Annotated in this window: 54 protein-coding genes and 2 tRNA genes (2 of these 56 cut by a window edge); 25 read left to right on the top strand and 31 right to left on the bottom strand. The window is 67.5% G+C overall.

The annotated features are described in order from the left end of the window. A protein-coding gene (locus C996_RS0110620) for a mannose-1-phosphate guanylyltransferase/mannose-6-phosphate isomerase (protein WP_018867424.1) crosses the window boundary here: on the bottom strand, positions 1 to 1,349 show its 5' portion. The gene continues 82 nt to the left of window position 1, outside the view; 1,349 of the gene's 1,431 nt are visible here — the first part of the coding sequence; its start codon is at positions 1,347 to 1,349; its stop codon lies beyond the left edge, outside the window. 5 nt (positions 1,350 to 1,354) lie between these two features. Then, on the bottom strand, positions 1,355 to 2,698 hold the full coding sequence (locus C996_RS0110615; RefSeq protein ID WP_018867423.1) for a phosphomannomutase/phosphoglucomutase: 1,344 nt from the start codon (positions 2,696 to 2,698) through the stop codon (positions 1,355 to 1,357). A 182-nt stretch (positions 2,699 to 2,880) separates the two neighbouring features. Here C996_RS0110615 and C996_RS0110610 point away from each other — a divergent pair, with 182 nt between their 5' ends. Next, entirely contained in the window at positions 2,881 to 3,642 is a 762-nt protein-coding gene (locus C996_RS0110610; protein WP_018867422.1) for a class I SAM-dependent methyltransferase, read from the top strand. Between the two features lie 133 nt (positions 3,643 to 3,775). On the opposite strand, the gene C996_RS0110605 is transcribed toward C996_RS0110610, so the two are convergent. From C996_RS0110605 to C996_RS0110590, 4 genes are all read right to left on the bottom strand, one after another. Next, complete coding sequence (locus C996_RS0110605; protein ID WP_018867421.1) at positions 3,776 to 5,050, bottom strand: diguanylate cyclase; 1,275 nt, start codon at positions 5,048 to 5,050, stop codon at positions 3,776 to 3,778. A gap of 88 nt (positions 5,051 to 5,138) precedes the next feature. Beyond that, positions 5,139 to 5,531: a CBS domain-containing protein gene (locus C996_RS0110600; protein ID WP_018145798.1), complete on the bottom strand. Its 393-nt coding sequence runs from the start codon at positions 5,529 to 5,531 to the stop codon at positions 5,139 to 5,141. A gap of 11 nt (positions 5,532 to 5,542) precedes the next feature. Beyond that, a complete protein-coding gene (locus C996_RS0110595) occupies positions 5,543 to 5,890 on the bottom strand; it encodes a hypothetical protein (RefSeq protein WP_018867420.1) in 348 nt (115 codons plus the stop codon). 4 nt (positions 5,891 to 5,894) lie between these two features. Then, positions 5,895 to 7,397, bottom strand: coding sequence for a DUF1538 domain-containing protein (locus C996_RS0110590; protein ID WP_018867419.1), 1,503 nt, complete (start codon positions 7,395 to 7,397; stop codon positions 5,895 to 5,897). Positions 7,398 to 7,457: 60 nt separating this feature from the next. Between C996_RS0110590 and C996_RS0110585 the strand changes: the two genes are divergently transcribed. Both C996_RS0110585 and C996_RS0110580 read left to right on the top strand, forming a co-directional pair. Then, positions 7,458 to 8,162: an SDR family NAD(P)-dependent oxidoreductase gene (locus C996_RS0110585; protein WP_018867418.1), complete on the top strand. Its 705-nt coding sequence runs from the start codon at positions 7,458 to 7,460 to the stop codon at positions 8,160 to 8,162. A gap of 95 nt (positions 8,163 to 8,257) precedes the next feature. Next, positions 8,258 to 8,893, top strand: coding sequence for an OmpW family protein (locus C996_RS0110580; RefSeq protein WP_018867417.1), 636 nt, complete (start codon positions 8,258 to 8,260; stop codon positions 8,891 to 8,893). A gap of 26 nt (positions 8,894 to 8,919) precedes the next feature. Here the strand turns inward: C996_RS0110580 and C996_RS0110575 are convergent, their stop codons facing one another. From C996_RS0110575 to C996_RS0110565, 3 genes are read right to left on the bottom strand one after another with little or no spacing between them, the layout of a single operon-like run. Continuing rightward, on the bottom strand, positions 8,920 to 9,342 hold the full coding sequence (locus C996_RS0110575) for an HIT domain-containing protein (protein ID WP_018867416.1): 423 nt from the start codon (positions 9,340 to 9,342) through the stop codon (positions 8,920 to 8,922). Continuing rightward, complete coding sequence (locus tag C996_RS0110570) at positions 9,332 to 11,299, bottom strand: M1 family metallopeptidase (protein ID WP_018867415.1); 1,968 nt, start codon at positions 11,297 to 11,299, stop codon at positions 9,332 to 9,334. Before C996_RS0110570 ends, C996_RS0110575 begins: the two co-directional genes overlap by 11 nt. Before the next feature lie 3 nt (positions 11,300 to 11,302). Further along, positions 11,303 to 12,460 carry a ChaN family lipoprotein gene (locus C996_RS0110565; RefSeq protein WP_019592981.1) on the bottom strand — a complete coding sequence of 386 codons (1,158 nt, stop codon included), beginning with the start codon at positions 12,458 to 12,460 and terminating at the stop codon, positions 11,303 to 11,305. A 126-nt stretch (positions 12,461 to 12,586) separates the two neighbouring features. Between C996_RS0110565 and C996_RS0110560 the strand changes: the two genes are divergently transcribed. Then, positions 12,587 to 13,366, top strand: coding sequence for an FkbM family methyltransferase (locus C996_RS0110560; protein WP_038032756.1), 780 nt, complete (start codon positions 12,587 to 12,589; stop codon positions 13,364 to 13,366). Positions 13,367 to 13,397: 31 nt separating this feature from the next. Further along, complete coding sequence (locus C996_RS0110555) at positions 13,398 to 14,201, top strand: creatininase family protein (protein ID WP_018867412.1); 804 nt, start codon at positions 13,398 to 13,400, stop codon at positions 14,199 to 14,201. 8 nt (positions 14,202 to 14,209) lie between these two features. Here C996_RS0110555 and ribA read toward each other — a convergent pair whose 3' ends face one another. Then, positions 14,210 to 15,355 (bottom strand): GTP cyclohydrolase II RibA, encoded by a 1,146-nt coding sequence (gene ribA / locus C996_RS0110550; protein ID WP_026279290.1) that lies wholly within the window; start codon positions 15,353 to 15,355, stop codon positions 14,210 to 14,212. Positions 15,356 to 15,549: 194 nt separating this feature from the next. Here ribA and C996_RS0110545 point away from each other — a divergent pair, with 194 nt between their 5' ends. Continuing rightward, complete coding sequence (locus tag C996_RS0110545; protein WP_018867410.1) at positions 15,550 to 16,335, top strand: RibD family protein; 786 nt, start codon at positions 15,550 to 15,552, stop codon at positions 16,333 to 16,335. 22 nt (positions 16,336 to 16,357) lie between these two features. Here the strand turns inward: C996_RS0110545 and thrC are convergent, their stop codons facing one another. The 3 genes from thrC to alaC form a co-directional block, all read right to left on the bottom strand. After that, positions 16,358 to 17,500: a threonine synthase gene (gene thrC, locus C996_RS0110540; protein WP_018867409.1), complete on the bottom strand. Its 1,143-nt coding sequence runs from the start codon at positions 17,498 to 17,500 to the stop codon at positions 16,358 to 16,360. Between the two features lie 40 nt (positions 17,501 to 17,540). Further along, positions 17,541 to 18,854 carry a homoserine dehydrogenase gene (locus C996_RS0110535; protein WP_018867408.1) on the bottom strand — a complete coding sequence of 438 codons (1,314 nt, stop codon included), beginning with the start codon at positions 18,852 to 18,854 and terminating at the stop codon, positions 17,541 to 17,543. Between the two features lie 74 nt (positions 18,855 to 18,928). Beyond that, a complete protein-coding gene (gene alaC, locus C996_RS0110530; protein ID WP_018867407.1) occupies positions 18,929 to 20,152 on the bottom strand; it encodes an alanine transaminase in 1,224 nt (407 codons plus the stop codon). A gap of 189 nt (positions 20,153 to 20,341) precedes the next feature. Here alaC and C996_RS0110525 point away from each other — a divergent pair, with 189 nt between their 5' ends. Next, positions 20,342 to 20,716 carry an Mth938-like domain-containing protein gene (locus tag C996_RS0110525; protein WP_018867406.1) on the top strand — a complete coding sequence of 125 codons (375 nt, stop codon included), beginning with the start codon at positions 20,342 to 20,344 and terminating at the stop codon, positions 20,714 to 20,716. A gap of 27 nt (positions 20,717 to 20,743) precedes the next feature. Here C996_RS0110525 and rpoS read toward each other — a convergent pair whose 3' ends face one another. The 5 genes from rpoS to surE are packed head-to-tail and all read right to left on the bottom strand — an operon-like array spanning position 20,744 to position 24,711. After that, positions 20,744 to 21,832: an RNA polymerase sigma factor RpoS gene (rpoS, locus tag C996_RS0110520; RefSeq protein ID WP_018867405.1), complete on the bottom strand. Its 1,089-nt coding sequence runs from the start codon at positions 21,830 to 21,832 to the stop codon at positions 20,744 to 20,746. Between the two features lie 23 nt (positions 21,833 to 21,855). Beyond that, on the bottom strand, positions 21,856 to 22,641 hold the full coding sequence (locus C996_RS0110515) for a peptidoglycan DD-metalloendopeptidase family protein (protein ID WP_026279289.1): 786 nt from the start codon (positions 22,639 to 22,641) through the stop codon (positions 21,856 to 21,858). A gap of 3 nt (positions 22,642 to 22,644) precedes the next feature. Continuing rightward, positions 22,645 to 23,229, bottom strand: a complete 585-nt coding sequence (locus C996_RS0110510; protein ID WP_018867402.1) for a YqaA family protein — start codon at positions 23,227 to 23,229, stop codon at positions 22,645 to 22,647. A 56-nt stretch (positions 23,230 to 23,285) separates the two neighbouring features. Next, positions 23,286 to 23,951 (bottom strand): protein-L-isoaspartate(D-aspartate) O-methyltransferase, encoded by a 666-nt coding sequence (locus C996_RS0110505; protein WP_018867401.1) that lies wholly within the window; start codon positions 23,949 to 23,951, stop codon positions 23,286 to 23,288. Then, positions 23,941 to 24,711, bottom strand: a complete 771-nt coding sequence (gene surE / locus C996_RS0110500) for a 5'/3'-nucleotidase SurE (protein WP_018867400.1) — start codon at positions 24,709 to 24,711, stop codon at positions 23,941 to 23,943. The genes C996_RS0110505 and surE overlap by 11 nt, the downstream gene beginning before the upstream one ends. Positions 24,712 to 24,820: 109 nt before the next feature. Here surE and C996_RS0110495 point away from each other — a divergent pair, with 109 nt between their 5' ends. The 3 genes from C996_RS0110495 to C996_RS0110485 all read left to right on the top strand — a co-directional run bounded on the left by C996_RS0110495 (position 24,821) and on the right by C996_RS0110485 (position 27,194). After that, entirely contained in the window at positions 24,821 to 25,378 is a 558-nt protein-coding gene (locus C996_RS0110495; protein WP_018867399.1) for a Smr/MutS family protein, read from the top strand. A 554-nt stretch (positions 25,379 to 25,932) separates the two neighbouring features. Beyond that, positions 25,933 to 26,541: a DUF3365 domain-containing protein gene (locus tag C996_RS0110490; RefSeq protein WP_018867398.1), complete on the top strand. Its 609-nt coding sequence runs from the start codon at positions 25,933 to 25,935 to the stop codon at positions 26,539 to 26,541. Positions 26,542 to 26,762: 221 nt separating this feature from the next. Next, on the top strand, positions 26,763 to 27,194 hold the full coding sequence (locus tag C996_RS0110485) for a PAS sensor domain-containing protein (RefSeq protein ID WP_026279288.1): 432 nt from the start codon (positions 26,763 to 26,765) through the stop codon (positions 27,192 to 27,194). Positions 27,195 to 27,205: 11 nt separating this feature from the next. Here the strand turns inward: C996_RS0110485 and truD are convergent, their stop codons facing one another. From truD to mrcB, 5 genes are read right to left on the bottom strand one after another with little or no spacing between them, the layout of a single operon-like run. Next, positions 27,206 to 28,282: a tRNA pseudouridine(13) synthase TruD gene (truD, locus tag C996_RS0110480; protein WP_018867396.1), complete on the bottom strand. Its 1,077-nt coding sequence runs from the start codon at positions 28,280 to 28,282 to the stop codon at positions 27,206 to 27,208. Further along, a complete protein-coding gene (gene tsaB / locus C996_RS0110475) occupies positions 28,279 to 28,962 on the bottom strand; it encodes a tRNA (adenosine(37)-N6)-threonylcarbamoyltransferase complex dimerization subunit type 1 TsaB (protein ID WP_018867395.1) in 684 nt (227 codons plus the stop codon). The genes truD and tsaB overlap by 4 nt, the downstream gene beginning before the upstream one ends. Beyond that, positions 28,953 to 30,929, bottom strand: a complete 1,977-nt coding sequence (locus C996_RS0110470; protein WP_018867394.1) for an ATP-dependent DNA helicase — start codon at positions 30,927 to 30,929, stop codon at positions 28,953 to 28,955. The genes tsaB and C996_RS0110470 overlap by 10 nt, the downstream gene beginning before the upstream one ends. Then, entirely contained in the window at positions 30,922 to 31,446 is a 525-nt protein-coding gene (locus C996_RS0110465; protein WP_018867393.1) for a tetratricopeptide repeat protein, read from the bottom strand. Before C996_RS0110465 ends, C996_RS0110470 begins: the two co-directional genes overlap by 8 nt. A 41-nt stretch (positions 31,447 to 31,487) precedes the next feature. After that, positions 31,488 to 33,842, bottom strand: a complete 2,355-nt coding sequence (mrcB, locus tag C996_RS0110460) for a penicillin-binding protein 1B (RefSeq protein WP_019592982.1) — start codon at positions 33,840 to 33,842, stop codon at positions 31,488 to 31,490. 140 nt (positions 33,843 to 33,982) lie between these two features. On the opposite strand from mrcB, the gene C996_RS0110455 reads away from it, so the two are divergent. From C996_RS0110455 to C996_RS0110440, 4 genes are all read left to right on the top strand, one after another. Continuing rightward, the gene (locus C996_RS0110455; RefSeq protein ID WP_018867391.1) at positions 33,983 to 35,545 is read left to right on the top strand and encodes a bifunctional aminoglycoside phosphotransferase/ATP-binding protein; all 1,563 of its coding nucleotides are present in this window, start codon (positions 33,983 to 33,985) and stop codon (positions 35,543 to 35,545) included. Between the two features lie 61 nt (positions 35,546 to 35,606). Continuing rightward, positions 35,607 to 36,407: a hypothetical protein gene (locus C996_RS0110450; RefSeq protein WP_018867390.1), complete on the top strand. Its 801-nt coding sequence runs from the start codon at positions 35,607 to 35,609 to the stop codon at positions 36,405 to 36,407. Next, complete coding sequence (locus tag C996_RS0110445; RefSeq protein WP_018867389.1) at positions 36,385 to 36,939, top strand: C40 family peptidase; 555 nt, start codon at positions 36,385 to 36,387, stop codon at positions 36,937 to 36,939. The genes C996_RS0110450 and C996_RS0110445 overlap by 23 nt, the downstream gene beginning before the upstream one ends. A 105-nt stretch (positions 36,940 to 37,044) precedes the next feature. Further along, positions 37,045 to 37,572: a DUF302 domain-containing protein gene (locus tag C996_RS0110440; RefSeq protein WP_038035762.1), complete on the top strand. Its 528-nt coding sequence runs from the start codon at positions 37,045 to 37,047 to the stop codon at positions 37,570 to 37,572. A 96-nt stretch (positions 37,573 to 37,668) separates the two neighbouring features. Here C996_RS0110440 and secF read toward each other — a convergent pair whose 3' ends face one another. From secF to queA, 5 genes are all read right to left on the bottom strand, one after another. Continuing rightward, positions 37,669 to 38,616 (bottom strand): protein translocase subunit SecF, encoded by a 948-nt coding sequence (secF, locus tag C996_RS0110435; RefSeq protein ID WP_018867387.1) that lies wholly within the window; start codon positions 38,614 to 38,616, stop codon positions 37,669 to 37,671. 16 nt (positions 38,617 to 38,632) lie between these two features. Continuing rightward, positions 38,633 to 40,501, bottom strand: a complete 1,869-nt coding sequence (gene secD, locus C996_RS0110430; protein ID WP_018867386.1) for a protein translocase subunit SecD — start codon at positions 40,499 to 40,501, stop codon at positions 38,633 to 38,635. A 25-nt stretch (positions 40,502 to 40,526) separates the two neighbouring features. Continuing rightward, positions 40,527 to 40,856, bottom strand: a complete 330-nt coding sequence (yajC, locus tag C996_RS0110425; protein ID WP_018867385.1) for a preprotein translocase subunit YajC — start codon at positions 40,854 to 40,856, stop codon at positions 40,527 to 40,529. Positions 40,857 to 40,940: 84 nt separating this feature from the next. After that, positions 40,941 to 42,056 (bottom strand): tRNA guanosine(34) transglycosylase Tgt, encoded by a 1,116-nt coding sequence (tgt, locus tag C996_RS0110420; RefSeq protein WP_018867384.1) that lies wholly within the window; start codon positions 42,054 to 42,056, stop codon positions 40,941 to 40,943. After that, positions 42,046 to 43,122: a tRNA preQ1(34) S-adenosylmethionine ribosyltransferase-isomerase QueA gene (queA, locus tag C996_RS0110415; protein ID WP_018867383.1), complete on the bottom strand. Its 1,077-nt coding sequence runs from the start codon at positions 43,120 to 43,122 to the stop codon at positions 42,046 to 42,048. Before queA ends, tgt begins: the two co-directional genes overlap by 11 nt. A 259-nt stretch (positions 43,123 to 43,381) precedes the next feature. On the opposite strand from queA, the gene C996_RS0110410 reads away from it, so the two are divergent. The 6 genes from C996_RS0110410 (at position 43,382) to C996_RS0110385 (ending at position 45,750) form a co-directional block, all read left to right on the top strand. Continuing rightward, positions 43,382 to 43,468 (top strand) — tRNA-Leu (locus C996_RS0110410). A gap of 58 nt (positions 43,469 to 43,526) precedes the next feature. Beyond that, positions 43,527 to 43,602 (top strand) — tRNA-Thr (locus C996_RS0110405). A 199-nt stretch (positions 43,603 to 43,801) separates the two neighbouring features. Continuing rightward, entirely contained in the window at positions 43,802 to 44,005 is a 204-nt protein-coding gene (locus C996_RS0110400) for a DUF2892 domain-containing protein (RefSeq protein WP_018867382.1), read from the top strand. A gap of 123 nt (positions 44,006 to 44,128) precedes the next feature. Next, positions 44,129 to 44,332: a DUF2892 domain-containing protein gene (locus tag C996_RS0110395; protein WP_018867381.1), complete on the top strand. Its 204-nt coding sequence runs from the start codon at positions 44,129 to 44,131 to the stop codon at positions 44,330 to 44,332. 130 nt (positions 44,333 to 44,462) lie between these two features. Continuing rightward, entirely contained in the window at positions 44,463 to 45,116 is a 654-nt protein-coding gene (locus tag C996_RS0110390) for a phosphoribosyltransferase (protein WP_026279286.1), read from the top strand. Next, on the top strand, positions 45,103 to 45,750 hold the full coding sequence (locus C996_RS0110385) for a dienelactone hydrolase family protein (RefSeq protein WP_026279285.1): 648 nt from the start codon (positions 45,103 to 45,105) through the stop codon (positions 45,748 to 45,750). The genes C996_RS0110390 and C996_RS0110385 overlap by 14 nt, the downstream gene beginning before the upstream one ends. Here the strand turns inward: C996_RS0110385 and C996_RS0110380 are convergent. Next, a complete protein-coding gene (locus C996_RS0110380; protein ID WP_018867378.1) occupies positions 45,740 to 46,795 on the bottom strand; it encodes an NAD(P)-dependent alcohol dehydrogenase in 1,056 nt (351 codons plus the stop codon). The genes C996_RS0110385 and C996_RS0110380 overlap by 11 nt on opposite strands. 165 nt (positions 46,796 to 46,960) lie before the next feature. Between C996_RS0110380 and C996_RS0110375 the strand changes: the two genes are divergently transcribed. Together C996_RS0110375 and C996_RS0110370 are read left to right on the top strand one after the other, a co-directional pair. Continuing rightward, positions 46,961 to 47,731, top strand: a complete 771-nt coding sequence (locus C996_RS0110375) for a hypothetical protein (protein WP_018867377.1) — start codon at positions 46,961 to 46,963, stop codon at positions 47,729 to 47,731. Positions 47,732 to 47,925: 194 nt separating this feature from the next. Then, positions 47,926 to 48,426, top strand: a complete 501-nt coding sequence (locus C996_RS0110370) for a heme-binding protein (protein WP_018867376.1) — start codon at positions 47,926 to 47,928, stop codon at positions 48,424 to 48,426. Positions 48,427 to 48,492: 66 nt separating this feature from the next. Here C996_RS0110370 and C996_RS0110365 read toward each other — a convergent pair whose 3' ends face one another. Further along, the gene (locus C996_RS0110365; protein ID WP_018867375.1) at positions 48,493 to 49,125 is read right to left on the bottom strand and encodes a MarC family protein; all 633 of its coding nucleotides are present in this window, start codon (positions 49,123 to 49,125) and stop codon (positions 48,493 to 48,495) included. A gap of 144 nt (positions 49,126 to 49,269) precedes the next feature. Here C996_RS0110365 and C996_RS0110360 point away from each other — a divergent pair, with 144 nt between their 5' ends. Beyond that, positions 49,270 to 51,399 (top strand): TonB-dependent siderophore receptor, encoded by a 2,130-nt coding sequence (locus tag C996_RS0110360; protein WP_018867374.1) that lies wholly within the window; start codon positions 49,270 to 49,272, stop codon positions 51,397 to 51,399. 34 nt (positions 51,400 to 51,433) lie between these two features. Then, the gene (locus C996_RS0110355) at positions 51,434 to 52,513 is read left to right on the top strand and encodes a lipoate--protein ligase (RefSeq protein ID WP_018867373.1); all 1,080 of its coding nucleotides are present in this window, start codon (positions 51,434 to 51,436) and stop codon (positions 52,511 to 52,513) included. Positions 52,514 to 52,610: 97 nt separating this feature from the next. On the opposite strand, the gene C996_RS0110350 is transcribed toward C996_RS0110355, so the two are convergent. Further along, the gene (locus C996_RS0110350) at positions 52,611 to 52,964 is read right to left on the bottom strand and encodes a metalloregulator ArsR/SmtB family transcription factor (protein WP_019592984.1); all 354 of its coding nucleotides are present in this window, start codon (positions 52,962 to 52,964) and stop codon (positions 52,611 to 52,613) included. Between the two features lie 353 nt (positions 52,965 to 53,317). Here C996_RS0110350 and C996_RS0110345 point away from each other — a divergent pair, with 353 nt between their 5' ends. Further along, positions 53,318 to 55,140: the 5' portion of a DEAD/DEAH box helicase gene (locus tag C996_RS0110345; protein WP_018867371.1), read on the top strand. 133 nt of this gene lie beyond the right edge of the window; 1,823 of the gene's 1,956 nt are visible here — the first part of the coding sequence; its start codon is at positions 53,318 to 53,320; its stop codon lies off the right edge, out of view.

Here is a 55,140-nt window from a genome sequence, read left to right as displayed (position 1 = left end):
AGCGGCAGCGCGCCGGGGTTCTCCAGGCAGTGCACCTGCCCGATCGGGATGAAGGTCGACTCGTTCTCGGTGACCAGGTAGTTCTGTTCGCCGTTGGTGACGCGCGCGGTCCCGCTGACGACCACCCAGTGTTCCGCCCGGTGGTGATGCATCTGCAGCGACAGGCGCGCGCCGGGATTCACGGTGATGCGCTTGACCTGATAGCGCGACCCGGTATCGATGGATTCATAGCAGCCCCAGGGCCGGTACACCACGGTGTGGTCCACGTGCTCGCTACGGTCGGCCGCCTGCAGGCGTTCGACGATGCGCTTGACGTCCTGCACCCGGTCGCGGTCGGCCACCAGCACGGCGTCGCGGGTGGCCACTACCGCCAGATTGCGCAGCCCGATGCCCGCGACCAGCAGACCATCGGCATCCACCACGCAGCCCTCGCTGTCTTCCAGCAGGCAGTCCCCGCGCAGGGTGTTGCCCTGCTCGTCCACGCCCCGCACGCACGCCAGAGCCGACCACGAGCCGATATCGCTCCAGCCGGCCGCCAGCGGCGTGACGGCGGCGTGCTCGGTGCGCTCCATCACGGCGTAGTCGACCGAGATATGGGGGGCCGCCGCAAACGCGTCGGGGTCCACCCGGAGGAAGTCGAGGTCTTCCCGCGCGTTTTCCAGGGCGCTCCGGCAAGCAGACACGATGACGGGTTCGAAACGTTCCAGTTCTTCCAGATACTGCGACGCCCGAAACACGAACATCCCGCTGTTCCAGAGGTAATCGCCGCGCTCGATGTACTCGCGGGCGGTGGCCGCGTCCGGCTTTTCCACGAAGCGGGCGACGCGCGCGCCATCCGCGCCCAGTGCATCGCCCTGCTGGATATAGCCATAGCCGGTCTCCGGCGCCCTGGGCACGATCCCGAAGGTCACGAGATGCCCCGCCTCGGCCAGCGCCATCGCCCGCACCACCGCGTCCCGGAAGGCCTCGGGATCGCCGATGTGGTGATCCGCTGCCAACACCAGGAGCAGCGGATCGCGCCCCTCGGACCGCGCCTGCAATGCCGCCAGCGCGATCGCCGGGGCGGTATTGCGGCCCTCGGGCTCCAGCAGGATGCGTGCCTGCTGTACGCCCGCCGCACGCAGTTGCTCCGCCGCCAGAAAACGGTGCTCGACATTGGCCAGCACCAGCGGCGGGGCCGCGCCCAGACCGTCCAGTCGCTGGGCGGTCTGCTGCAGCAGGGTCTGTTCCCCGGTCAGGGGCAGGAACTGCTTGGGATAATGGCTGCGGGATACCGGCCACAGGCGGGTGCCCGAGCCGCCGGCCAGGATCACCGGTTGCAGTTCGATCCGGCTTTGCGTCTGTTCCATCGTCCTTAACCCCGTATCAGGCGGGAAATCTCGTCCACGCGACGCTCCAGCAGGACGGGGTCCGCGCGGGTCTCCACATTCAGCCGCAGCAGCGGCTCGGTATTCGAGCTGCGCAGGTTGAACCGCCAGTCTGCGAATTCCAGGCTGACGCCATCCGTGTGATCCTCCTCCCCGCCCTGCCCGGCGTAGGCCTGTAGCACGCGCTCGCTGGCCGCGGCGGCGTCCGCCACCTCGAAGTTCAGCTCGCCGCTGCAGGGGTAGCGGGCCATGCGCTCGGCGACCATCTCGCCCAGGGACTGTTCGCGCCGCCCCATCAGCTCGGCCACTCGCAGCCACGGCAGCATGCCGGTATCGCAGTAGTAGAAATCGCGGAAATAGTGGTGCGCGCTCATCTCGCCACCGTAGATGGCGTCCTCGAGGCGCAGCCGCTCTTTCATGAAGGCATGCCCGGTCTTCGACTGGATCGGCTCGCCGCCCGCGGCGCGCACCATCTCGATGGTGTTCCAGGTCAGGCGCGGATCATGGACGATACGCTCGCCGGCATGGCCGTCCAGGCAGGCCTCCGCGAGCAGGCCGACGATGTAGTACCCCTCGATGAAGTTCCCCTGGGCGTCGAACAGGAAACAGCGGTCGAAGTCCCCGTCCCAGGCCACGCCCAGATCCGCGCCATGAGTCCGCACCGCATTGGCGGTGGCGGCGCGGTTCTCCGGCAGTAGCGGGTTCGGGATGCCATTGGGAAATCGACCGTCCGGCTCGAAATTGACCCGGATCAGCTCGAACGGCAGATGCGGCTCCAGCGCCTCCAGCACCGGGCCCGCGCCGCCGTTACCCGGATTGACCACGATCTTCAGGGGCGGCAGGGCCTCGCGCTGGATCGAGGCCAGCAGCCGCGCCACGTAGTCGCCCCGGTGGTCCAGATGCCGGATCTGCCCATTGGGCATGGGCCGGAAATCCCCCCGCTCGGCCCGGTCACGAATCGCCTGCAGGCCCGAGTCGCCACTGATCGGGCGCGCCTCGCTGCGCACCAGTTTCAGGCCGTTGTAGTCCAGCGGGTTGTGGCTGGCCGTAACCATGATCCCGCCACCGGCGCCGTAGTGCGCCGTTGCGAAGTAGACCTCCTCCGTGCCGCACATACCGATGTCCGCCACGTCGCTACCGCCCGCGGTCAGGCCCTCGATCAGCGCCCGCGCCAGTTCCGGGCTGGACAGGCGAATATCGTGGCCGACCACGGTTCGCCCCGGCCGGATCTCCTCGGCAAACGCACGCCCGATGGCCCTTACCACCTCCGGGTTGAGCTGATCCGGCACCCGCCCGCGTACGTCATAGGCCTTGAAACAGTCGATCTTCATTCACGTCCCTTTTCCGCATTCTTCGCGACAACGGTGCGCAAACCCTTCCCGCGTATTCCTTCATGATACATAGCCGGAACGCCGCGCGAGGCCCTGCCAGCATCACCGGCGTCATTAGCGTTACTTGACGTTCCGCGCGCATGCCCCCGAACATGGTGGGTTTATCAAACGAGGAAAAGCCGATGAGTGAGCCGCAAGTGAAGACCGAGGAGAAGAAACAGCATTTCGACGACATCTACGTCGCCGAGACGCCGGTACCGTTCAAGGAGCGCATCATCGACGCGCTCGATTACATCTCCGACGACTTCAACCGGCAAACCTTCGACCGGCTGATCCTCCCCTGGGCCGAGAAGCAGGCGGCCGCCGGGAAAACCCTGAACTACGTGGACCTGTGCTGCTGCTTCGGCAACACCACCATGGCCGCCATCCACAACATGGATGTCGAGGCGATCCGCGCCAACTGGGCCGACGAACAGGCCTGCAAGACCGTCGCCGCGCCGCGTCGCCTGCCGATGAAGACCACCGGGATCGATATCTCCGGCAATGCCCTGGCCTACGGCAAGAGCGCCGGGCTGTTCGACGAGACCTTCGAGGCCGATCTGAACCAGCCGGCGCCGGAGACCCAGGCCGCGATCGAAAAGGCCATGGCCGACGCCGATATCGTGATCTCCACCGCGTCGCTGGTCTACCTCGACCCGCCGGCGATCGAGAAGCTGGTGCGCTCCTTCGCGGAGACCCCGCGCGAGGGGTATATGCTCGTCAACTTCCTGAACCCCTTCGCGCTGGAAAAGGCCGACGCCACCAAGCGCCTGCTGCTGGAACACCTGGAGTTCGTGGGCAGCACCGCCAGCCGGCACCGCCGGCTGTCGCCGCTGGAACAGGAGAACTACCCGGGCGAAGACTGGGCGCTGCTGGAGATCTGGGTCCTGCGCCGCCGCGCGTAGCCCGCGGGCGCGGCCGGGGCGCGACGCCGCGCCCCGCAAATCGTCTCTGAAATTGCCCCTGAAACCGAAAGGGCCGGCCCATTCGGGTCGGCCCTTTTTGCTGGCTGGCTTGCGGCGTACCGCGGTGATCGGTTCAGAGCAGCACGACCCGGTTCCGGCCCGCCTCCTTGGCCTGGTACATCGCCTCGTCCACCCGACGGGCCAGCGTCTTCGGCGTATCGCCCGGGCGCATCTCGCTGACACCGAAACTGGCCGTCACCGAGATCGGGCAGGGTGTTTCCATTGCGGCCACCGCCTTGCGCAATTTTTCCGCCATCGCCGCGGCCCCGGCGCCGGGCGTCTCGGGCACCACCACCATGAACTCCTCCCCGCCCCAGCGGCCTAGGGAATCCGCCTCGCGCAGGGCGCCGCGGACGGTTTCCGCGAGGCGCTTGAGCACCTCGTCCCCGGTCTCGTGGCCGTAGTCGTCGTTGAAGTCCTTGAAGCGGTCGATATCGAACATGATCAGGGACAACGGACGCCCGTAGCGTCGGCTGCGCTCCATCTCCGCCTCGAGGGCATCGCCGAGACTCAGACGATTGGCCAGACCCGTCAGCCAGTCGGTGTGCGCCAGCCGCCGGATCTCGTCTTCCATGCGCACGCGATCGGTCACGTCCTTGCCGATCGACACGTAGTGGGTTACTTCGCCCCCGGCATTGGTGACCGGGCTGATGCTCTGCTCCATGTGCATCAGGGACCCATCCCGGCGCCGATTCACGAACTCGCCGCGAAAGGCATCCCCCCGCTTCAGCGTGTCCCACATCTCGCGATAGAAATCGGCATCCTGCTGGCCGGATTTCAGGATGCGCGGAGTCTGCCCCAGGGCCTCGTTGCGGCTATAACCGGTCTGTTCCTCGAAGGCCGCATTCACGTAGGTGATGGTGCCCTCGGGGTCGGTAATCAGGACCGGGTCCGCGGATACCTCCAGCGCGGTGGACAGCAGCCGGATCTCGTCATCGCGGCGCCGTTCGTCCGTGATGTCCTGCTGCACCGACACGAAGTGGGTCACCCGGCGGTCGTCATCCTCCGCATACACCGGCGAGATGTGCCAGCGAACCCGGTACCAGGAACCGTCCTTGCGGTAGTTGATGGCCTCGCCATCGAAACACTCCCCGCTGGCCAGGGCACCCCGCATCCGGTCCAGCACCGCGCGCGAGGTGGCCGGGCCCTGCAGCATGCGCGGGGTCTGGCCCAGGGCCTCGTCGCGATCGTAGCCGGTCATGTGCTCGAAGCCGGCATTCACGTAGACGATCCGCGGGCCTGCATCCAGATCGGCATCGGTGATGACCACCGAGTTGTGCGACTGTTCGATGGCCGCATCCAGAAGGCGGAGTTTCTCGAACCCCTCGATGAACGACATGGGCGGCATGGCACGGCCTTCCGGAAACGAATGGGCGCGGGGACGGGCCCCGCGAAGTGTACAGCCGAGGAATCGGACTCGTCCGCGAAGGCGGGGTTCAGTCCATATCGGCCATCTCGAGGATCGAGCCGACGATGTCGCTGGTGGTCACGATGCCCTCGAGCTCGTTGCCCTTGAGCACGACCAGCCGCCGGATCCCCTGGCTCACCATCAACCGCGCCACATATTTCACGTCCATCTCGGCGGGCACCGTGATCACCGGCTTGGTGCAGACATCATAGACGTTCGAGAGGTCAATATCGCCCTCCTCCGCCACGATCGTCTTCAGGATCGTGGTGTAGGTGATGATGCCGTAGGCATCGTGGGCGTGCTGCTTCTCCACCACCAGGGACTTCACGCCATGCTTGCGCATCAACTGCATGGCCTCGCGCAACGGTGCCAGGGGGGACACGGTCACCACGTTGGGTCTGAGAATCTCGCTTACCAGCATAATCGTCTCCGTCAGAGTTCTTCCTTGACCTGTTCCTGGAACTGCTCGATCTGGTTGCGCCCGATACCGGCCAGGTGGGCGAGATCCACCGTAAAGGCAATCCCGCGCGGATCATTGGCCAGATCGAGCTCCCTGGAAATGGACTTGAGCACGCCCAGGGCCACCTTCTTCTCCAGTACCCACAACAGGACCGACTGACTCCCCTCGTAGGTCATGCCGAGGAAGGTCTTGCGCGCCTCGGCCCCGATGCCGCGCGCGTCCATGATGGTTACCCCACCCGCGCCGGCCTTCTTGGCCGTGGCGATTGCCTGTTCCTCCAGGTCATCCGAGAGGACGGCCACCAGTGCGGAAAATCTCATTGCGCTACTCCTCCTGGTTACGCGTGAACCAGCGTTCGTACAGATCCACGGCGATCGCGTAGAGCATCACCGTGACGATGGGAAAGATGGACGCAAACGCGATCAGGCCGAAGCCGTCGATCAGGACGTTGCGGTCCTCCAGGTGCGTCGCGAGACCAATCCCCAGTGCCGTCACCAGCGGCACCGTCACCTCCGAGGTGGTTACGCCGCCCAGGTCGAAGGCCAGCGCCACGATCTGCTTCGGCGCGAGGATGGTCAGCACGATAACGAGCAGGTAGCCGCCCATGATGTAGTGATGGATGGAATCGCCCGCCAGGATCCGGTGCACCCCGATAGTGATACCGATGGCCACGCCGAGCGCCACCAGGATGCGGATCACATCGCCGCGCAGGGAGCCGCGCGCCGCCTCCTCCGCCTTCTGGCCGATCGCGATCAGGGCCGGTTCCGCCATCGTGGTGGCAAAGCCGATGGAGAACGCGAACAGATAGACCCACAGGAACAGTTCGTTGGTGATCAGCTGCTCAGCCATGCTCTCGCCGATCGGGAACAGTCCCAGCTTGAGCCCGACCACGAAGGCGTACAGGCCCAGCACCACCAGCACGAAACCGAAGATCACCCGCGGCAGATACGGGATGCGCTTGCGCAGCACGAAGTACTGGAAGACCACGATCACCGCGATGATCGGCGCCACGTCGCGCAGCATCAGCAGCAGGTCCATGCCCATCGTGGCCAGCCAGTGACCCTCGGCCCCCGGCAGATCCGTGTCCGGATCCATCGCGGCAGTCTCGGCGTTGGTCGGCGCCCCGATATCGGCGCCGGTAAACACGATGATGCCGTAGAGCTGCACGGTGATCATCGGCACCATCACGGCCAGCGCCACCAGCCCGAACCCGTCACGCAGCGGATTCCGCCCGCTGATCGACGCGGCCAGCCCCAAACCCAGGGCCGCCACCAGGGGCACGGTCACGATATTGGTGGTCACCCCGCCGGAGTCGTAGGCCAGGCCCACGATCTCCTCCGGGGCGAAAAAGGTCACCAGCACCACGAGCACGTAACCGGTCAGGATGTACCAGTGCAGCGGGTGGCCCAGCACCGTGCGCAGGATCCCCAGCGCCACCACGGCCCCGACCGACAACGCGACGATCAGGCGCAGGACGAACCCCTCGATCCGCCCCTCGCTGATCAACTCCGCCTGCTCCGCGACCGCGATCAGGGCCGGTTCCGCGATCACCGTGGCAAAGCCGAGGGTAAAGCCGAACGCCATCAGCAGCAGCAACGAACCCCGCCGGGCCAGCGCGTTCGAAAGGTTCTTGCCGATGGGGAAGATGCCCATCTCCAGACCCTGCAGGAACAGCGCGACGCCAAAGACCACGATGGCCAGCCCGACCACCATGGACAGCAGGCCATCCGGCACCGTACGCAGCACCAGCGCCTGGAACACCGCCACCACGATCACGATGGGCGCGAGATTGCGCGCCGCATGACCCAGGGTGTGGAGAAAGTTCATGCGCTCCCTTCCCGGGATATGACCCCGGAATCAATTCCCCGCCTGGCGGTCGCAGGGTGTATGGAATCCCTGCAGATACCCTATCGCGCCGTGGTGGTCGGCGCCACGGGCGGCCTCGGTGCCGCGTTCGTGCAACACCTGGAACAGGACCCGAACTGCGCGCAGGTCATCGCACTCGGTCGCCACAGCGACCCGCCCGTGGATCTCCTCGACGAGGCCAGTATCGAACATGCCGCCGCCTGGCTGCGCGAGCAGGCACCGGAATGGGACCTGATCCTCGATGCCACCGGCATCCTGGCCATCGACGGCCAGGGCCCGGAGAAGCGCCTGCGCGACCTCGATCCGGCCGTCATGGCCCGAGCCTTCGCCATCAACGCCATCGGCCCGGCGCTGTTGTTCAAGCATCTGGCACCGCTGCTCCCGCGCAATCGCAAGGGGGTTCTGGCCACCCTGTCGGCCCGGGTCGGCTCCATCGAGGACAACCACCTCGGCGGCTGGGTCAGCTATCGCGCCTCCAAGGCGGCACTCAACCAGATCGTGCGGACCACCGCCCTGGAACTGCGGTTCAGCCACCGTCAGGCCGTCGTGGTCGCCCTGCAGCCCGGCACCTGCGCCACCCGCCTGTCGGAGCCATATCGGGCGCGCGCGCCAGAGGTGCTGAGCCCCGAGTACGCAACCGGCCGCCTGCTGGACGTCCTGGACCGGCTGGATGCCGAGCAATCCGGGAGTTTCCACGACTTCGAGGGCCAGCGATTGCCGTTCTGAAAACCATCAGCGGAGATGATCTGCATCAACGAATACTGATACGCGCGGCGCGATAGTACCTCCGAACGACCATCACGCCTTCGGAGGAACCGAACATGCGACACACCCTGACCTTCCGCTCCCTGGCGCTGGCCGGCCTCCTGGCCCCTGCCGCCCTGATCCCGGCCCACGCCACCGCCGCCAACGCCGACGTCTCCGCCGGCGACTGGCTGATCCGCGGCGGCCTGACGCACGTGGCCCCCAAGTCCGACAATGGAACCTTGGGCAACCTGCCCGGTAATCCAAGCGCCGATGTGGGCTCGAACACCCGTCCGTCCGGCAACATCACCTACATGATGACGGACAACCTGGGTCTGGAACTCCTGGTCGCCATCCCGTTCAAGCATGACCTGAACGTGGGCGGTGCCGACATCGGCAGCACCCGCCACCTGCCGCCGACCCTGAGCCTGCAGTACCACTTCAACACCGGGTCCGCGGTGCGCCCGTATGTCGGTGCCGGCATCAACTACACCTACTTCTTTGACGAACCCGATGGCCTCGACCTGGATGATTCCTGGGGTGCCGCGGTGCAGGCCGGGATCGACTTCGCGGTGGACGACAACTGGTTCGTGAACGCCGAGGTGCGCTGGATCGATATCGATACCGACGTATCCGCTGACGGGGTGGGACATATCGGGACTGTCAACATCGACCCCTGGACCTTCGGGATGAACGTCGGCTACCGCTTCTGACGCATACCCTGAAGCAAGACGCCGGCCTAACCGCCGACGTCTTCCACGAGGCCGAGGACCCGCGCGATGCGGTCCTCGGCCTCTTGTGTTTCCAGACCCCGCGATTTCGGCGCACCCCAGACGGGGCCGGGCCAGGCCGGGTCCCCCTCGAAGCGCGCCACGTGGTGCAGATGCAACTGCTCCACGATGTTGCCCAGCTTGGCCACGTTCAGCGCTCGCGGGACGAAGGCCTGCTCCATCGCCCGGGCCAGGGCGCGCGATTCGCGGGCCAGCTGGGTGGCATCCTCCACCGCGAGTGCATGCAGTTCCCGCAGGTCGGGGCGCCGCGGGACCAGGATGAACCAGGGGTAGTCCCAGTGATCCATCAATCGGACGCTGGACAGCGGCCACTCCGCCACGGGCCAGGTGTCCGCGACAAGCCGCGGATCGAGTCGAAACTCAGTCGTCATTGGCCAGCTCCTGCCAGATGCCGGGTTGCGGCCAGAGGCCCGTCTCCCAGTCCCCACCCGCGGTCGCAAGCAGATAGCTGTAGTGCGACCGATGCCGCAAGGCGGCCGCGGCACTACGCCGGGCCTCCGCATCCGGGCCGCTGATCACCACCAGTTGCGTGCCGGGGACCGTCCAGGCCCGGGCGCTGGTTCCCGTTTCCAGGCCCGGCTCCACGGCCGCGGGCTCCGGTGCGAGCCCGCGCGCGTCCAGCCATTCCGCGACGGCGGCATGCGTGCCCAGCAGGATCCGCGTGCCCCCCATGCCCTCCGCGACCTCGGGCACACGCCCCAGCCAGGGCGCGACCTCGGCGGCCCCGGCATCCCCGAGCGCAAACACCCTCGCCTCCGGGTCCAGGGCGCCCTGACGCAGAATCTCCGGCGACTCGCCATCAGCCAGATGCCGGAACAGCCGCCAGTCCGGATCGACGGCGATCGCCCGCGGCCGCCTGTCGGTCTCGATCGAAACTGGCCAGGACACGCCCTCCAGCTCGATCCAGTGCGTTTCGCGCCCCTCCTCGGTCTTCAGCACCAGCGGCACACGCAGGTGCCACGGGTCGTCTTCATCGGCCTGGCGCAGTTGCCCCGTCACCTGCCACCCGTCCCCCCGCGGCTCCAGCCGCAGCGCGGCCAGTTCCAGCGTCGGCGCCCCCGTACGTTCGATCCATTGCTCGAAGAAGGGGCGCAGGTCCTCCTCCGTCTCCCGGTCGAAAGCCTCGATCACGGCGGCCCAGTCGGCCTCGCGAAAAAGCCACTCGGCATACAGCTCGCGCACGCCGGCGCGCAGGGCCTGCTCCCCGATCCGGTCCTCCAGCATCCGCCACAGCATCGCTCCGCGGTGATACCCGGCAATCCGCGCGGCGCCGGAATTCCCGCCCCGGAAGCTACCATGTGGCCGGTCCTGCCCACTGGGCAGGGCCGCGTAGTCACGCAGCCACTGCCCGCGCTCCTCACGCCCCTTACCACGATCCCGCTTGAACTGGTAATCGGCCATGAAGGTGGTCAGCCCTTCCGACCAGTTGCCGCCCGAGGCGTCCACGTACACCCCCGTCCCCCACCAGGCGTGTAGCACTTCGTGTCCGAGGGAGGTATGGGGGATGAACGGCAACGGAATAACGCGCTCGCCCATCAGCGTAAAACCCGGGAAGGCCAGCCCCACCGGTCGCGGACTCGCGGCGATGGTGAAGGTGTCGTAGGGATACGGCCCGATCGCCTCGCTGAAGCGCTCGATATAGCCTGCCGCCTGCTCGCGATAGGTCGCGCCGAACTCGGCTTCCAGGTGAGCCGGAAACAGCGTGCGCACCGTGACCGTTCCAACCTCCTGCTCGACCGCGTCCCAGGGTCCGGTGGCCACGGCCAGCGCGCGTGCCGCCGGGTGTTCGAAGGTTGTGCGGTACCGGTCTCCTTCGCGCTCCTCCGCCACCTGCGAGCCGGATGCGACCGCCCGATGGCCGCCGAGGCTGGTCACTTCGATGCGCACGGCATGCGGCTCCTGCTCCGGTCTTCGCGGATACCAGTCCGCCCCCGCCGGCAGATATCCGCCCTCCGGGGCCAGGAATCCGCTTCCGGGTCGCGCATCGTCCAGTGCGGGCAGACGTGCGCCGTAGCGAATCACCAGGGCGCCGGCATCGGCCTCCGGCGCGCGCGCCAGCTCCAGCCAGCCATCTCCGCTACGCTCGAACTCGACGGGGTGCCCGCCCAGCGACACGGCGTCCACGGCAATCCCCGGATCGAGCCGGAAGCGCCGCAGAGTGGCCGGATCCACCTGCGCCGGATCCGCCTCGAAGCGGCCCTCCAGTCGCGACTGGCCGGGATCCAGTTCCACCTGCACCACCACCCCGGCAACAGAGGCCGCGCCGGGGAGCGGCGCCAGAAGCAGTCCTACGGCGATGATGACGCCCGCAAGCAAGCCGGTTCGCATGGTTCAGTCCCCGCGCGGGAAACGCGCTACCCGCTCGAGCTTCTCGCCCTCGCGCTCGATCTCCAGGGGCAGCCAGGTACCGGGCGCGACGGCCCGCACCACGCGCTGCAGGTCGCTCGCCGCGCGGATGGATCGGTCCCCGGCCCGCAGGACGCGGTCCCCCGCTTGCAAGCCGGCGGCCTCGCCCACCGAGTCCGGCTGGACCCGCAGGATGCGAATACCCGGCTGGTCATCGGCCTCCAGGTGTACCCCAAGCAGGGCCCCCGAAAGTTCGAATCGATCGTCGCGCGGGACCCCGAATACGGCATCCGCCAGGTCCGGGTCGGTTTCCGCGCATTCCCCGGGCTCGCGCGGCAAAAGCACCGCCGTGTCGGTCACGCCCAGATCGGCGAGCTGGTGGGGTACCCCATAGCCGTATTCCAGATGCCCCGAACCGATGATCGCCGCCACCAGCGGAGGACGCTCGCCGCCCGCCTCGAGATGCGCGGAGATGGCACCCGCCATCATGCGGTCCCAGGCCACCTGGGTCGCGACAAAGCGCTCCGCATCCGGCCCCATCCCGGCCGGGTGGCGTTCCAGTACGGATTCCAGATACGCGCGGTACCCGTCGCTGGGCGCGGCCGGGGCGGACACGCCGTCGCGTGCCTCCTCGTCCAACGCGTCCCAGCCTTCATGGCCCAGCCGCCGGATCGACTCCCGCTCCAGGTTCAGCGCCAGCAGGGGCACGTCATGCAAACGGGCGAAGTGCAGGATGGGCCAGTACAGGTCGGGATCGAAGCCCCAGTGGGTATACCAGCCACTCGCTTCCAGGAAGGCCTCCGGGTCCAGTTCGCCCGCGACCCAGGCATCCAGGACCGGCTGTTTGGAACGCGGCAGCATCTCGAGGCCGATCACCAGGTCCGGGCGATACCCATGCAGTGCCGCCAGGGTCGCCAATTGCCAGCGATGATGATCCATTCGGTCATGGCGCTCGCCCAGCAGGACCGCATCACGCCTTGCCAGGTCGGCATACAACTCGGCCGTATCCAGCCGCTCGCCGCCCGGCGCCGACCAGACGCCAGCGGCGGCACAGTCATCACCGGCCTGGGCAACGCTCACCAGCGAAACGGCCAGCAGACCCGAAGAAACCAGCCGTTTCAGCATCCGAAAACCTGCATTCATGCATCGCTCCTCGTCCCGCCCGTTCTACCCGGCCGCTCGTGCCAGGCACGTAACGGCCAACCCTCCTGAAGACTCTGCTAGACCGCCGGCGTTCCCCCGTGGCCCCGGCTCGGTTAGCCTGCCGGGATGAATACATCCCCGCAAAGCCCTTCCCGCATGGCCTGGCTGGACCAGGCGATAGGTGTCCTGCGCTCGCTGATCATCTACCGCCGCCCTGGCCGGCAGCGAGGCCTGCAGCGCATGTATGCCCCGTTGGTCCAGCCCGGCGACCTGGTGTTCGACATCGGGGCCCACGTCGGCGACCGCACCCTGGCCTTTGCCGCCCTGGGCGCCCGGGTCGTGGCACTGGAACCCCAGCCCCAGCTCCTGCCCTGGTTGCGGCGCGCCGTGCGCGGCCGGCCGGGTATCGCGATCCGCCGCGAGGTCGCCGGGCCGCGCCCCGGCTCCGCGCAGTTGCAGATCAGCCGGCGCCACCCCACGGTCTCCTCGGCTTCGCGCCCCTGGGTCCGATCGCTGCGCAACCACAACCGGAGCTTCCAGCACGTGCACTGGGACGACGAGATCACGGTCCCCATGGTCACCCTCGACCAGTTGATCGAGGAATACGGCACCCCCGCCTTCTGCAAGATCGATGTCGAAGGCCTGGAGGCCGAGGTCCTGCGCGGACTCACCCACGCGGTCCCGGCCCTCTCGTTCGAATTCGTCGCCGGTGCGCTGGACGTCACCCGCGACTGCCTCCGGCAACTGGACGCGCTCGATACCTACGAGTACAACCTGATCCCCGGCGAACAACGCCGGTACCGCTTTGCCCAATGGCAGTCCGGCGCGGAAATCCTGACCTGGCTGGAGGCACACGGCGACCGCCTGGGTTCGGGCGATCTCTATGCCCGCCGCCCTGTCGCTTGACGCCACGCCCCCAGGCGGCAAGGCTGGACGCATGAGTGCCCGAGACCTCCTCTGGTGGCAGGACCGTACAAGCGCCGGGATCGCCGAACTCGCCGCGCGCGACGCCGTTGCGCTCCTGCCCCTGTCGGCGATCGAGCAACACGGCCCGCACCTCCCGCTGGACACCGACTACCGCATCGGCCTCGGTCTCCTGCAGGCGGCCTGCAAGACCCTTCCGGCAGATCTGCCGCGGGTCGTCCTTCCGCCCGTGGCCGTCGCTACCAGTCATGAACACACTGACTTCTCTGGCACGCTGACCCTGCGCCCCGAGACCGCGCTGGCCCTGCTGCGTGATCTTGGCGAGAGCGTGGCACGCAGCGGTCTTCGCCGACTGCTGATCGTGAACAGCCACGGCGGCAACACCGCGATCTGCGACCTGGCCGCGCTGGAGCTGCGCCGGGACCACAGTATGCTGGTGGTCAAGCATCACTACTTCACCCAGCCCCCGCCGTCCGAATTCGGCATCCCGGCCGAGGAACTCCGCCACGGCCTGCACGGAGGGCTGATCGAGACTGCGATGATGCGCTTCCTCGCGCCGGAGACCGTCCACATGGACGCGGCCGCGGACGCGCCGTCGCTGGGGGCCACGCTGGCCGAGACAATGGAGGTGCTGGAACCCGAGGGCCGCGCGTCCTTCGCCTGGATGGCGCAGGACCTCAACCCTTCGGGGGTGGTGGGCGATGCCCGCGCGGCGACCGCGGACCTCGGCGAACGCCTGGTGGCGCACTATGCCGGAATCCTGGCCGCCGCCATCCGCGACACGGCCCGCTTCGATCTGGCGCAACTGCGCGCCTGACCGGTCCCTCAGCCGCGCTCGGCCTCCGAGGCCAGCAGTTCCTGCAGCCAGTGACCGCCGCGGTCGGCCTTGGTGCTGAGGTAGCGCAGGTTGTGGGGATTCAGCTTGCCGTGCACCGGCTCGCGCGCCACCACGTCGATGCCGCCGGCCCGCAGCGCCTCGATCTTGCCGGGGTTGTTGGTCAGCAGACGGACGGTATCGATACCCAGGAATTCCAGCATCTCCACGGCCGCATCGTAGCGCCGCCCGTCCGCCTCGAAGCCCAGCTGGCAGTCGGAGTCGATGGTGTCCAGACCGGCCGTCTGCATGGTGTAGGCGCGCAGCTTGTTGGCCAGCCCGATGCCGCGGCCTTCCTGCGCCAGGTACAGCAGTACGCCCCCACCCGACTCGTTGATGGTCTTCACGCCCAGCCGCAACTGGTCGCCGCAGTCGCAGCGCAGGCTACCGAACAGATCGCCGGTCAGGCAGGCCGAATGCAGTCGCACCGGGACCGCCTCGGGCCAGTCCCGGGGCTCGCCGATCAAAACGGCCACATGCTCCAGAATCCCGTTCCCCTCGCGGAACAGCATGAAGCGCGTGACCGGAGCATCCGCGAGCGGCACGGGGGCCTCGCTGACATAGGCCAGCTCCAGCCGCGGATGCTGGGCCACGGCCCGGGCCTCCTGCTCGTCTACATCGAGGAACATGCCATCGGCAAGCGCCGACTGAATCGCCTCGGGCACCGGTTCGGGCACCGGGGCGGCCACCACTGCCGGCAACAGGCGACCCGCCCGCACCAGTTCCAGGGCGGCGACTTCCGCCGGCAATGCCCGCGTCACCGTCGGCTGGCCGAGGGCGGCATCGGGGTGTCCGGCCTCGTTCGAGGCCTCGGGGGCACTGGCCAGAGTAAACAGCGCCTCGGGATCGGTGTCCGGGGCGAACTCGAGGGCCACGCCCTCCCAGCCTTCCTGCAGCGGCTGGGCCCAGCCCATTGCAGAGGCCCGGTGCGCAGTTAGAATCAGTCGAGGCGACGCCCCGGTCATGTGGGTCAAACGATCCAGCAGAACGGGGGTCAGACCCTCGACGGCCGCAACGAGTACACTCGACTGCGAACCACTTACCAGGACCGGATGGCCCCGGCGCAGATCAAAGATCCCGCGATCGGCGTTGTGCATCGGGTACGTCCATAGGGAGTTTTGTTTATGACCCGCCCGCAACCCGCGAATTCCCCGAAGGCGAGCCCCGGATACTCCAGACGTGTCATCAGGAACCTGCCGGATTCGGGACTGATCGGATACGCGTGCGGGAGATCGGCCCCTAGCCTACCCCAACTGGCCGGTCGCGGTCCCGTAACCCCGGAATTTGCGGCATGACGGCATATCCGGTCACCGAGGAGCAAGCCTGGCGCTGGCTGCTGGCCCAGCGGGCCGAGCCCGGCTGCTGCCCCCTGCCCGGGCCCCTGGCGCCGGGCGCCCACGAATTGCTGGATCTCTACGGCCCGATCGTCGAGGCGCCCAGCATCACCGTGGCCCAGCTCGGGCAAAGCCTGGACGGACGCATCGCCACTGCCAGCGGCCATTCGCACTACGTCACCGGCCCCGAGGATATCGAGCGCCTGCACCGCCTGCGGGCCCTGGTGGATGCCGTCATCGTCGGCGCCGGAACCGTGGTCGCGGACGACCCCCGTCTGACCGTGCGCAAGACCGAGGGCCCGAATCCGGTGCGCGTGATCCTGGACCCCGACGGCCGCATCCCCGCCGATGCCCATGTCTTCCGCCATGCCGAGGTCCGCACGCTCGTCCTCCACGCGGCCGGCTACGGCCCCTGCGGGCTTCCCGAACACGTGGAATGCCTGGAGATGCCCACCGGGGACGACGGGCGCTTCGACCCGGCACAGATCCGCGGGCGGCTGGCGGAGATGGGCCTGCACCGCCTGCTGGTCGAGGGTGGCGGGCAAACGGTTTCGCGCTTCCTGCAGGCCGACACCCTGGACCGTCTGCACCTCACCATCGCACCGATGCTGATCGGGTCCGGGCGCCCCGGCGTCACGCTGCCGGAGATCGACTCGCTGGATCAGGCCCTGCGCCCGCCCTGCCGGATCTTCCGACTGGGGGGTGACACCCTGTTCGACCTGGACCTGCGCAGCAAGCCCTGAGGCCGGCCGGCACGGCGTGGCCTCAGCTCAGGTTGTCGCGAATCGCGCGGGAGACCGCGTCCAGCTCGGCCGGCACCTTGGTCGGCTGCACCACGCTCTGCGCGATCGCGGTGTCCGGGTCCTTCAGGCCGTTGCCCGTGAGCGTGCACACGACCGTCGAGCCTTCCGGGATCTTGCCGTCGCGGATGTCGCGCAGGGCGCCGGCCAGGGATGCGGCCGAGGCCGGCTCGCAGAACACGCCCTCCTTCTCGGCCAGCAGCTTCTGCGCGGCAAGGATCTCGTCGTCCTGGCATTCATCGAACCAGCCACCCGACTCTTCGCGCACCGTCCACGCCATGTCCCAGGACTGCGGATGGCCAATGCGAATCGCGGTCGCCACGGTATCCGGGTTGTCGACCATCGCGCCGCGCATGAACGGCGCGGAGCCCGAGGCCTGGTAGCCCACCATATGCGGGCGGTTACCCACCATGCCGCCTCCGGCATATTTGCAGTGGCCCTTGCAATAGGCGCAGGCATCGGTCACGTCGTCACTGCTCTTGGCCGCCATCTCGCTGTAGCCGATCCAGTGCGCGGTGATGTTACCCGCGTTGCCCACCGGCAGGCAGTGATAGTCCGGGGCCCGACCCAGCTCCTCGACGATTTCGAAAGCGGCGGTCTTCTGGCCCTGCAGGCGATACGGATTGACCGAGTTGACCAGGGTCACCGGGGTGTTGGAGGCCACTTCCTTGACCAGGCGCATGCCGTCGTCGAAGTTGCCCTCGATCTGAATCACCGTCGCGCCATGCATCATCGCCTGGGCCAGCTTGCCCATCGCGATCTTGCCATCCGGGATCACCACGAACGCGGTGATCCCGGCGCGGGCGGCATAGGCAGCCGCCGCCGCGGAGGTGTTGCCGGTGGAGGCGCAGACGATCGCCCGCGAGCCCTCTTCCACCGCCTTGGTCACGGCCATGGTCATGCCGCGGTCCTTGAACGAACCGGTGGGGTTGAGCCCCTCGAACTTCACGTAGATCTCGACCTCCCGCGCCAGATCACGCGGGATGTTGTTCAGCCGGATCAGCGGCGTGTTGCCCTCGCCCAGCGAGATGATGCGGGTGTCGTCATGCACCGGCAGGCGGTCGCGGTAGCGTTCGATCAGTCCGGTATAGCGGTGTCCAAAGGCCATGATGTTCTCTGTCGTTGCGGTTGCAGTCCGGGCGCCGGGATCAGCGCGCCAGCCCTTCCATGCGAATACGGGTAATCGGGGTCAGCAGGTGATCCAGCGCTTCCAGCGCCGCGATCGCCTCGTTCATCGCACCCTCGCGGACCTTGTGCGTGAGCATGATGATCGTGGCCTCGCCGCGCTCCGGATCCGGTTCACGCTGCAGGATCGCCTCGATGCTGATGCCGTGCTCGCCGAGGATGCGGGTGATGTCGGCCAGCACGCCCGGACGGTCCTGCGTGCGCAGACGCAGGTAGAACGACGTCTCGACGTCCGCGAGATCCAGCACCGGCTTGTCCGACAAGGCATCCGGCTGGAAGGCCAGATGCGGCACGCGATTCTCGGGATCGGTGGTCAGGGCACGCACCACGTCGACCAGATCGGCCACCACGGCCGAGGCGGTGGCCTCCGCGCCCGCACCCGCACCGTAGTACAACGTCGGGCCCACGGCGTCGGCGTTGACCAGCACCGCGTTCATCACGCCGTCCACGTTGGCGATCAACCGGCGTTCCGGGATCAGCGTGGGGTGCACCCGCAGCTCGTAGCCCTTGGGCGTGCGCCGGGCGATACCCAGGTGCTTGATGCGGTAGCCCAGCTCGGCGGCGAAACCGACATCCTCGCGGGTGATGTTGCTGATGCCTTCCACCGCCACGCGGTCGAACTGCAGCGGAATGCCAAAGGCAATGGAGGCCAGGATCGCGAGCTTGTGGGCCGCGTCGATGCCTTCCACGTCGAAGGTGGGATCGGCCTCGGCATAGCCCAGCGCCTGGGCCTCGGCCAGCACGTCCTCGAAATCGCGACCCTTGTCGCGCATCTCGGTTAGGATGAAGTTGCCGGTGCCGTTGATGATGCCGGCCAGCCATTCGATCTGGTTGCCGGCCAGGCCCTCGCGGATCGCCTTGATGATCGGGATGCCACCGGCCACCGCGGCCTCGAAGGCGACCATCACGCCCTTTTGCTGGGCGCGCTCGAAGATCGTGTTGCCGTGCAGCGCGATCAGCGCCTTGTTCGCGGTGACCACGTGCTTGCCGGCGTCGATCGCGGCCAGCACCAGGTTCAGGGCCGGGTCCGTGCCGCCCATCAGTTCGACGACGACCTCGACCTCGGGGTCATTCACGACCGCCGCCGGATCGGTGGTCAGCCGGATCTGCGAACAGTCACATTCCCGCTCGCGGTTGACATCGCGCGCGGCGGCCGCCACGACCTGGATATCGCGACCCGCGCGGCGGGCGATCTCGGTGCCGTTGCGCGCAAGCACGTTCACCGTGCCGCAGCCCACCGTACCCAGTCCAAGAATTCCGATCTTTACCGGCGTCATAGCCTTGCTGTCCTTGACGTCAGGCGCCTTCCGGCGCCCGGTGTTGATTGCATTCGGAGCGCGGCCCGCGCGCCTCAGGCGTTCGAACCCGAGCTTTCCTCGGCCGCGTCGGCGAGGATCGAGTCGGCCCGGAACATTGCCTTGATCCCGCGCAGCGCCTGGCGAGTGCGCTGTTCGTTCTCGATCAGGCTGAAGCGCACGTGGTCATCGCCATAGTTGCCGAACCCGATGCCTGGCGAGACGGCCACCTTGGCATCGCGCAGCATCTTCTTCGCGAACTCCAGCGATCCCATCTCGCGGTACGGTTCCGGGATCGGGGCCCAGACGAACATGGTCGCCCTGGGCTTTTCCACCTGCCAGCCGAGCTTGTTGAGGCCGTCGCAGAGTACATCCCGGCGCACGCGGTACAGCTCGCGGATCTCCTCGACACAGTCCTGCGGGCCTTCCAGCGCCGCGATCGCGGCCACCTGGATCGGGGTAAAGGTGCCGTAATCGAGATACGACTTGATGCGCGCAAGGGCGGCCACCAGCGTGGGATTGCCGCACATGAAGCCCACGCGCCAGCCGGGCATGTTGTAGGTCTTGGACAGGGTGTAGAACTCCACCGCGATGTCCTTGGCACCCGGCACCTCGAAGATCGACGGCGCCTTGTAGCCGTCGAAGCTGATCTCGGCGTAGGCCAGGTCGTGCACGATCCAGATGCCGTGTTCCTTGCAGATCGCCACCACCCGCTCGAAGAATTCGAGGTCCACGCATTGCGTGGTCGGGTTCGCCGGGAAGTTCAGGATCAGCATCTTCGGCTTCGGCCAGGAGTCCTGGATCGCGCGCTCCAGCTCGGCGAAGAAGTCGACATCCGGAGTCAGCGGTACATGGCGCACGTCGGCGCCGGCGATCACGCAGCCATACGGATGAATGGGATACGCCGGGTTCGGCACCAGGACGGCATCCCCCGGCCCCAGGGTCGCCAGTGCCAGGTGCGCCAGGCCCTCCTTGGAACCGATGGTCACGATGGCCTCGGTCTCCGGGTCCAGATCCACGTCGAACTGGGTCTTGTACCAGCGGGTGATCGCACGACGCAGGCGCGGGATGCCCTTGGACACGGAGTAGCGATGGGTATCGCCGCGCTGGGCCGCCTCGCACAGCTTGTCCACGATGTGCTGCGGCGTCGGCTGGTCGGGGTTGCCCATCCCGAAGTCGATAATGTCCTCGCCACGGGCGCGGGCCTCGGCCTTCAACTGGTTCACGATGTTGAAGACGTAGGGCGGGAGGCGCTCAATACGGGGGAAGACGTCGGTCACGGGTCTGGGTCCTGGTTGGGGCCTTGGCGGTTGTTTTCCGGGACCCTGAAGGCCCCTCCGGATGCCGCACCGGAAAGCGCGCCAAAGTATAACCCGGGCCCGGACCTGTCAACGAATCGGGGCGCCGCTGCCCTCGCGCGAGGGCACCCGTTCTTGAGTCATTCACGGCGCCGGAGTAGCGTACGCAGCATGTTGTTCTCCGAAGTCACCAGCGAAGAGTCCTACATCGTGACCGGCTACGAGGCCGGTCGCGTCGGGATCAATCAGGTGGCCCACAGCCGCAGCCTGATTGTCCGCCCGCACCAGCTGCAAACCGACTGGCCGGTGCAGGCGGCGGACGAGCTGCGGGTGGATCACCTGCAAGCCGTACTGGACACCCCGCCCGAGGTGCTGCTGATCGGCACCGGCGAGCTGCAGCGGTTTCCGGACCGTGCGGTCTGGCGACACCTGCGGGCGCAGGGGCTGGGCGTGGAGATCATGGATACCGCGGCGGCCTGCCGCACCTACAACCTGATCATGGCGGAGGGCCGCGACGTCGCCGCGGCCCTGATCATCGAGGGGTAAGTCGTACCGCCGCCCGGGGAACCCGGGTCAGGAGTTCGGCAGGACCTCGTCGCCCTTCATCCCGCGCGATTCGAGCAGCTTGCGCAGCCGCTTGAGGGCATCCATCTGAATTTGCCGCACGCGTTCGCGGGTCACGCCGATCTCCGACCCCACCTGCTCCAGCGTCGAGCGTTCGAAACCGTGCAGCCCGAACCGACGCACCAGCACCTCGCGCTGCTTGTGATCGAGTTCCGCCAGCCAGGCCTCCACCAGATGGTGGAGGTCCTGATCCTCCAGCAGTGTAGAGGGCTCCGGGGCATTCGCATCGGCCAGGATATCGGTCAGCGAGCGGTCCCCGTCCGGGCCCGACGGCAGGTCCATCGAGGTCGAGGGCTCGGACATCGCGCGCAGCTTCTGGATCTCGGCCACCGGCTTGCCGAGGCGCTGCGCCAGCTCCTCCTCGCTCGGGTCGCGGCCGAGTTCCTGGGTCAGGTTGCGCGCGATCCGCGCATGCATGCGCAGTTCCTTGCTGACATGCACGGGAATGCGGATCGTCCGCCCCTGATTCATCAGGGCCCGCTCGATGGTCTGGCGGATCCACCAGGTCGCATAGGTGGAAAACCGGAACCCCCGCTCCGGGTCGAACTTCTCGACCGCGTGCATCAGACCGAGGTTGCCTTCCTCGATCAGATCCAGCAGTGGCAGCCCCCGGTTGAGGTAACGCCTGGCAATCTTTACCACCAGCCGCAGGTTGCACTCGATCATGCGGCGCCGACCGGCGTCATCGCCCTGACGTGCCAGCCGGGCGTACTTGCGTTCTTCATCGGGGGTCAGCAGCGGGCGGTACTCGATATCGCGCAGGTAGATCTGGATGGCATCCAGCTCGGCCGGCCGGGCATCACGCAGGGTCTTCGGCCGCACGGGGGCCTCGGTTTCCGGCTCAAGGCCAACCGTGACCTCGGGGGCCACCTGCGCCGCGTCGTCCTCGGCATCTTCAGGATCTTCGGGGGCTTGCATGGACTCGACCGGCCGAGCCAGATCTTCGGGCAGCGCCTCCCCGTCTTCGTCCTCGGCCGGGCCTTCGGTCAGGCGTTCGTCATCCAGTTCCGGGTCCACCGGCTGCCGGGTCTTGGCCATGTAGTGTCCTGCTCTTGATCGTTTCAGCGATCCGGGAGATAGCGCGTCGGGTCTACCGGCGTCCCATCCACCCGGATCTCGAAATGCAGCATCGGGCGCTCGGCCCCCGACGAGCCCAGACGCGCGATCGTGTCACCCGCCTGCACCCGGTCACCCTCCGAAACCAGCAGTTCATCGTTGTGCCCGTAGGCGCTGAGGAACCGCGCATCGTGTTTGAGGATGACCAATCGACCATACCCCACGAGACCGCCGCCTGCATAGACCACTTCGCCGGCCCGCGTCGCGCGGACGTTATCTCCACGTTCGCCGCCGATCGCCAGGCCTCGCCGCGTGCCGCTACTGGAGAAGCCGCGCAATACCTGGCCGTCCGCGGGCCATTGCCAGCCCCCCGGATCGGCAGGCGCCGAACTCGGACTGGAACTCGAACTGCTGGAGGTCGAGCTGGACGCCCCACTGCTGGAGCTGCTGCCACTCCCGGAACTGCCGGACGAGGACGATCGCGAACTCGGCGCGGACGATGCCTGAGGCGCGCTGGGCGGGGACGAGCGGGCGGCGCCCCGCAGCCGCAGGCGCTGCCCCGGGTGGATCAAATAGGGGGCATCGATCGCGTTGCGCCGCGCGAGGTCACGCCATTCGAGCCCATAGCGCTGGGCAATTCGATAAAGCGTCTCGTTGCGCTGCACGACGTGCGTATCCGGCATCGAGGCCCCGCTCCCGCTGGGGGCCCGCGCCGCGCAACCGGCCAGCGTGCCCACGATCAGGGCCAGCAGTACGATCGTCAGCACCCCCTGAACCGCGTGCAGGCGCATCGGTCAGTCCATGACCAGGTAAACCGCCATGACCGCGACCAGCAGGATCACTGCGGCCCAGCCCAGGCGTTCCATGTACGGGCGCAGGTGCTGCTCCGCGCGCGGACCGGCCCAGGCCATGAACAGCGCCACCAGAAAGAAGCGCAGCCCGCGCCCGACCAGCGAGGCGATGAAGAACGGCAGCAAGGCCATCGACAAGGCCCCGGCGGTGACGGTGAACAGCTTGTAGGGGATCGGCGAGAAACCGGCAATCAGCACCACCCATACCCCCCAGGTCGCGAACCAGGCCTCGGCCTGGCGCAACTCCTCGCCATACCCCACCTGCTGCAACCAGGGGCCGATCCACTCGAACGCCAGCCAGCCAATCAGGTAACCCAGCAGACCGCCGAGGGCAGAAAACAGTGTCGTCAGCGCGGCCAGACGCCAGGCCGAGCGCGGGCGAGCGGCCGCCATGGGCGCGAGCATCACGTCCGGCGGGACCGGAAAGAACGAGGATTCGGCGAACGAAAGCCCGGCCAGATAGCGCGGCGCATGGGGGTGACGGGACCATCCCATCACCCGGTCGTATAGGGGCTCGAAGAGCTTCATCGGCGCCACACCACCATCGGCTCAGTCACACCCACCCGGAAGGGGCGCCACCCGCGTCACTGCTCGGCCCCCGGCAGCATGGGCACGAACATCACGGCATCCAGGATGTCGCGCACGTAGGCCTCCTCCGTCCGGGTGTAGCGCACCAGTTGCTGGCGCCCGTCCGGACCCTCCACCGGCGCGACCAGTCGGCCGCCCAGCGCCAGCTGGGTAAGCAGCGCCTCCGGCACCTCCCGGGGCGCCGCGGTCAGGATGATGCCGTCGAACGGCCCCTTCTCCGGCCACCCTTCCCCACCGTCGCTATGGCGCAGGTTCACGTTGTTGATCCCCAGACGACTGAGAAGCTCGCGCGCGTTGCGGCTCAGCGCCTGGATGCGTTCCACCGAAAACACCCGATCCACGATCTGGGCCAGCACGGCGGCCTGATAGCCCGAGCCCGTCCCGATCTCCAGGACCGTGCGCGGGCGATCACCTTCCAGCAGGGCCTCGGTCATCCGCGCAACGATAAAGGGCTGGGAAATGGTCTGGCGATGACCGATCGGCAAGGCCGTGTTCTCGTAGGCACGGTGCCCCAGAGCCTCTTCCACGAACAGGTGGCGCGGGATGCTGCGCACGGCCTCCAGGACCCGTGGATCGCGAATCCCCTGCCCCTCCAGGATCCGGACCAGGCGATCGCGCGCCCGCTGCGAGGTCAGGCCCGCGCCGGCGGCATCAGGAACCATGCCCAGCCTCCGGCAGGGAATCGTCCAGCCAGCGCCCTACCGTATCGATCGCGTCAAAGCGGGTCAGGTCCACCTGGATCGGCGTGACCGAGACATACCCCTCGCGCACCGCATGGAAATCCGTACCGGGCCCGGCATCCTGTTCCGAACCGGCCGGCCCGACCCAGTAGATCGGACGCCCGCGGGGGTCCTCGTCCGCGATCATCGGCTCGGCCCGGTGGCGATGCCCCAGGCGCGTGGCCTGGACCCCGCGGATATCGGCGCGCGGCAGGTCGGGGACATTCACGTTCAGGATCGTGGCCGCCGGCAGCGGAACGCGATTGATGCGGTCCAGCAGCTCGACCACCACGCTCGCGGCGGCGTCGTAATGGCGCAGGTCCGGCCCCACCAGCGAGACCGCGATCGCCGGGAGTCCCAGGAAGCGCCCCTCCATCGCGGCGGCGACCGTGCCCGAATAAAGCACGTCATCCCCCATGTTGGCACCGGCATTGATGCCGGAGATCACCACGTCCGGTTCCTGCTGCAAAAGGCCGGTGATCGCCAGGTGGACACAGTCGGTCGGCGTCCCGTCCACCTGCACGTCGCCCCCCTGAAGGTGACGCGTGCGCAGCGGCCGCACCAGGGTCAGACTGTTGCTGGCGCCACTGCGATCGCGGTCGGGCGCCACCACATGGACCTCGGCAATCCGGCGCAGATGCGTCGCCAGGCACTGAATGCCCGGGGCGTGAATTCCATCGTCGTTGCTAACCAGAATGCGCATGCAGGAAAGGGGCCGTTGAGAGGGCTCTTAATATACTGGAAACCGTCCGGGCCGGGCCCGTCGATCGACACGATCGCGCCCGCCCCCCGAAAAGTGCGAGTATCCTGCCATGAACTCCGGGGATGATCCCAACGATTTCGACGAATTCCTGCAGGCGGTTGGCAACGTTCGTCGACTCCACAGCGATCAGGCCGACGTGCGGCCGCCGCGGCCCGCCGCCCGGGCCCGCCAGCGCGACGCCGACGAGGCCCAGGCCCACGCCGACTGGCTCAGCGATCCACTCAACGCCGCTGACCTGCAGCCCGGCGATGAACTCCGCTTCGCGCGCCCGGGTATCAGCCAGCGGGTATTCCGCAAGCTGCGTGGCGGGCATTACCGCATCCAGGACGAGATTGACCTGCATGGCCTGTTCGCCGACGAGGCGCGCCGCGCCATCGGCCTGTTCCTGGACGACGCCCGCCGGGAAGGAGCCCTGTGCGTTCGCATCGTGCATGGCAAGGGACTGCGCTCGCGCCAGCAAGGCCCGGTCCTCAAGGGCCTCACCGACCACTGGCTGCGCCAGCGCGACGACGTACTGGCCTTTTGTTCCGCACGCCCGGCCGACGGTGGAACCGGGGCGGTCTACGTCCTGCTCAAACGCCCGCGCAACCCGGATTCCGCTCGCTGAGGGAGACGCTGATTTAATCGCACGTCCGCGTTGGTGCCCCCTGTTTTCCGAGACAAGGCGCGTCGTGCAGCGGGTAGTGGTTCTACCCGCAAACGGCCCAACGCAGGATCGGGGAACAGGGGGCACCAACCCCACAAGCGATTGAGAGCAGGGGCTCGGCCGCCCGTTGTTGATCAAAAACGGGCGCGCGCACAGCGTTGCGGTTCCCTTGTGCAGAATGACTGCACGGCAGTCACCGCGCCTTGTTCGCACGCAAAAGCGACACGAGCGCGGACGTGCGATTTAATCAGCGTCTCCCTGAGACCCCATGCGCACGGCCCGTGACCGCCCCAACCAACGGTGCACTCACATACGGCCCTTGCCATATTCGCAATTCGCGATATTCACGCTTAGACTGAGTCGAGGCCTGTGAGGTGTTTTACGGAATTGGCTGGCCCGGCCGGCTATCCTTTCCGTACGCCCTTCCTTGCATTCCAACCACGATCGGTCCATGATTTGTACAGCTCTTGTATAGGTACAGGACGCAACGGACTCTGCACTGCGAGGTATTTGCCATGAAGAACTGGAAGCTTGCCCCCCTGGCCCTCGGCCTGATCGCATTCACCGCCGGCAGCGGCTACGCCAGTGCCGACACGATGCCCCAGCTGAGCCAGGACGATCTGCAGGAACGCATCGCCGCCAATCGTGACGCCATCCAGAAGTTCGCCAGCACCCTGCAGGGCGAGCTGATGTCCGCCATGCAATCCGGCGGCCCGACCGAGGCCATCCAGGTCTGCAACGAACGCGCCCCCGAGATTGCACGTGACATCTCGGCCGAGACCGGCATCGAGATCGGTCGCACCAGCCTGAAGCTGCGTAACCAGAACAACGCCCCGGACCGCTGGGAACGCCTCACCCTGCAGGGCTTCGAGGCCCAGCACGCGGCTGGTACCCCGGCCGCGGATCTCCCGCCCCGCTTCGGCGTGGTCGAGGCCGAAGACGGCGAGCCGAAGTTCCGCTTCATGGCCGCCATCCCGACCGGCGGGGCCTGCCTGACCTGCCACGGGTCCGAGGTCAGCGGCGAAGTAAAGCACGCGCTGGAACGTCTGTACCCCGAAGATCAGGCGACCGGCTTCCGCGAGGGTGACGTGCGCGGCGCCTTCACCGTGACCCAGGAGATGTGAATCTTCGCGTGGCGGCGGCTAACAGCCCGTACCCCATCGAGAAAGGCCGCCTTCGGGCGGCCTTTTTTACGTCCGTGCCACGCGAAAACATCCCGGCTGGTGTCCGATTTTTGAGCACAGTGGCACCGGAACGTGCTATTTTCGTGCCATACAAGCGCGGAGGTTGCGCCCGGTAAAGGGCCCTGGCGCGCTCGACTCGCAGACCAGATCGCTACACGTTTATGACCCGAACGATAGACACCGAACTCCTCGCCCTCGCCGTGGACGCCTCCAACGACGGCATCGTCATCGCCGAGCGCGAGGGCGACGACAACATCCTGATCTATGTGAATCGGGCCTTCGAAGAACTCACCGGCTACCGCTCCGAAGAGATCCTCTACCGTGACTGCCGGTTCCTCCAGGGCCACGACACCGATCAGGAGGTGCGCCAGGAGATCCGCTCGGCCATCGAGGAAAACCGCCCCTGCCGCGTGACCCTGCGCAATTACCGCAAGGACGGCAGCCTGTTCTGGAACGAACTGTCGCTGACCCCGGTATTCAACGACGAGGACCGGCTCACGTACTACATCGGCATCCAGAAGGACATCACCGACCGCGTGGAGGCCGAACAGCGCGCCGAACGCGCCGAAAGCAAGCTCAAGAACTCCGCCTGAGCCCGCCCCGGTCAGCCCGACCGGTCCGCGTCCCGCGCGTTGCCAATCGCGTCCAGGACCCCCGTCGCATATTCCCCGGCCCCCAGTTCCAGCGACAACCACAGGTCGTCGCCCTCCCAGCGCCATGCAACGGCCCGCGGTACCATGCGCAGTGATCGGCGGGCGGCCCGGACACCCTCCTGCTCCAGCCCTTCCGCCAATACCGGTTCTTCTGCAGCGATGGCCGCCTCCAGCGCCGCCACCTCGCCCGCCGTCAGCATGGCGCCACGGCCCCACAGGGGCCCGGTCGGGTGGATGTCGAGACGGGCGGCACGGGCCTCCAGCTCGGCATCCACCTCCGGTACCGCGAACACGCTGCCGGAGCCTTCCAGATTGGCCACGTCCCCCGGCAACAGCCGATCCCAGTCGCCACGGCGCACGCGGGCCGCGAGTACCGCGTTGAAGATCGCCGAGCGCGCGGCGGAGAGCAGGAGACTGCGCTGATTGCGGCTGCGCGGCGCCCGCCCGCCACCCAGCCAGGCGCGCGCCCGTTCCAGGTTATCGCGACCAAAGCGCTGCGCGCCGAAGTAATTCGGGATGCCCCCGTCACGCACCGCCGCCAGGATCGATTCCGCCGCCGCCCGGTCACCCTGCACCGCACCCAGCCGGATCTCGAAGCGGTTGCCGGCCAGGTGGCCGGTGCGCAGCTTGCGCGCGTGGCGCATCACGCGCAGCACCCGCATCCGGCTGCCCGTCGCCTCGGCCTCCTGTGGGCTATTCCAGGCCTCGGCCCGGCCGGCCCAATCCGGCTCGGACTCGGGCGGGCACTGCACGCTGAACCACTGGCGGGTAACGGCCTGACGGTCCTTGCGCCCGGCGTAGCTCACCCGGCCGCGTCCCGCACCTGACTCGCGTCCCAGCCACACGGCCACGTCCTCCGAGTTCAGCAGGCGCTTCTCGATCTCCAGCCAGACATGCTCGCCTTGCCCCTCGGGCGTCGTGGCGGGTACCTCCTCGACCCGAAAGTCCTCCGGCTCCGCCTTGATCGTGGCGACCAGCGGTGGCAACCACGGGTAGGGAGTGGTGTCGTTTTCGGTTTCCCGGCTCATCGCGGCGTGGCCGGGCGGGCGACATCGTTGCGGATATACTCCGGCTGCGCATACTCGGGGGCCACGGCCTCGCCGCGCTCCCAGGCGTCCACTGCCAGCAGGGCGATCTCGCGGGCATCCGGCAGCGCGTCGGGATCCACGGCGGCCATGGCCAGCCCGTGCGCGGCCGCCAGTTCGGGGAAGGCGGCGAACGCGGATCCCAGACCGAAACGCTCGCCCTCGGGCCAGGCAGGCGCCAGGCTTGCAGGCGCCCCGACCTGTTCCGCCGCCGTCTCCACGCGGTCCCCCCGGGCCGGACAAAGGCTCCAGTAGATCTCGCCCATGCGCGCGTCCAGTGCCGCCAGTACGCCTGCCGGCCGTCGCCCCTCCCGGAGCGCCTGCTGCGCCAGCGCCTGCAGCGTAGAGACCGGCACCACGGGGCGATCCAGCGCGAAGGCCATCCCCTGTGCCACGCCCAGGCCGAGGCGGACGCCCGTAAAGGCCCCCGGCCCGCGTCCTACCGCCACACCATCTAGGCTGGCACGCGGGATATCCGCCTCGCGCAGCAGCTGTTCCACCTGCCCCAGGATCAATTCCCCGTGGCGCCGCGCCGCGCGCTCGGCAACGCCAAGGATCTCGCCATCGACATACAGCGCGGCCGAACACTGTTCAGTTGCGGTTTCGAGCGCAATCAGGCGCATGTATTCGTCTCCCGGGCCTGCTCCAGAAAGCGCAGCGCGGCCGCCGGTTCCCGGGTGCGATGGAACGGCGGCAGGCTGGCGAGAAAACGCCGACCGTAGGATTTTCCGGTCAGGCGCGGATCGCACAGGGCCAGGATGCCGGCATCATCAGCATCCCGGATCAACCGCCCCGCGCCCTGCTTCAGGGCCAGCACGGCCTGCGGCAGGGTGAACTCCATGAACGGCGACCGACCTTCGGCCTCCAGCGCGGACGCGCGCGCCTGCAGGACGGGATCGTTGGGCGCGGCGAACGGCAGGCGATCGATGATCACGATCGACAGTGCCTCGCCGCGGATGTCCACTCCTTCCCAGAAGCTGTGGGCCCCCAGCAGCCAGGCCGTCCCCGACTCGCGAAACCGCGCCAGCAAATCGCCCCGCGGCTGTTCGCCCTGGACCAGCAGCTCGCGATCGCGGGGCAGTTCGGCGCGCAGGATAGCGGCCGCCTCCTGCAAGGCCCGGTGACTGGTAAACAGGAAGAACCCGCCCCCCGGGTTGTCCCGCAACAGCGGCCACGCCCAGGCAATGCAGGCCCGGGTATATCCTGGATCGTTGGGATTGGGCAGCGGTGGCTGCGGATGCACCAGGCAGGCCTGACGGGGAAAATCGAAGGGACTGTCCAGGCGTTCGCTGGCCACGTCCGCGGGGAGTCCGAGGCGCCGCGCCGCATGGCTGAAGTCCTCTCCCACGGCCAGCGTGGCCGAGGTAAAGATCCATGCCGCCGGACGCGCGGCCCGGCGCTGCGCGAGCGGACGCGCCGCATCCAGCGGCGTTCGATGCAGCGTCAGGCTCTGGCTGAAGCGCTCGGCCCAGGCCACGGTATCCGGGGTCTCCTCGCGCCATTCCCGCAGGCGCTCCAGCAACAGGGCGCTGCGCCCGCGCAGCTGCTCCAGCCCCGGCGCCCGTTCCGCGGCGGCCTCCAGCGCGTCCCCGACGAACCCCAGGGTCGCGTCGAGGCGGTCCAGCAACGGATCCAGGGCACCCTCCGGGTTGACCGTATCCCAGCTGGAACGCCCCTCCCAGGTCCGCGAGGCCTCGAGGAACTCGGCGACGCAGGCCTCCAGTTCCGCGACCCGCTGGCGAATGTCCAGCATCTCCGGGGCATGCTGCTCCTGTTCACGCCGCGTGTCCCGCGCCAGCTCCCGCAGGGCGCGCGTGCCGACGGCAATCCCGAAGAACGATCCGGCAATATCCGGCAACTGGTGCGCCTCGTCGACGATCACCGCGTCCACCTCGGGCAGCAGTTCTCCGAAGCCCTCCTCCTTCAGGGCCATGTCCGCGAGCAGCAGGTGGTGGTTGACCACCACTACGTCCGCCTCCTGGGCACGCTTGCGCGCCTGCACCACAAAGCAATCGTTGTAGTTCGGGCATTCCCCGCCCAGGCAGTTGTCCACGGTCGAGGTCACCTGCGGCCAGAGTCGCGAGTCCTCCGCGAGGATCCCGGCCAGCCCCAGATCCCCGGTGTCACTAGTGCGCGCGAACCGCTGCAGGGCCTCGATCACCGGCAACTGGTCACGGCGTACTCCGCCACCGGTCGCGCCGCCCGCCTCGGCCGCTGCCAGTTCCAGGCGATAGTGGCAAAGGTAGTTGGCCCGGCCCTTCAGCAGGGCTGCGCGCGGACGATAGCCCAGCGCCTCGCAGACCACCGGCAGGTCGCGTTCGAAGAGCTGGTCCTGCAGGGTCTTGGTACCGGTGGAGATCAGGGCGCGGCGGCGCGCCTGCAGGATCGGCACCAGATAGGCGAAGGTCTTGCCCACCCCGGTGGCCGCCTCGACCAGCAGGGCGGTGGGTGCGGTGGCCAGGGCCTCCTCCACCGCCACGGCCATGCGCTGCTGCGGCTCGCGCGGGCGAAAGCCGGCAACGGCCTCCGCCAGGTCGCCCCCCGGGCTCAGGGCGTGAACGGCCGCCGATCCCGCCGCCGCGTCAGACAACGCCGGCTTCCAGACGGCGGATCGCCTCGCGGGCCTCCTCGGCACCGGCGGCATCGCCCAGGGCCTCGCGCGCCGCGAGGATCACGCGCCAGTTTTTCAGCCCGAGCTCGCGGTCGGTCCCACCCGCCAGCCGCAGCGAACGCTCCGCCAGGCGCTCGGCCTGTTCGTGGCGACCCTGTTCCAGACGCAGCGCGGCCATCTGATGCCAGAGGCCCGCATCCCGTGGCGCGATGCGCAAGGCCCGTTCCAGGCGTTGTTCCGCCCGCGCGGTATCCCCGGCCTCGCGCGCCGACTCGGCCTGCTGGGCCAGCTGCAGGGCCGCGCCAGGGGTCGGGTCGCGTTCCGGCTCGGGTGCATCACGCTCCTCTTGCGCCGGATCCTCATAAACGGCCCTCTCGGTCGCGTCGGGCGCGGGCGCGCCGGCATCGCGCGGCGCCGGGGTCGCGCAGGCCGCCAGTACAAGCGCCAGCGCGACGACACCCGCGCCCTGTACCGCCCGCCAGCCGCCCTTGGCCATCCGCGCTTTCCGGGACCGGTCCTCTGCAATACGGAACATCTTCAACGAAATAACCTCTCGAACCAGCCCTGCGAGCCGGAATCACTGCCCAGGTCGCACTCGGCGCGCCCTTCGGGCCCCGAATTCTGCCAGAACGGCAGCGTCTTCACCGCCTCGCAGGCATGGTCCTCGTTTTCCACCCGCAGGCCGGAGGCCAGGTCCACCTCCTGATAGCCCACGCCGGGGTGGCCTTCCAGCCGCAGGGACTGCACGCCTACCCCCGCCATGATCTCCGCCCAGACCGGCGCGGCGGAGACGCCACCGGTGAGTCCAGTCGGGCGATTGTCGTCCATCCCCAGCCAGACCACCGCCACATGCCGATCATCGAAGCCGGCGAACCAGCTGTCCCGAAAGTTGTTCGTGGTACCGGTCTTGCCAGCCACCACCTGACCACTCAGCTGCGCCGCGATCCGCCGCCCGGTCCCCTCGCGAGTCACGTCGTGCAGGGCATGGGTCAGGACGCGCACGGAACCATCCGACACCGCCCCCTGGAGCGACAGGCCGTAGTGGGACAGGACCTCGTCGTTCTGGTCCAGGACATCCCGGATCACCCGGGTACCCGTCGCGTAGCCGCCGTTCGCCAGCGCCTGGTAGAGCCCGGCCACCTCCAGCGGTGACAGCTCGATCGCGCCCAGCGCCAGCGAGGGCAACGGGGTCGGCGTCCGCTGCAGCCCCAGCGTCTGCAGCAGGTTGACCACCTGGGAAATACCGATCTCCTCCGCCAGGCGGACGGTCGCCACGTTGTAGGACTGCACCAGGGCCTCCCAGGCCGTGACCGTCCCCCGGTTCTCGCGATCGAAATTGCGCGGCGTCCAGGGCTCCCCGTGCGGCAGCTGCAGGGTCAGCGGGCTGTCATCCAGGAGGGTCGCCAGGGTGTAACGATCCGGGTTGGTCAGGGCCGCGAGATAGACGAACGGCTTGATCACCGACCCCACCTGGCGCTGGGCCTCCACGGCCCGGTTGTACCCGGGATAGCGCGGGTTGCGATCCCCCACCACCCCCAGCACTTCGCCCGCCTGCGGATCGGTCACGACCGCCGCGGCCTGCAGGTTGTCGAGGTCGGAACCGCCCCCGCGGCTCCGGACCAGCTCGTCCACACCCCGCACCAGGCGATCCTCCAGCCGCATCTGCACCACCGGATCCATGGTCGTGAAGATCCGCAGGCCCTCGCTGCGCAGGTCCTCGTCCGCGTAGTCGGCCCGCAGCTCACGCCGCACCAGGTCGAGAAAGGCCGGGAAACGGCTGCGCCCCTCCGGCATTACCGGGGAGACATCAAGTGCGGTTGCCAGGGCCCGATCCACGCGCTCGCGACTCGCCAGACCGGTCTCCGCCATCGCCTCCAGGACCCGGTCGCGGCGCTGCGTGGCCCGCTCCGGGAAGCGGCGCGGATCGTAATAACTCGCTCCCCGCGCCAGACCGACCAGCAGCGCCAGCTGATCCAGGCGCAGTTCGTTCAATGGACGCTGATAGTAGAACTGGGCCGCCTGGCCAAAGCCATGGATCGCCCGCTCGCCGGTCTGCCCGAGGAACACCTCGTTCAGATACGCCTCGAGGATCTCCCGCTTGTCGTAGCGGTGTTCCAGCAACAGGGCCATCACCGCTTCATTCAGCTTGCGGCTCAGCGTCTGCTCGCGCGTCAGGTAGAAGTTCTTGACCAGCTGCTGGGTCAGCGTGCTGCCCCCCTGGACCGTGCGCCCGGCACGCAGGTTGGCGACCGCCGCGCGCCCGATGCCCACCGGATCAATCCCGCGATGCGACATGAACCGCCGGTCCTCGATCGCCAGCAGCGCCCCGATCAGCTCGCGCGGTACCTCGTCGATATCGACCAGGATGCGATCCTCACCATGGGTCGGATAGATGCTGCCAATCAGCAACGGCTCCACCCGCATCAGGTCCACATTGCGGCCCCCGGACTGCTCCGCCACCGACTGCACCCGGCCGTTCGCCAGGCGCACGCGTACCGAATGGGCCGGCTCCGGTCCGTCCCCAAACGTGAACGGCCGGGTGGTCAGCCGCACGGTACCGCCGCTGACGTGAAACTCGCCCGGGCCCGAACCCTCCGGCGTCTCGCGGTAGTTCAGCGCGCGCAGCTCCATCTCCAGCGCATCCGCCGTCAGCGGGCGGCCGGCATACAGCTCCAGCGGCCGCGCATACACCCGGGCGGGCAATGCCCAGCGCTGGCCCTCGAACCGTTCGCGGATCTCGCGGTCCAGATGATGGACATAGAGCCCCCCGATCCCCACGGCGGCCAGCAGCAGGCCGGCCAGGGTCCAGCCCCCCGCGCCCAGCAGGCGCCGGACCCGCCCCCTGCGGGGCGCGTTTCGATGACGGGGACGCTGGCGGCTCTTTCGTGGCATGGACTGGCTGGGGGGCGACGTGACCGGAACGGCTGCAATGGTAACCTGACCGACAAGCAAAAACGGGTGCATGCCCGGCGATTCCGGGAAAAACATCCGGCGCCGACGCTCGCCCGCCTGAACCTCCAAGCGGAGCCCCCATGACCGAACTGGAACAGCACCAGAAACGCCTGCGCCAACTGGTCCAGGGCAACGGCTTCCCGACGCCCCTGCCGGACACCGGAGCGGTTCGGACCATCGAGACCCATATCTCCACCGTAATCCTCGCCGGCGACGAGGCCTACAAGTTCAAGAAACCGCTGGATCTCGGCTTTCTCGACTTCACCACGCTGGACGCCCGCCGCCATTACTGCGAGACCGAGCTGGAGATTAACCGCCGCCTGGCGCCCCAGCTCTATCGGGAGGTCGTGACCCTCAATGGTGACGACGCGCATCCGGTCATCAATGGCGCCGGCCCCGTGCTCGACTATGCCGTGCGCATGCGCCGCTTCGACCGCGAGCGCCAGCTCGACCGACTACTGGAGCGGGACCGGCTCCCCACGGCGGCCATGGATGCGCTCGGTCACTACATCGCGGCCTTCCATGAGCGCACCGAGCGGACCGATGCTCAATCCGAGTACGGGACCGCCGAGGCCGCGACCCAGCCCATGCTGGACAACTTCCCGGCCCTCTCCGAATCGGTCAACGGCGCCTCGGATCGGGCGCGCCTCGAGCGCCTGGAACAATGGACCCGCACGGAAATCCATCGGCTGTGGCCCCTTCTTCAGGAACGACATGATGCCGGGTTCGTGCGCCACGGCCATGGTGACCTGCACCTCGGGAACCTGGTCTACGTCACGAACGAGGATGGCGACGAGGTCCCGGTCGCCTTCGACGCCATCGAATTCGACCCCGCCCTGCGCTGGATCGACGTGATGTCCGAGATCGCCTTCACCACCATGGATCTCCTGGCCCGCCGCTCCCGCGCCCATGCCTGGCGGCTGCTGAATGCCTATCTCGAGGGGCGCGAAGACTTCGATGGTCTTGCCCTGCTGCCGCTGTACCAGGTCTACCGTGCCCTGATCCGGGCCAAGGTCCAGGGCATACACGGAGCCGAGCCCCAGCTGCCGTCCGATGAACAAGCGGCCCACCGGGCGGAGATGAGTCGCTACCTCGCCCTCGCGGACCGGTTGACCGAGGCTGGCTCGCCGCGCCTCGTCCTGATGCACGGCGTCTCCGGCAGTGGCAAGACCGTCGTCAGTACCCAGGTGCTGGAGGCCCTGGGGGCGATCCGGCTGCGCTCCGACATCGAGCGCAAGCGGATGGAGGAGCCGGTGGACTACAGCGCCGCCGGGCGCGCCCGGATCTACGAACACCTGTTGCAGCGCGCGGAACGCCTGCTGTCGCTCGGACTGACCGTCGTCGTGGATGCCACCTTCCTCACCCGCGAGCAACGTGCTCCGTTCCAGGCCCTGGCCCGGCGCCATGCGGCCGGGTTCGCCGTGGTCGCCTGCCAGGCGCGCGAAGACGTTCTGCGCGAGCGCCTGGAGCGCCGCGCTCGCGCGGGCACCGACGCCTCGGATGCCGGTATCGAGGTCATGCAACAGCAGCAGCCCCAACAGGAATGGCCGACCGATGCCGAAGGCTGCATCGAGGTCGCCCCGGATGCACCGCTCGACCCCGATGCCCTCGCGCACCGCCTGCTCCAGCCCGTCGCAACCTGAGCAACGCGCTACAATGAGGCCCACGAGCACCACAGTCCGCCCGGAAACCGGAGACCCCCCCATGCATCGTTGCCGTACTGGCCCGTTCGACCGCCTCCGCCAGGCCCTTGTACCGCTCGCCGCCTGCGGGCTGCTGGCGCTGGGCTCTGCGGCCCAGGCCGATGCCCTGCTCCACTATGTGGACGACGAGGGGCTGGAGAGCCAGATCCTGGTGCGCGGTGACATCGTTCGCATGGAGCTGAACGAGGCGATCAGCGGCACCTCCGGCTATATGTTGTTCGACGCCACCAACGACCAGCTGACCGTCGTGGACGACACCGAACAGACCTACACCCCGCTGACCCGCGAGGTTATGGACCAGCAAATGCGCGCGATGACCGATATGGTCAGCGATCTGCGTCGCCAGATGGAGCAGCTTCCACCGGAGGTGCGCCAGCAACTGGAATCGCAACTGGGCATCGGCGCGGAAGGCTTCGATGCCGAAATCAGCACCCGGACCACCGGCGAGCAGCGCGAGATCGGCGATTTCGTCTGTGACGAGCACGAGGTCCTGATCGATGGTCAGGTGCAGAGTACGGTCTGCGTGTCGGACCCGGCCCGTCTGGGATTGGAGGAACACGACTTCGCCACCCTGGGCGCCCTGATGGATCGCCTGTATGAGCTGTCCCTCAGCGCCCTCGAGGCCGGTGGCCCGATGGCCTCGCAGATGGGCGCGTCCCTGCTGCCGCGCGTGGATGGCATCCCCCTGGAGGTCAGCGAACACGACGGCGTGACCACTCGCCTCGCGGGCATCTCCACCGACGACCTGAGTCCCGAGCTCTTCACCGTCCCCGAGCGCTATGCCGAACGCGATCTTTTCTGACACCGTCCCGCGCTTCCTGCCCCTCGCTCTGGTGGGCAGCGGCCTGCTGTTCCTCGCGGCCTGCAGCGCCGGCCCCGAGCCGCGCGGCACGGAGACCGCCACCACCATCGCCACCCCCCAGCCGCTGCCGCAGGGGCCGATGAGTCCCGCACCCGAGGCCGGTCTGGAGCGCTCGGAGGTCGTCCTCACGGCCCTGGGGCACCTGGACACGCCCTATCGCTACGGGGGAACCGACGCCTCCGGACTCGACTGTTCCGCCCTGGTGCAGCGCGCCTACCGCGAGGCCGGTCGCAGCGTACCGCGCACCACTCGCGACCAGGCCCGGGCCGCCACGCGGCGCGACGGCGCCCCGGCGCCGGGTGACGTCGTGTTCTTCGCGATCAACGGGAGTCAAATCGATCACGTCGGGGTCTACGTGGGAGACGGACGTTTCGTACATGCACCCAGCTCCCGGGGCCAGGTGCGTATTGAGCAACTGGACAACCCCTACTGGGCCCCTCGAACCCGGTTTGCCGGTCATTTCTTCGACTGAACCCGGCATCCCGGAAAACGCGGTGCCGGCCGCCCCGAGGGGCGTTGGCGGCGACACCCGCCCTCGCTCATCCAGCCTTCGAACCCGCTACCTGAGGAAGGAACCATGAAAACGACCAACCCCGTAACACGCGCATTGCGGACCTCGGCCCTCGCCATCACCCTCGGGCTTGGCGTCGGCTTCGCCACCAGCACCGCGCACGCCTTCGGCCCCGAGACCGTGATCGAGACCGAGGAACGCGTGGTGTACAGCATCGAGGGCGAGTTCGACTTCTACTACGAGATGATCGAGGACGCCATCGCCGCCGAGGGACTGGTGATCAACAATCGTGGCTACATTGCCGACATGCTGGACCGCACCGCCGACCAGGAAAGTGGCGAAGGCCTGTACCTGAACGGCATGTCCGTCGATTTCTGCAGCGCCACCTACTCGCGCGCGACCATGGATGCGGACCCTCACAACATCACCTTCTGCCCCTACGTGATCGCAATCTACGAACTCTCCGACGAGCCCGGCACCATCTACGTGGGCTACCAGCGCGTCCCGGAGATCGGCGATGAGGCCTCCGCGGAAGCCCTGCGCGACGTCAACAAACTGGTCGACCGCATCGTGCAGAACGCCCTGTCCTTCTGAACCAGGCGGCCCGTCCGACACGAAAAAAGCCCGGGCCTTGCGGCTCCGGGCTTTTTCTTTCCGGGCCGCAACGTGCAACCCGGTGTGACGCCCCCCTCAGGGCGTCTGATCTTCCTCGGCCCCTTCCTTCTTCACCGGCAGCAGGACCTGTCGATCCACGCCCAGCATCAAGGCCGCCGTCGCCGCAATGAAGATGGACGAGTAGGTCCCCACAATCACCCCGATAATCAGGGCGATCGAGAAGTTCTGCAGTGCAGCCCCACCGAGGAACGCGAGCGAGAACAGCACCAGCAGGGTTGTCATACTCGTGACGATGGTACGCGCCAGGGTCTTGTTGACCGCGTTGTTCATCACCTGCTCCGTCCCCTGCTTGCGCAGGACTCGGAAGTTTTCGCGTATTCGGTCGTAGACGACGATGGTGTCGTTGAGCGAGTAGCCAATCACCGCCAGTACCGCTGCCAGCACGCCCAGGTCGAACTCCAGCTGCAGCAACGAAAAGATCCCCAGGGTGATCAGGACGTCGTGCACCAGCGCCAGCACCGAACCGATGGAGAACCGCCACTCGAAGCGAACCGCCACGTAGATCAGGATGCCCGCCAGGGCATAGATCATCGCAAGGCCGCCCTGCTCGCGCAGTTCCTCCCCGACCGCCGGGCCGACAAACTCCACCCGACGCAGGTCCGGGTCCTGCGGTCCACCATCCTGCAGCGTATTCAGCACGCGGTTGGACAGCATGGCCGGATCGTCGTCATCCTCACTTGGCGGCAGACGGATCAGCACATCGCGCGAGGTCCCGAAGGTCTGCACCTGGGCCCCGGCAAAGCCACCGGCCGCGAGGGTCTCGCGGATCGGATCCAGCTCGACCGCCTCGGGGTAGCCGACTTCCACCAGGGTGCCCCCGGTAAAGTCGATCCCGAAGTTCAGGCCGCGGGTTGCCAGCATGGCGATGGAAGCCAGGATCAGGATCAGCGAGATGGCGATCGTGATCTTGCGCTTGCCCAGGAAATCGATATTCGATTCGGCGAAATTCAGATGCGGAAGCATGCGGGTCTCCCGGCGCTCAGATGGCCAGGCGCGTCAGCCGGCGCTGGCGCCCGTAGGTCAGATTGACGATGGCGCGGGTCACGATGATCGCGGTAAACATCGAAGCGATGATCCCGATCGACAGCGTGATCGCGAAGCCCTTGATCGGACCGGTACCGAACAGGAACAGCACCAGGGCCGCAATCAGCGTCGTCACGTTGGCGTCCGCGATAGTCGTGAAGGCCCGGTCATAGCCGGAGGAGATCGCCGCCTGCGGTGACAACCCGTTGCGAATCTCCTCGCGTATGCGCTCGAAGATCAGCACGTTAGCGTCCACCGCCATACCGACCGTCAGCACGATCCCCGCGATCCCCGGCAGGGTCAGTGTCGCCTGCAGCATCGAGAGCACCGACACGATGAAGATCAGGTTCAGCGCCAGTGCCACGTTCGCGATCAGGCCGAACACGCGGTAGTAGAGGATCATGAAGATCATCACCGCGATAAAACCGATCACCACCGACTGCATGCCGCGGTCGATGTTTTCCTGGCCCAGGCTTGGCCCGACCGTGCGTTCTTCCACGATGGACATCGGCGCGGCCAGCGCCCCGGCCCGCAGCAGCAGCGCGAGGTTGCGCGCCTCGCGGGTGCTGTCCAGCCCCGAGATCTGGAAGCGCCGGCCCAGCGGTTCGTTGATGCGCGCAACGTTGATCACCTCTTCGCTGCGCGAGGTCCGCAGGACCTGCTCACCATTTTCCTCCACCGTCTCGGTCGTCGTCTCGATGAACACCGAGGCCATCAGGCGGCCCACGTTGTCCGAGGTCACCCGCGAGAAGATCCGCGCCCCCTGGCCATCCAGGTTGATGAAAACGGCCGGCCCACCGGTGTCCTGCGCAATGCCGGAAGAGGCGTCGGTGATGTAGTCACCGGTCAGCATGACCTGGCGCTGCAGCAGCACCGGCGTCCCGTCACGCTCGCGATACAGACGCGTGCCGGATGGCGCACGGCCGGATTCCGCCGCCTCCATCGGGTCCCCGGATTCCGAGACCAGACGGAACTCCAGCGTCGCCGTCGCACCCAGCACCTCCTTGGCCCGGGCGGTATCCTGCACGCCCGGAAGCTGCACGACGATGCGGTTCTCGCCCTGCTGGGCAATGATCGGCTCGGCCACGCCCAGTTCGTCCACGCGCGAACGCAGGGTCGAGATATTCTGCTGCAGGGCCTGCCGCCGCAGTTCGGTCAGATGGTCGTCGTCCAGAGTGGCCACCATGCGGATGGAGTCGCCGGAGCCGCGGACGTCCCACTCCAGTTCGCCGCGGTACTCGCGGGTCAGCCAGCTTTCGGCCGCTTCATAGTTCGCCTCGTTGCCGAACATCACGGTGAGGTCGCTGGAGCTGCGTTCGATCGTGTCAAAGGACAGACGCTCGTCGCGCATGCGCCCGCGCAACTCGTTCGCGTAGCGCTCCATCGCCGTGCCGATCACCGCCTCCAGATCCACCTCCATCAGGAAGTGCACCCCGCCGCGCAGGTCGAGGCCCAGAGCCATCGGCTGGCCATTGATCGCCCGCAGCCAGTTCGGCGTGGCCGGGGCCAGGTTCAGGGCCACCGTATGGTTGTCGTCCAGGGCGTTTCGCAGGATCTCGGCGGCGGCCGACTGCTCGTCGGTGGTCTCGAAGCGCAGCAATATCTGGCCGTCGTCCTGCTCCTCGACCTGCTTCGGCGTCACGCCCTGGGCACCCAGGATGGTGCCCATGAGGTCCCGGATGTTCTCGTCGATCTCGCCGGTCATCGGATTCCCGATCTGGACCGAGGGGTCCTCCGGAAACAGGTTGGGCGCGGCGTACAGCCCCGCACCCAGAACGACCACGACGATCAGGGCGTACAGCCACGCCGGATAGGAATTGCGCATATTCGGAGACCCTGAAGGGCGGGGTTTAAAGGTCTTTGAGCGTGCCCTTGGGCATCACGGAGGCGACCGACTGCTTCTGCACGGCCACGTTCACGCCATCGGCGATATCAACCTTGATGAAGTCGTCGCTGACCTCGGTGATCTTGCCGGCCACACCGCCGTTGGTGACGATCTCGTCACCCTTGGACAGCGCCTCGACCATGTTGCGATGCTCCTTGGCGCGCTTGCTCTGCGGACGGATGATCAGGAAGTACATGATCGCGAAGAAAATAACGATCATGATCAGGAACTCGATCATGCCGCCGCCGGCGGCTCCGCCTTCCTGGGCATGCGCTGCAGAAATCAGAAAGTCCATCGAAACACTCCGTCTGTCGGTTCGGGTCGAGCCCCGCCCCGCCGCGAAAACCGCAGCCGGACGGCACGAAAAATAACGCGCGGATTATGGCACAGGCGGGACGGCCATGCCGCGCCGCGCATAGAAATCGGCGACGAACGCATCAAGCGCCCCCGCCGCGATTGCCTCGCGCAGGCCGCGCATCAGGTCCTGGTAGTAATGCAGATTATGGGTGGTCGCCAGGCGCGAGCCGAGGATCTCGTTGCACTTGTCGAGATGCTTGAGATAGGCCCGCGAATAGTGACGACAGGTGTAGCAGCCACATTCCGGGTCAATCGGCCCGGTATCCTCGCGAAAACGGGCATTGCGAATGCGCAGCACGCCCTCGCGGGTGTACAGAAAACCGTTGCGCGCGTTGCGGGTGGGCATCACGCAGTCAAACATGTCCACGCCGCGACGCACTGCCTCGACGATATCCTCCGGGCGTCCCACGCCCATCAGGTAGCGTGGGCGATCCGGCGGCAACAGCGGCAGGGTCACGTCCAGGGTCTGCAGCCGCTCGTCCTCCGGCTCGCCCACCGACAATCCCCCGATCGCGTAGCCGTCAAAGCCAATCGCCTGCAGGCCTTCCGCCGATTCCCGGCGCAGCTCGGGGTACATCCCGCCCTGCACAATCCCGAACAGGGCCGCCGGGTTGTCGCCATGCGCCGCGCGCGAACGTGCCGCCCAGCGCAGGGACAATTCCATGGACTGGCGCGCCTCGTCCTCCGTGGCGGGGTACGGCGTGCACTCGTCGAAGATCATCACGATGTCCGAGCCCAGCTCGCGCTGCACCTGCATCGACGACTCCGGCGTCATCAGCACCTTCGAGCCATCCACCGGCGACTGGAAACGCACGCCCTCCTCCGAGATCTTGCGCATCTCGGCCAGCGAAAAGACCTGGAACCCCCCGGAATCGGTCAGGATCGGCCCCTCCCAGTGCATGAAGTCGTGCAGGTCGCCATGCGCGCGGATGACCTCCGTGCCCGGGCGCAGCATCAGGTGGAAAGTATTGCCAAGGATGATCTCCGCCCCAAGCTCGCGCAGCTCCTCGGGGGTCATCGCCTTGACCGTGCCGTAGGTCCCCACCGGCATGAATGCCGGCGTCTCGACCGTCCCGCGCGGAAAATGCAGGCGGCCGCGCCGCGCCGGGCCATCGGCGGCCAGGTTTTCAAACTCCATCAGGGCCTCCGGTATCGGCGCTCAGGCTGGGTGGGAGGTCATCGGCCCGCCCCGGCGCCAGCCACATCGCATCGCCGTAACTGAAGAACCGGTACCGCTGCGCGACCGCATGGGCGTAGGCATCCAGGATCCGGTGATAACCGGCGAACGCCGCCACCAGCATCAGCAGCGTGCTCTGTGGCAGATGAAAATTGGTCACCATCCGGTCCACCACGCGGAACGTGTAGCCCGGCTGGATGAACAGCCGCGTCTCGCCCTGGAACGGCTCAAGCGCGCCCCCGGCCGCTGCGGTCTCCAGCGAGCGCACGCATGTCGTGCCCACTGCCACCACGCGCCCGCCGCGGCCCTTGCACGCCGCCACGGCGGCGCAGGCCTCGGGCGAGACCTCCAGCCACTCCGCATGCATCTCGTGCGCGGCGGTGTCCTCCACCTTGACTGGCTGGAAGGTCCCGGCCCCCACATGCAGGGTCACCGTCGCCGTCTCCACCCCGGCCTCGCGCAGCCGCGCGAGCAGCGCGTCGTCAAAATGCAGCCCCGCGGTGGGGGCGGCGACCGCACCCTCGCGGCGGGCGAACACCGTCTGGTAGCGATCCGCGTCATGGGCCTCGTCAGCCCGCTCGATATACGGCGGCAGTGGCACATGGCCGTGCACGCGCAACAGAGCCAGCACGTCCCCGGCCTCAACCAGAACCAGCCGGAAGAACGGCCCCTCGCGCCCGGTCACTTCAACGGTGAAGGCATCCGCGAGCCGCAGGCGGGTCCCCACCTTCGGCGCCCGGCTGGCCCGAACCATGGCCAGCACCTGTCCGGTCGATTCGATGCGCTCGACCAGCACCTCGACCTGGCCCCCGCTCTCCTTCTGCCCGAATACTCGCGCCGGGATCACTCGGGTGTCGTTCAGCACGAGCAGATCGCCCGGGCGCAGCAGGTTTTCGATCTCCGCAAAGCCGGCATCCCGCGGGCGCTCGTCCTCCAGCACCAGCAGACGCGACCCCACACGGTCCGGCAACGGATACTGGGCAATCAGCTCCGACGGGAGCTCGTAATCAAAGTCGGCAACACGCATGGCGCGCGATGCTACCACGCGCCACGCCAGCGCGGCGCGGCATGCCCCGGCCCGCGAAGCCCGTTTCTGCCACGGGGAACCTGCGCTACACTACGCTCGCGCTGAACAAAGTCGACCTGGCTTTTTCAGCGCGCGCAGCGCTGCAAACGCGTTTTGCAGCGCTGCTTTGGAATCCACCCCCGTTGAGGGCGATTCCGACGGCACATCCGTGTGCCGCGGGGAGACGCCGACCCATCGGCATCTCCCCGGCACCCCACAAGCCGGGATGGCGGAACTGGTAGACGCGCCGGACTCAAAATCCGGTTCTGGCAACAGAGTGCGAGTTCGATTCTCGCTCCCGGCACCATCATTTTCTCGGGCCCTCCGCCAGGGCCCGCCCGGGGCGCACGACTCCCCGACACCAGGCCGGTGTAGCTCAGTTGGTAGAGCATCTGATTTGTAATCAGAGGGTCGCAGGTTCGACTCCTGTCGCCGGCTCCATTTTTCGGGCTCCCACAGCCAGTGGTGTTCTCTCCTGACGCACATCCCTACCTTGACGATCGCCCCGCGGGGTGTAATCTCGGAGATACGAGGTTGTCCAGAGGCGCCCCACAGGGAAGCCGAGTCAGCAGGCCCGGCTTTCCCCCGGGCTACGCCCCGCAGACAACCCCCTCGGGCTCTGCCCCAAGGAGGCGTCATCATGTCCACAGACCGCTTTTTCATGTTGTTCGCAGGGATCGTCGTGCTGGTCAGTGCCCTGCTCGCCTGGCTGGTCAGCCCCTGGTGGCTGCTGCTCGCGGCCTTTATTGGGGTTCATCTGATTCAGGCCGCGTTTACCGGCTTCTGCCCCCTGATCATGATCCTGAAGTCGATGGGGCTGAAGCCTGGCGAGATCTTCCGCTGAGTCCCTACAGGCCACTTTGGGCTCAACGTTCCCCGTAGGGTGCGACCGCCCCGCACCCCTTGTAATCACGGGCGACAGACTACATATTAGCGATTACTAATACGAAACCCGGAGGCATCATCCATGAGCATTGACCGCATCGTCCTCGCCTTTGCCGGCACCGTCGTGATCATCAGCGCCATCCTCGCCTGGCTCTTCACCCCGATGTGGCTGATCCTGACCCTGTTCGTTGGCTTCAACCTGCTGCAGTCCGCCTTCACCGGCTTCTGCCCGCTGGCGATGATCCTGAAGGCCATGGGCGTGAAGCCCGGGGAAGCCTTCAACTAAGCCCCTCGACCAGACCATCTCCTCGCGAGGCCCGGGCGCCATTGGCCCCGGGCCTTTCCTTTTGGCGTTCCCCGGTGCGCGAACCGGTGGCCTACACTCACGGGAGTAACCCCCTGCGCGAGGTGCCCGCATGCGCTTCCGAGACCGCAATGAAGCCGGTGAGCGGCTCGCCCGCGCCCTGGACCGTTATCGAGGTCAGCCCGGGGTCGTCTATGCGTTGCCACGAGGCGGGGTGCCGCTGGGCGCTGTGGTCGCCCGGCACCTGGGCATGCCGCTGGACCTCCTCATCCCGCGCAAGATCGGCCATCCGTTTCACGCCGAGTACGCCATCTGTGCCGTACCGGAACACGGCGAACGGGTCTGCAATCCGCGCGAGGCGGAGCGCGTGGATCCCGACTGGCTGGAGCAGGCCGAGGCGCGCGAGCGCTCGGAGGCCCGGCGCCGGCGCGAGTTGTACTGCACCGCACCCGTGCCGGAGGTGACCGGCAAACTGGCCATCATCGTCGATGACGGGATCGCGACTGGCCTGACCATGCGGGCCGCGATCCGCGACGCCCGCCAGCGCCGGCCCCGCCACCTCGTCGTGGCCATCCCCGTCGCGCCGGCGGAGACCGCCGCGATGCTGGAAACCGAGGCAGACGAACTGGTCACCCTGGATATCCCGGAATATTTTCGCGGGTCCGTCGGGGCTTATTACGAAGATTTCGAGCAGACCTCGGATGACGAAGTCATCGCCTTGCTCGCCTCGGTCCACCAGTCGCAACGACCCGATGTCTCCCGCTGAGGACCGTAACGTAAGCCTCGTCTTGGATGGCGATCCCCACCAGGGCATCCTCGACCTGCCCGGGTCGCCCCTCGGACTGGTCATCTTCGCGCATGGCAGCGGCAGCAGCCGCCTGAGCCCCCGCAATCATCAGGTCGCCAACACCCTGCAGGACAGCGGCCTGGCCACCCTGATGTTCGACCTCCTGACCGAGGAGGAGGAGCGGACCTACGCCAACCGCTTCGACATCGAGCTGCTCGGCCGGCGGCTGGTGCAGGCCTGCCAATGGGCGACGGCACAGCCCACCCTGGCGGCCCTGCCGCTGGGACTGTTCGGCGCGAGCACCGGCGCGGCCGCTGCCTTGCGGGCCGCCGCGGCCGCGCCACAAGCGATCCGGGCGGTCGTCTCGCGCGGCGGCCGTCCGGACCTGGCGGGTAACGCCCTGCAACGGGTGGAAAGCCCCACGCTGCTGATCGTGGGCGGCCTCGACACCACCGTCATCCAGCTCAATCGCCAGGCGCAGGCGCTGATGCACGCCCGTTGCGATCTGGAGATCATCCCCGGTGCCACCCATCTGTTCGAGGAACCCGGCACGCTGGAGCAGGCGGCGGACCTCGCGGCGGCCTGGTTCCGTCAGTGGCTCCCTACGGCGTGATCGCCACTTTCAGCACGCCGTCGCGCTGATGCGAAAACAGGTCGTAGGCGGCCTCGATATCGGCCAGCTTGTAGCGGTGCGTCACCATCGGCGTCAGGTCCACGCGCCCCGAAGCGACCACCTCCATCAGCCGCCGCATGCGCTCCTTCCCGCCGGGGCACAGCGTCGTCACGATGGTGTGGTCCCCCAGTCCGGCCGCGATTGCATCCAGCGGCATCGAGAGCTTGCCCGAGTAAACCCCGAGACTGGATAGCGTCCCGCCCGGTTTCAGGATGCGCAGGCAGGCCTCGAAGGTTTCCTGCTGCCCCAGGGCCTCGATGGATACATCCACCCCGCGGCCCCCGGTCAGGTCCATAATCGCTTCGACCGGGTCCTGTTCGTGGAAGTTGATCGCCACATCCGCGCCCAGCTTGCGGGCGGTCTCCAGGCGTTCCGGCACGCCATCGACCACGATGATCCGGGTCGCGCCCATCAGCTTGGCGCCCGCCGTGGCACACAGGCCGATCGGGCCCTGCGCGAACACCGCCACCGTGTCGCCGATATGGATGTGCCCGCTCTCCGCACCGCCGAAACCCGTGCTCATGATGTCGGGGCACATCAGGACCTGCTCGTCACTGAGCCCGTCCGGCACCGGGGTCAGGTTGGCCTGGGCGTTGGGAATACGCACGTACTCCGCCTGGCAGCCATCGATCGTGTTCCCAAGCTGCCAGCCCCCCATGGCCTTGCCACCGCACTGACTGGAGATGCCTTCCTGACAGGAATGGCACTGCCCACAGGGCGTAATGGCCCCCGCGATCACACGCTGGCCCACCTCGTAGCCGGTCACCGCGCTCCCCAGCTGTTCAATCACCCCGACGGGTTCGTGCCCGACGATGCGTCCAGCCTCAACGGGATACTCGCCCTTGAGGATATGGATATCGGTCCCGCAGATCGTGGTGGTCGTCACCCGCAGCAGGGCATCCGTCGGCCCGATCTCGGGGATGGGCCGGTCCTGGATCTCGATCCGACCCGGCTCGACGAAAACCGCCGCCTTCATCGTACTCATGCTGGCCTCCTGGGGTTTGGCCGGTTGTTGCGTTTGGCATCCACGTGGACCCTGTGTCTCGAACATAGCAGGCCGTTCGCCCGGTCACTTGAACCGAGCATTGCGATCGCGACCCGACGATCGCCTGCCGTACAATAAGGCTACATCCGCCGTTCAGGATCGCATGTGATCTCGCTCATCCCCCGCCTGTTTCAACGCGCGCCGGCCCTCGACCCGGAAAGCCGTGCATGGATCCACGCGATCTTCGACTGGGCCGAGAACGAACCCCACCTGGGCCCGCTTCTGCGCAAAGCACACCTGGTATTGCCCACGGCCGAGCACTTCCCCGGCCAGGCGGACAACCGGCAGGCGATGGCACAGCTGGTCTTTGATCGCGTTCTGGAGCATGCCGGGCTCGCCGACGGCCCGTTTCGGCTCTCGCATCCCGGCAACCTGATGGACGCCCCGGTCCCGTGGGACGCCATGGGCACGGCCCGCGCCGCCCCGAACGGAGCGACAGCCCAGAGCGCGGGAGTGGGTATCCCCTACGATCCGGAACTGGTCCCCCATTCCCAGGCCCTGATCGCCCACTTCGCACGCGAGATCGCCCTGCGTCTGCTCGCCACGGCGCGCCAGACCCCACCGGCCCTGGAAGGCAACGAGGCGCACATCGCCGAGCTTCTGGCCACCCGCATGGGCTTCGGCGTAATGCTGGCCAATACCGCCTTTCAGGTCCGCGTGAATCAGTGCGGTGCCTGCAAGGGCCCGTCTGCCGAACGTGAAGCCGCGCTGTCCCGCGATGATCTTGCCTATGCCCTGGGTCTGTTCTGCCGCGATCAGGGGATACCGCCGGGACGCGCCCGCGCCCATCTGAATACGCCGCTTCGGCCCGCCCTGCGCCATGCCCTGCGCGACCTCGCCCGCCGTGATCGCGAAGTCGCCAGCGGCGCGGCCTGAGCCAGCTCGACCACCACTCGCGCCAGCGTTATTTGATGCGTTTTATAAAGAAAACACAGTAACTTGCCGGCGAAACAGATCGTTTCCTCAAGCAGGCTGAGCAGCCGGTCCGCGCGCATCGTGGACCGCTTGAAGGGCACGACCGGGCGATCTAGTGATCAGGGTGCGAAACCCCGGCTCCCTGGAGGCCCGTAATGAAGACTCTGCGCTACGCTCTTGCCGCCCCCATCGCCCTCGTACTGGCTGCCGCGCCACTGCACGCCAGTGAGGGGACGTTCGATACCCCCACCCTGATCCCCGAACTCGCGGTCAAGGCCGCCGAGGCGGCGGTACAGGCCTGCCGCGATCGCGACACCCAGGTGACCGCGGCGGTGGTCGACCGCCACGGGACGCCCCAGGCGCTCAAGCGTGATCGCTTCGCCGGGCCACATACCGTGGACACCGCTATCAGCAAGGCCTGGACGGCCGTCAGCTTCCGCACCGACACCCTGGAACTGCGCGAAATGACCGATCCCGGCGCGGCCGGTTACGGGATCCAGCATCTGCCCCGGGTCAGCATCCTGGGCGGGGGCAAGCAGATCATGGCCGGGGGCCGCATTATCGGCGGCATCGGCATCTCCGGCGCGCCCAGCGGTCAGATCGACGATGAATGCGCGGCCGCCGGCATGGACGCGATCGCCGACGACCTGCTCTGATCTACGCGACGCGGGGGCCTTGCCGCCACGGGCGACAGGCCCCCGCTCGGGATCCCCTCGGTCCCTTCATGCCCCCAGCAGGCCGCTGCGCTGCAGCCCGTCAAAGATGAACTGCATGGCCAGCGCGCTCAGCAGGACCCCCAGGATGCGCGTCAGCACATGCGCCCCGGTCACGCCCAGCCAGTGCTGCAGCCGCGAGGCCACCAGAAGGCACACCAACGCGAGGACCATCACGGCGACCAGCGCGCCCAGCACCACCGCCTGAGCGGCGGGATCGCCCTCGGCCCGGCTCATCATCAGGATGGCGGCCCCCATGGCGCCGGGGCCGGCCAGCAACGGCGTCGCCAGCGGGAAGATCGACAGGTCCTTGCGCGTCCGCGCCTCCTGCGTCTCCGCCGCCGTCGCCGATACGCCGCCGGAACTGCGGGCGAACACCATATCGATCCCGATCAGCAGCAGCAGGATACCGCCTGCGGTATACAGCGCCGCCAGCGAAATGCCCAGAATCGAAAGCAGCGCCTCTCCGACCAGCGCGAACAGCAGGAGAATACCGCCGGCCACCAGCGCCCCGCGGATCGCCATAGCTCGCCGCTGGGCCGGGCTCATGCCCTGACTGAGCACCGCGAACACCACCGCCACATCCACCGGCCCGATGGTCACGAAGAACGTGGTCAGTGCGACGATTCCCAGCTCCAGCATGGCGGATCCCTCCTCTCGCGGCCCCTTCCGGGGGGCATGGCACAAACCTGAATGAGCCCGACACTTCGAGGTGTAAGTTGCCCTTCGTGTTTCACGAACCTACTTTAGCGCGCTCTGAAATACCGATTGGGGAGCCATCCAGCCATGAAACGTCGTGTTGTCGGTCAGCTGACGCTGGCCAGTCTGCTTGCGTCACCCGCCCTTGCCCACGCCCAGGACGCCGCGCACACTCTGGGCACCGTGTCGGTCACGGCGACGGGCTACGAGACGCTGATCGACGAGACCCCCGCCTCGGTCACCGTGATCGAGTCCAGCGAGATCCGCAACCGCGAGGCGCGCACCCTGGGCGATCTGCTGCGGGGCCAGCCGGGCATCGCCACCGCGGTGGACGGATCGGTGGGCTCCGATCCGATCATCCGCGGCCTCAAGCGCGACCAGGTCCTGGTGCTGGTGGACGGCGTACGCATCAACGCCATGCAGCCGCCGGCGCGTGGCTCACTGGCGTCCTACGTGAACGTGGACCTGATCGAACGCATCGAGATCGTGCGCGGTCCGGGCTCCGTACTCTATGGCGCCGGCGCCATGGGCGGCGTGATCAACATCATCACCCGCGGCGGCGACTTCACCGAGGAGCCCGAGACCCGTGGTTTCTCGCGCCTGGGTGTCACCTCGGTGGATGACGGCATCCGCGGCGCGGTCGGCGTAACCGTCTCCAACGACCGCAACGTGCTGGACCTGTCCACCGCGTATCTGAACACCGACGACTACAAGAACGGCGACGGCGACCGCCTGCGCGATTCCGGCACCGAACAGAACGCCTACCACCTGCGCTATCGCGGCAAGCTGGCGCCGGGCCACGAGGTCCAGTTCCGCGCCCAGCGCGACGAACGCAAGGACGTCTGGTACCTCGCCTCGCGCAACTTCAACGAGACCCCGCCCAGCGCCTCGCCCAGCCCTATTGCTCCACCCCTGGGCCTCAACACCCACTACACCCCGCGCCAGACACGCGACCTCTTCGAACTCCGCTACGAGGGCGAACTGTCCGGCGCCTGGGCCCCGCGCGTCGAGGCCTCTGTCTATCGACACGAACTCACGCGGGGCAACTACGACTGGAACGCGCAACTGGGCCGCGACTACCGAACCTCGGATACCGACTTCACCACCGATGGCCTGCGCGTCCAGACCGAACTCGTCCCCACCGACGACCAGATCCTCCTGGTCGGTGCCGAGGCCTGGCGCCTTCGTGCAAGCCCCGTTTCGTTCATCGGCACCGAGGCCAACGGGTTCCGACCGGAAAATGCCGCGCCCACCCCGTTGGTCGAGAATGGAAGAATTGAATCCGCAGGGGTCTTCGTCCAGCACGAGACCTACCTTGACTGGGCGACCGTCAACCTTGGCGCCCGCTATGACGAGGTACGCGGCAGTGCCGACGCCGCAGCGAACGTGCCTGGGCCTCTGGACAAGACCGATCGCAACTTCAGCTGGTCGGCCGGGCTCACCTGGCACCTGGACGAGGCCTTCAACCCCTACTTCAGCCTATCCGAGGGCTACCGCTCCGCCAGCCTGCTCGAGCGCTACCTGACCTACCCCTACAGCGACGGCTTTACCTGGCAGAGCGACCCGCAGCTGGACCCAGAACGCAACCGCACCTTCGAGGTGGGCGCCCGCGGCCACATTGGCGCGACCTCGTACACTGTCGCGGCCTACGAGAGCCGGATCCGCGACTACATTGGTGGAAGCGTGGTTGCTCTTGATCCATTTCCGATCAAGCAAACCATCAACCTCGACGAGGCCCGCATCCATGGCGTCGAGGCGCTGGTGGAGCATGCCTTCAGCGACGCGATCACCGGCTACGCAAGCGGCACCTGGATCCGCGGCGAGAACCGCGACAGCCGCTTCGACGAACCGCTGACCCAGATGCCGCCGCCGGAGGCCAGCATCGGCCTGAGCCATACCGTGGCCCAGGGCTGGCAGTGGGATGCGCGTGTGCGCGCCGTAGCGAGTCAGAGCCGCACGGCGGACACGTTCACCGACGGAACCGAGCGCAACACCTCCGGGTTCGCCACCGCCGACCTCGCCGTAGGCTACCGCTTCGGGCCGAGCGCAGGCTTTCGTTACAACGAGATCACCTTCAGCGTGACCAACATCGCGAACAAGACCTACCGCGAGCATGTCAACGAAATGACCGAAGCCCGCCTGGACCCGGCCAACGGTGTCCAGGACATCTGGGCCCCGGGCCGCAGCTTCGGCCTCACCTGGAATGCAGAATTCTGAGCGACTGCCTCACGAACAAGACAAGGAAACCGCTATGCGTTTACGCGTAATCGACTTCGGCCAGCAGCCGGCCGTGCGCTCCCAGGCCGTCTACCACGGCATCGCCGAGGCCATGGGCAAGGACGACGACCCGGTGCTCACCCTGGTCAACCCGGACGATCCCTACGTCTGCGTGGGCCTGCACCAGGAGATCGCCCTGGAGGCGGACGAGGACTTCTGCAAGAAACAGAACCTGCCCATCATCCGCCGTCACGTTGGCGGTGGTGCGGTCTATCTGGACCACAACCAGATGTTCTTCCACTTCATCTATCCATCGTCAAAGGCGCCGCGGATCGTCTCGGACATCTACAAGAAGTTCATTGACCCGGTGATCAACACCTATCAGGACCTGGGCGTGAACGCGACCTTCCGTCCGGTGAACGACATCCACGTGGACGGCCGCAAGATCGGTGGCACGGGTGCCGCCAGCATTGGCAATGCCACCGTGATGGTCGGCAGCTTCATGTTCGACTTCGACACCGCCACCATGGCGCGCTGCCTCAAGGTGCCGTCGGAGAAGTTCCGCGACAAGCTGCGCGCCGGCATGGAGGACTACATCACCACGCTGTCCCGCGAACTCGGGGAGATGCCGGACCGCGAGACCGTGCGCGACGCCTTCCTGAAACGGGTGGCCAGCGAACTCGACGTCGAGGTCGAGATGAGCGAGCCCACCGCCGAGGAAACCGCCGCCATCGAGGAACAGATGGCCGAGCTCACGGACCCTGAATGGACCTACCGCAAGGGCCGCAAATTCGTGGAGATGGGCGTCAAGATCGCCGCGGGCACCCACCTGACCGAGGGGGCCCACAAGGCCGCCGGCGGCCTGATCCGGGCCCAGCTCATGGAGAAGGACGACCACATCGCGGATCTCCTGCTGTCCGGCGATTTCACGGTCTTCCCGGAAGACGGCATGGACCGCATCGCCGACGCCCTGCACGGCCAGCCGCTGGACCAGGAGGCCCTGCAAACCGCCGCGACCGCCTGCATGCAGGAGATCGGCCTGGATGCCCCGGGTATCGAACCCGGCGACATCGCCACCGCGATCCTGACCTGCGTCCACCGCGAACCGCACTGATCACCTCCGCTCCACCGGAGGTGCAAACGAAAACGGCCGGCGTCCTGCAAGGGGCGCCGGCCGTTTTGTCATGCCGCGTATCCCGGTGGTGCGCTGATCAAGCCGAGTCGAGGAACTCGGCACGGCTGGGCGCGGTAGCCAGGCGCGACCGGTCCCCCGCATAGGGCTCCGCTCCCGCCGACGCGCGTTCGGCGGCCTGCAGGGTCGCGCCCGCCCACTCCGGCAAATCGGACGAAATCCGGTAATAGATCCAGTTGCTCTCCCGCCGCGTCCGCACCACCTTGTGCTGACGCAAGGCCGCCAGGTGACGCGACACCTTCGGCTGGGACATCTCCAGAGAATGCGTCAGCTCGCACACACACAGTTCCCCTTCCGCCTGCATCAGCAACAGCGACCGCAGCCGTGTCTCGTCCGCCAGCAGGTTGAACAAATCCGTTGGTTTAAGCGACATATTGCATCCAGCAAATCAGGGTTGGCGAACTATATCCCGACCACGCAGGTTGGGCAATTCGACCGAGCCAGCCATATGCGGCCCCACCGGTAAGACGCAGCGAGCCCATTGGATATTTCGGCGGCGCCCCAAAACGATTCGATCCGCCCGCGCGCCTGGCCTCCAAACGAGGGACGATCAGCATCACGTTCGATCTCGTCCCCGCCCAGGAACGACTGCCAGGCAGGGACGCCCCCAAGAAAATCCCGAAGTTTTCGCTTGTTAGGGCTTCGATTCGTGTATGATGCCGGGTTGGCAGTTGCCATCCGATTTTCGCCGGGCCTTTGTTTCCGGCCTGTGTGAGTACCCCCCCAATGTCCGATTCCCCCTCCTTCTCCCAGCTCGGGCTTTCCGAGTCGCTGGTTCGTGCCCTGTCGAATATGGGCTTCACCACCCCGACCCCGGTTCAAGCCGCCTGCATCCCTGCATTGCTGGAAGGCCGCGACGTCCTGGGCGAGGCCCAGACCGGCACCGGCAAGACCGGCGCCTTCGGCCTGCCGCTGATCGACCTGATCGACGCCGGCGAGCGCGTGCCCCAGGCACTGGTGCTGGCCCCGACCCGCGAACTGGCCAATCAGGTCGCGGGCGCGCTGACCGAATTCGCCTCCGGGTTCGACGGCATCGACGTGCTGCCCGTCTACGGCGGTCAGCCGATGGGCGAGCAGCTGCGCGCCCTGCGCAAGGGCCCGCAAATCGTGGTCGGCACCCCTGGCCGCGTGGTGGACCACATCAAGCGGGGCACGCTGAGCCTGGAGGCCCTGCGGGTCGTGGTGCTGGACGAGGCCGACGAGATGCTGCGCATGGGCTTTGTCGAAGAGATCGAGTGGATCCTGGAGCAGACCCCGGAAGCGCGTCAGACGACCCTGTTCTCGGCCACCATGCCGGGCCCGATTCGTCGTATCGCGCATCGCCATATGCGCGAGCCGGAAGAGATCAAGATTGGTGCCGGCAACGAGGCCGGCACCGATATCGACCAGAGCTACTGCCTGGTCGACGCCCGCCACAAGCTGGAGGCCCTGACCCGGCTGATGGAAACCGAAGAAGACCTGGATGGCGCGGTGGTCTTCGCCCGCACCAAGGCCTCCACGGTGGAGATCGCCGACGCCCTCGGCCTCGCCGGCATCAAGGCCTCGGCCCTGAACGGCGACATGGAACAGGGCGAACGGGAGCGCGTCGTCAGCGACCTGCGCGACGGCCGCCTGGACGTGATCGTTGCGACCGATGTCGCCGCCCGCGGCATCGATGTGCCGCGCATCAGCCACGTCTTCAACTTCGATGCCCCCGGCGATGCCGAGGTCTATGTGCACCGCATTGGCCGTACCGGCCGTGCCGGGCGCAAGGGCCGCGCGATCCTGTTCCTGGAGCCGCGCAAGCGCCGCATGCTCAAGGACATCGAACGCCTGACCGGCAAGCCGGTCCGCGAGCAGCCGCTTCCCGATCGCCAGGCCGTCCAGGCCCGTCGCGAGGCGCGTTTCGCCGAACAAGTCCAGGCCCTGCTGGGCAGTGAACAGGCCAGCGCGCACGACGCCCTGGTCGAGCGCCTGCTGGCCGACGGCACGGTATCCGAACGCGACCTGGCCCTGGCCCTGGTCGCCCTCGCCACCGCCGACAGCCCGCTGGATGCCAACGCCCGTCAGGGTACGGACCCGCTGCTGGCCGCCGCCCGCGCGCCCCATACCGACCACGGCAACAGTCGCCGCGACGCGAAGCCCCGGGGCGAGCGTCCCTCGCGTGGCAAGGATCGCGAGCCGGAAGCGGATATGGTGCGCTACTACATGCCGGTGGGCCGCAACAACGGTGTGGCACCGGGCGCTATCGTCGGCGCACTCGCCAATGAGGGCGGGCTGAACGGCCGCGACATCGGCCGCATCGGGCTGCGCGACGACCACAGCCACGTCGATCTGCCGGCCTCGCTGGACGAGGCCACCATTCGCCGCCTGGGCAACATCCACGTAGCGAATCGCAAGCTGGAGCTGACCCGCCAGGCGCCCCGCCCCGGCCAGTCGGCCCACCAGGACGACGCACGGCCCGCCCCCGCGCGCAAGCCCGGCAAATCCCGCGATGAGCGGTCCGAGCCGGCGGCCCGGAAGTCGCGGCCCATGGGCAAGCCGGCACCCGCCAAGCGCGGCCCGGCCCC

The sequence above is a fragment of the Thioalkalivibrio sp. ALE25 genome, from assembly GCF_000377285.1.
Taxonomy (GTDB): domain Bacteria; phylum Pseudomonadota; class Gammaproteobacteria; order Ectothiorhodospirales; family Ectothiorhodospiraceae; genus Thioalkalivibrio.
The sequence above is the reverse complement of the archived record's forward strand: the minus strand, read 5'-3'. Positions and strand labels throughout refer to the sequence as shown.

Excerpts from the sequence above, each read along its gene's own strand:
- C996_RS0110615 (WP_018867423.1), bottom strand. The coding sequence starts at position 2,698 with ATGAAGATCGACTGTTTCAAGGCCTATGACGTACGCGGGCGGGTGCCG.
- C996_RS0110610 (WP_018867422.1), top strand. The coding sequence starts at position 2,881 with ATGAGTGAGCCGCAAGTGAAGACCGAGGAGAAGAAACAGCATTTCGAC.
- C996_RS0110605 (WP_018867421.1), bottom strand. The coding sequence starts at position 5,050 with ATGCCGCCCATGTCGTTCATCGAGGGGTTCGAGAAACTCCGCCTTCTG.
- C996_RS0110600 (WP_018145798.1), bottom strand. The coding sequence starts at position 5,531 with ATGCTGGTAAGCGAGATTCTCAGACCCAACGTGGTGACCGTGTCCCCC.
- C996_RS0110595 (WP_018867420.1), bottom strand. The coding sequence starts at position 5,890 with ATGAGATTTTCCGCACTGGTGGCCGTCCTCTCGGATGACCTGGAGGAA.
- C996_RS0110590 (WP_018867419.1), bottom strand. The coding sequence starts at position 7,397 with ATGAACTTTCTCCACACCCTGGGTCATGCGGCGCGCAATCTCGCGCCC.
- C996_RS0110585 (WP_018867418.1), top strand. The coding sequence starts at position 7,458 with ATGGAATCCCTGCAGATACCCTATCGCGCCGTGGTGGTCGGCGCCACG.
- C996_RS0110580 (WP_018867417.1), top strand. The coding sequence starts at position 8,258 with ATGCGACACACCCTGACCTTCCGCTCCCTGGCGCTGGCCGGCCTCCTG.
- C996_RS0110575 (WP_018867416.1), bottom strand. The coding sequence starts at position 9,342 with ATGACGACTGAGTTTCGACTCGATCCGCGGCTTGTCGCGGACACCTGG.
- C996_RS0110570 (WP_018867415.1), bottom strand. The coding sequence starts at position 11,299 with ATGCGAACCGGCTTGCTTGCGGGCGTCATCATCGCCGTAGGACTGCTT.
- C996_RS0110565 (WP_019592981.1), bottom strand. The coding sequence starts at position 12,460 with ATGAATGCAGGTTTTCGGATGCTGAAACGGCTGGTTTCTTCGGGTCTG.
- C996_RS0110560 (WP_038032756.1), top strand. The coding sequence starts at position 12,587 with ATGAATACATCCCCGCAAAGCCCTTCCCGCATGGCCTGGCTGGACCAG.
- C996_RS0110555 (WP_018867412.1), top strand. The coding sequence starts at position 13,398 with ATGAGTGCCCGAGACCTCCTCTGGTGGCAGGACCGTACAAGCGCCGGG.
- ribA (WP_026279290.1), bottom strand. The coding sequence starts at position 15,355 with ATGCACAACGCCGATCGCGGGATCTTTGATCTGCGCCGGGGCCATCCG.
- C996_RS0110545 (WP_018867410.1), top strand. The coding sequence starts at position 15,550 with ATGACGGCATATCCGGTCACCGAGGAGCAAGCCTGGCGCTGGCTGCTG.
- thrC (WP_018867409.1), bottom strand. The coding sequence starts at position 17,500 with ATGGCCTTTGGACACCGCTATACCGGACTGATCGAACGCTACCGCGAC.
- C996_RS0110535 (WP_018867408.1), bottom strand. The coding sequence starts at position 18,854 with ATGACGCCGGTAAAGATCGGAATTCTTGGACTGGGTACGGTGGGCTGC.
- C996_RS0110525 (WP_018867406.1), top strand. The coding sequence starts at position 20,342 with ATGTTGTTCTCCGAAGTCACCAGCGAAGAGTCCTACATCGTGACCGGC.
- rpoS (WP_018867405.1), bottom strand. The coding sequence starts at position 21,832 with ATGGCCAAGACCCGGCAGCCGGTGGACCCGGAACTGGATGACGAACGC.
- C996_RS0110515 (WP_026279289.1), bottom strand. The coding sequence starts at position 22,641 with ATGCGCCTGCACGCGGTTCAGGGGGTGCTGACGATCGTACTGCTGGCC.
- C996_RS0110510 (WP_018867402.1), bottom strand. The coding sequence starts at position 23,229 with ATGAAGCTCTTCGAGCCCCTATACGACCGGGTGATGGGATGGTCCCGT.
- C996_RS0110505 (WP_018867401.1), bottom strand. The coding sequence starts at position 23,951 with ATGGTTCCTGATGCCGCCGGCGCGGGCCTGACCTCGCAGCGGGCGCGC.
- surE (WP_018867400.1), bottom strand. The coding sequence starts at position 24,711 with ATGCGCATTCTGGTTAGCAACGACGATGGAATTCACGCCCCGGGCATT.
- C996_RS0110495 (WP_018867399.1), top strand. The coding sequence starts at position 24,821 with ATGAACTCCGGGGATGATCCCAACGATTTCGACGAATTCCTGCAGGCG.
- C996_RS0110490 (WP_018867398.1), top strand. The coding sequence starts at position 25,933 with ATGAAGAACTGGAAGCTTGCCCCCCTGGCCCTCGGCCTGATCGCATTC.
- C996_RS0110485 (WP_026279288.1), top strand. The coding sequence starts at position 26,763 with ATGACCCGAACGATAGACACCGAACTCCTCGCCCTCGCCGTGGACGCC.
- truD (WP_018867396.1), bottom strand. The coding sequence starts at position 28,282 with ATGAGCCGGGAAACCGAAAACGACACCACTCCCTACCCGTGGTTGCCA.
- tsaB (WP_018867395.1), bottom strand. The coding sequence starts at position 28,962 with ATGCGCCTGATTGCGCTCGAAACCGCAACTGAACAGTGTTCGGCCGCG.
- C996_RS0110465 (WP_018867393.1), bottom strand. The coding sequence starts at position 31,446 with ATGGCCAAGGGCGGCTGGCGGGCGGTACAGGGCGCGGGTGTCGTCGCG.
- mrcB (WP_019592982.1), bottom strand. The coding sequence starts at position 33,842 with ATGCCACGAAAGAGCCGCCAGCGTCCCCGTCATCGAAACGCGCCCCGC.
- C996_RS0110455 (WP_018867391.1), top strand. The coding sequence starts at position 33,983 with ATGACCGAACTGGAACAGCACCAGAAACGCCTGCGCCAACTGGTCCAG.
- C996_RS0110450 (WP_018867390.1), top strand. The coding sequence starts at position 35,607 with ATGCATCGTTGCCGTACTGGCCCGTTCGACCGCCTCCGCCAGGCCCTT.
- C996_RS0110445 (WP_018867389.1), top strand. The coding sequence starts at position 36,385 with ATGCCGAACGCGATCTTTTCTGACACCGTCCCGCGCTTCCTGCCCCTC.
- C996_RS0110440 (WP_038035762.1), top strand. The coding sequence starts at position 37,045 with ATGAAAACGACCAACCCCGTAACACGCGCATTGCGGACCTCGGCCCTC.
- secF (WP_018867387.1), bottom strand. The coding sequence starts at position 38,616 with ATGCTTCCGCATCTGAATTTCGCCGAATCGAATATCGATTTCCTGGGC.
- secD (WP_018867386.1), bottom strand. The coding sequence starts at position 40,501 with ATGCGCAATTCCTATCCGGCGTGGCTGTACGCCCTGATCGTCGTGGTC.
- yajC (WP_018867385.1), bottom strand. The coding sequence starts at position 40,856 with ATGGACTTTCTGATTTCTGCAGCGCATGCCCAGGAAGGCGGAGCCGCC.
- tgt (WP_018867384.1), bottom strand. The coding sequence starts at position 42,056 with ATGGAGTTTGAAAACCTGGCCGCCGATGGCCCGGCGCGGCGCGGCCGC.
- queA (WP_018867383.1), bottom strand. The coding sequence starts at position 43,122 with ATGCGTGTTGCCGACTTTGATTACGAGCTCCCGTCGGAGCTGATTGCC.
- C996_RS0110400 (WP_018867382.1), top strand. The coding sequence starts at position 43,802 with ATGTCCACAGACCGCTTTTTCATGTTGTTCGCAGGGATCGTCGTGCTG.
- C996_RS0110395 (WP_018867381.1), top strand. The coding sequence starts at position 44,129 with ATGAGCATTGACCGCATCGTCCTCGCCTTTGCCGGCACCGTCGTGATC.
- C996_RS0110390 (WP_026279286.1), top strand. The coding sequence starts at position 44,463 with ATGCGCTTCCGAGACCGCAATGAAGCCGGTGAGCGGCTCGCCCGCGCC.
- C996_RS0110385 (WP_026279285.1), top strand. The coding sequence starts at position 45,103 with ATGTCTCCCGCTGAGGACCGTAACGTAAGCCTCGTCTTGGATGGCGAT.
- C996_RS0110380 (WP_018867378.1), bottom strand. The coding sequence starts at position 46,795 with ATGAGTACGATGAAGGCGGCGGTTTTCGTCGAGCCGGGTCGGATCGAG.
- C996_RS0110370 (WP_018867376.1), top strand. The coding sequence starts at position 47,926 with ATGAAGACTCTGCGCTACGCTCTTGCCGCCCCCATCGCCCTCGTACTG.
- C996_RS0110365 (WP_018867375.1), bottom strand. The coding sequence starts at position 49,125 with ATGCTGGAGCTGGGAATCGTCGCACTGACCACGTTCTTCGTGACCATC.
- C996_RS0110360 (WP_018867374.1), top strand. The coding sequence starts at position 49,270 with ATGAAACGTCGTGTTGTCGGTCAGCTGACGCTGGCCAGTCTGCTTGCG.
- C996_RS0110355 (WP_018867373.1), top strand. The coding sequence starts at position 51,434 with ATGCGTTTACGCGTAATCGACTTCGGCCAGCAGCCGGCCGTGCGCTCC.
- C996_RS0110350 (WP_019592984.1), bottom strand. The coding sequence starts at position 52,964 with ATGTCGCTTAAACCAACGGATTTGTTCAACCTGCTGGCGGACGAGACA.